Origin of the sequence: Nocardiopsis sp. LOL_012 (assembly GCF_048060475.1) — a bacterium.
GTDB lineage: Bacteria > Actinomycetota > Actinomycetes > Streptosporangiales > Streptosporangiaceae > Nocardiopsis.
The window spans coordinates 1-57671 of the sequence record NZ_JBHMIV010000002.1 but is presented as its reverse complement, the minus strand read 5'-3'; the positions used below and the strand labels follow the sequence as shown (position 1 = coordinate 57671).

At 72.2% G+C, this 57671-nt stretch carries 47 protein-coding genes, 3 tRNA genes and 1 pseudogene (1 of these 51 running past the window's edge); 11 read left to right on the top strand and 40 right to left on the bottom strand.

Annotated elements, in window-relative coordinates:
• The 3 genes from ACFHWE_RS01640 to ACFHWE_RS01630 all read right to left on the bottom strand — a co-directional run.
• On the bottom strand, positions 1 to 408 hold the 5' portion of the coding sequence (locus ACFHWE_RS01640; protein ID WP_416598736.1) for a hypothetical protein. It extends 78 nt beyond the left edge of the window; the window shows 408 of its 486 coding nt (coding positions 1-408); its start codon is at positions 406 to 408; the stop codon falls past the left edge of the window.
• 115 nt (positions 409 to 523) lie between these two features.
• The gene (locus tag ACFHWE_RS01635) at positions 524 to 1780 is read right to left on the bottom strand and encodes a class I SAM-dependent methyltransferase (RefSeq protein WP_416598735.1); all 1257 of its coding nucleotides are present in this window, start codon (positions 1778 to 1780) and stop codon (positions 524 to 526) included.
• Positions 1781 to 1853: 73 nt separating this feature from the next.
• On the bottom strand, positions 1854 to 3299 hold the full coding sequence (locus ACFHWE_RS01630; protein WP_416598734.1) for an FAD-binding oxidoreductase: 1446 nt from the start codon (positions 3297 to 3299) through the stop codon (positions 1854 to 1856).
• Between the two features lie 279 nt (positions 3300 to 3578).
• Between ACFHWE_RS01630 and ACFHWE_RS01625 the strand changes: the two genes are divergently transcribed.
• Together ACFHWE_RS01625 and ACFHWE_RS01620 are read left to right on the top strand one after the other, a co-directional pair.
• On the top strand, positions 3579 to 5093 hold the full coding sequence (locus tag ACFHWE_RS01625; protein WP_416598733.1) for a CHAD domain-containing protein: 1515 nt from the start codon (positions 3579 to 3581) through the stop codon (positions 5091 to 5093).
• A gap of 39 nt (positions 5094 to 5132) precedes the next feature.
• A complete protein-coding gene (locus tag ACFHWE_RS01620; RefSeq protein ID WP_416598732.1) occupies positions 5133 to 5924 on the top strand; it encodes a glutamate racemase in 792 nt (263 codons plus the stop codon).
• Here the strand turns inward: ACFHWE_RS01620 and ACFHWE_RS01615 are convergent.
• A complete protein-coding gene (locus tag ACFHWE_RS01615) occupies positions 5867 to 7444 on the bottom strand; it encodes a hypothetical protein (protein ID WP_416598731.1) in 1578 nt (525 codons plus the stop codon). The genes ACFHWE_RS01620 and ACFHWE_RS01615 overlap by 58 nt on opposite strands.
• 365 nt (positions 7445 to 7809) lie before the next feature.
• Here ACFHWE_RS01615 and ACFHWE_RS01610 point away from each other — a divergent pair, with 365 nt between their 5' ends.
• Together ACFHWE_RS01610 and ACFHWE_RS01605 are read left to right on the top strand one after the other, a co-directional pair.
• Positions 7810 to 8157, top strand: coding sequence for a hypothetical protein (locus tag ACFHWE_RS01610; RefSeq protein ID WP_028649821.1), 348 nt, complete (start codon positions 7810 to 7812; stop codon positions 8155 to 8157).
• A 154-nt stretch (positions 8158 to 8311) separates the two neighbouring features.
• Positions 8312 to 8833, top strand: a complete 522-nt coding sequence (locus ACFHWE_RS01605) for a DUF6315 family protein (RefSeq protein ID WP_416598730.1) — start codon at positions 8312 to 8314, stop codon at positions 8831 to 8833.
• A 108-nt stretch (positions 8834 to 8941) separates the two neighbouring features.
• Here the strand turns inward: ACFHWE_RS01605 and ACFHWE_RS01600 are convergent, their stop codons facing one another.
• The 12 genes and pseudogenes from ACFHWE_RS01600 to ACFHWE_RS01545 form a co-directional block, all read right to left on the bottom strand.
• Positions 8942 to 11026 (bottom strand): ATP-dependent DNA helicase, encoded by a 2085-nt coding sequence (locus ACFHWE_RS01600; RefSeq protein ID WP_416598729.1) that lies wholly within the window; start codon positions 11024 to 11026, stop codon positions 8942 to 8944.
• 93 nt (positions 11027 to 11119) lie between these two features.
• Positions 11120 to 11593: an SRPBCC family protein gene (locus ACFHWE_RS01595; RefSeq protein WP_416598728.1), complete on the bottom strand. Its 474-nt coding sequence runs from the start codon at positions 11591 to 11593 to the stop codon at positions 11120 to 11122.
• Positions 11586 to 11936: an ArsR/SmtB family transcription factor gene (locus tag ACFHWE_RS01590; protein WP_416598727.1), complete on the bottom strand. Its 351-nt coding sequence runs from the start codon at positions 11934 to 11936 to the stop codon at positions 11586 to 11588. Before ACFHWE_RS01590 ends, ACFHWE_RS01595 begins: the two co-directional genes overlap by 8 nt.
• A gap of 130 nt (positions 11937 to 12066) precedes the next feature.
• On the bottom strand, positions 12067 to 14052 hold the full coding sequence (locus tag ACFHWE_RS01585) for a hypothetical protein (RefSeq protein WP_416598726.1): 1986 nt from the start codon (positions 14050 to 14052) through the stop codon (positions 12067 to 12069).
• A gap of 476 nt (positions 14053 to 14528) precedes the next feature.
• Positions 14529 to 14601, bottom strand: a tRNA-Ala gene (locus ACFHWE_RS01580).
• Between the two features lie 116 nt (positions 14602 to 14717).
• Positions 14718 to 15776 (bottom strand): ABC transporter substrate-binding protein, encoded by a 1059-nt coding sequence (locus ACFHWE_RS01575; RefSeq protein WP_416598725.1) that lies wholly within the window; start codon positions 15774 to 15776, stop codon positions 14718 to 14720.
• A pseudogene (locus tag ACFHWE_RS01570) lies at positions 15773 to 16121 on the bottom strand (iron chelate uptake ABC transporter family permease subunit). The gene ACFHWE_RS01575 and the pseudogene ACFHWE_RS01570 overlap by 4 nt, the downstream one beginning before the upstream one ends.
• A gap of 204 nt (positions 16122 to 16325) precedes the next feature.
• A complete protein-coding gene (locus tag ACFHWE_RS01565) occupies positions 16326 to 18104 on the bottom strand; it encodes an SIP domain-containing protein (RefSeq protein ID WP_416598724.1) in 1779 nt (592 codons plus the stop codon).
• Positions 18105 to 18182: 78 nt separating this feature from the next.
• Complete coding sequence (locus ACFHWE_RS01560) at positions 18183 to 19013, bottom strand: energy-coupling factor transporter transmembrane component T family protein (RefSeq protein ID WP_416598723.1); 831 nt, start codon at positions 19011 to 19013, stop codon at positions 18183 to 18185.
• On the bottom strand, positions 19006 to 20775 hold the full coding sequence (locus ACFHWE_RS01555; protein WP_416598722.1) for an ABC transporter ATP-binding protein: 1770 nt from the start codon (positions 20773 to 20775) through the stop codon (positions 19006 to 19008). Before ACFHWE_RS01555 ends, ACFHWE_RS01560 begins: the two co-directional genes overlap by 8 nt.
• Entirely contained in the window at positions 20772 to 21707 is a 936-nt protein-coding gene (locus ACFHWE_RS01550; RefSeq protein ID WP_416598721.1) for a cell division protein FtsQ, read from the bottom strand. Before ACFHWE_RS01550 ends, ACFHWE_RS01555 begins: the two co-directional genes overlap by 4 nt.
• A gap of 29 nt (positions 21708 to 21736) precedes the next feature.
• A complete protein-coding gene (locus ACFHWE_RS01545) occupies positions 21737 to 23383 on the bottom strand; it encodes an HAD family hydrolase (RefSeq protein WP_416598720.1) in 1647 nt (548 codons plus the stop codon).
• 153 nt (positions 23384 to 23536) lie between these two features.
• On the opposite strand from ACFHWE_RS01545, the gene ACFHWE_RS01540 reads away from it, so the two are divergent.
• Entirely contained in the window at positions 23537 to 24562 is a 1026-nt protein-coding gene (locus ACFHWE_RS01540) for a LacI family DNA-binding transcriptional regulator (protein WP_416598719.1), read from the top strand.
• 332 nt (positions 24563 to 24894) lie between these two features.
• On the opposite strand, the gene ACFHWE_RS01535 is transcribed toward ACFHWE_RS01540, so the two are convergent.
• Positions 24895 to 24967, bottom strand: a tRNA-Ala gene (locus tag ACFHWE_RS01535).
• Between the two features lie 150 nt (positions 24968 to 25117).
• On the opposite strand from ACFHWE_RS01535, the gene ACFHWE_RS01530 reads away from it, so the two are divergent.
• Positions 25118 to 25411: a GroES family chaperonin gene (locus tag ACFHWE_RS01530; RefSeq protein WP_416598908.1), complete on the top strand. Its 294-nt coding sequence runs from the start codon at positions 25118 to 25120 to the stop codon at positions 25409 to 25411.
• Here ACFHWE_RS01530 and ACFHWE_RS01525 read toward each other — a convergent pair.
• A complete protein-coding gene (locus ACFHWE_RS01525; RefSeq protein WP_416598718.1) occupies positions 25333 to 26229 on the bottom strand; it encodes a JmjC domain-containing protein in 897 nt (298 codons plus the stop codon). The genes ACFHWE_RS01530 and ACFHWE_RS01525 overlap by 79 nt on opposite strands.
• A gap of 244 nt (positions 26230 to 26473) precedes the next feature.
• On the opposite strand from ACFHWE_RS01525, the gene ACFHWE_RS01520 reads away from it, so the two are divergent.
• Positions 26474 to 29287, top strand: a complete 2814-nt coding sequence (locus tag ACFHWE_RS01520) for a BTAD domain-containing putative transcriptional regulator (RefSeq protein WP_416598717.1) — start codon at positions 26474 to 26476, stop codon at positions 29285 to 29287.
• A gap of 705 nt (positions 29288 to 29992) precedes the next feature.
• Here ACFHWE_RS01520 and ACFHWE_RS01515 read toward each other — a convergent pair.
• From ACFHWE_RS01515 to nadD, 4 genes are all read right to left on the bottom strand, one after another.
• Positions 29993 to 30065 (bottom strand) — tRNA-Ala (locus tag ACFHWE_RS01515).
• Between the two features lie 74 nt (positions 30066 to 30139).
• Complete coding sequence (locus ACFHWE_RS01510; protein ID WP_416598907.1) at positions 30140 to 30745, bottom strand: histidine phosphatase family protein; 606 nt, start codon at positions 30743 to 30745, stop codon at positions 30140 to 30142.
• A 35-nt stretch (positions 30746 to 30780) separates the two neighbouring features.
• The gene (gene rsfS, locus ACFHWE_RS01505; protein WP_416598716.1) at positions 30781 to 31161 is read right to left on the bottom strand and encodes a ribosome silencing factor; all 381 of its coding nucleotides are present in this window, start codon (positions 31159 to 31161) and stop codon (positions 30781 to 30783) included.
• Positions 31162 to 31178: 17 nt separating this feature from the next.
• A complete protein-coding gene (gene nadD / locus ACFHWE_RS01500) occupies positions 31179 to 31811 on the bottom strand; it encodes a nicotinate-nucleotide adenylyltransferase (RefSeq protein ID WP_416598715.1) in 633 nt (210 codons plus the stop codon).
• A 335-nt stretch (positions 31812 to 32146) separates the two neighbouring features.
• Here nadD and ACFHWE_RS01495 point away from each other — a divergent pair, with 335 nt between their 5' ends.
• Positions 32147 to 33205, top strand: a complete 1059-nt coding sequence (locus ACFHWE_RS01495; RefSeq protein WP_416598714.1) for a M48 family metallopeptidase — start codon at positions 32147 to 32149, stop codon at positions 33203 to 33205.
• A gap of 40 nt (positions 33206 to 33245) precedes the next feature.
• On the opposite strand, the gene ACFHWE_RS01490 is transcribed toward ACFHWE_RS01495, so the two are convergent.
• The gene (locus ACFHWE_RS01490) at positions 33246 to 34520 is read right to left on the bottom strand and encodes a glutamate-5-semialdehyde dehydrogenase (RefSeq protein WP_416598713.1); all 1275 of its coding nucleotides are present in this window, start codon (positions 34518 to 34520) and stop codon (positions 33246 to 33248) included.
• 383 nt (positions 34521 to 34903) lie between these two features.
• Between ACFHWE_RS01490 and ACFHWE_RS01485 the strand changes: the two genes are divergently transcribed.
• Entirely contained in the window at positions 34904 to 35629 is a 726-nt protein-coding gene (locus tag ACFHWE_RS01485; protein WP_416598712.1) for a DUF2306 domain-containing protein, read from the top strand.
• Positions 35630 to 35673: 44 nt separating this feature from the next.
• Here ACFHWE_RS01485 and ACFHWE_RS01480 read toward each other — a convergent pair whose 3' ends face one another.
• Positions 35674 to 36105: a type II toxin-antitoxin system PemK/MazF family toxin gene (locus ACFHWE_RS01480; RefSeq protein WP_416598711.1), complete on the bottom strand. Its 432-nt coding sequence runs from the start codon at positions 36103 to 36105 to the stop codon at positions 35674 to 35676.
• Between the two features lie 108 nt (positions 36106 to 36213).
• On the opposite strand from ACFHWE_RS01480, the gene ACFHWE_RS01475 reads away from it, so the two are divergent.
• On the top strand, positions 36214 to 36963 hold the full coding sequence (locus tag ACFHWE_RS01475; RefSeq protein WP_416598710.1) for an SDR family oxidoreductase: 750 nt from the start codon (positions 36214 to 36216) through the stop codon (positions 36961 to 36963).
• Positions 36964 to 36978: 15 nt separating this feature from the next.
• Here ACFHWE_RS01475 and proB read toward each other — a convergent pair whose 3' ends face one another.
• The 15 genes from proB to ACFHWE_RS01400 form a co-directional block, all read right to left on the bottom strand.
• On the bottom strand, positions 36979 to 38136 hold the full coding sequence (gene proB / locus ACFHWE_RS01470; RefSeq protein WP_416598709.1) for a glutamate 5-kinase: 1158 nt from the start codon (positions 38134 to 38136) through the stop codon (positions 36979 to 36981).
• A gap of 83 nt (positions 38137 to 38219) precedes the next feature.
• Positions 38220 to 39584 (bottom strand): GTPase ObgE, encoded by a 1365-nt coding sequence (gene obgE / locus ACFHWE_RS01465; protein WP_416598708.1) that lies wholly within the window; start codon positions 39582 to 39584, stop codon positions 38220 to 38222.
• Positions 39585 to 39705: 121 nt separating this feature from the next.
• Positions 39706 to 39966, bottom strand: a complete 261-nt coding sequence (gene rpmA / locus ACFHWE_RS01460; RefSeq protein WP_028649848.1) for a 50S ribosomal protein L27 — start codon at positions 39964 to 39966, stop codon at positions 39706 to 39708.
• A gap of 13 nt (positions 39967 to 39979) precedes the next feature.
• Entirely contained in the window at positions 39980 to 40291 is a 312-nt protein-coding gene (gene rplU / locus ACFHWE_RS01455; protein ID WP_028649849.1) for a 50S ribosomal protein L21, read from the bottom strand.
• A gap of 375 nt (positions 40292 to 40666) precedes the next feature.
• Positions 40667 to 43414: an Rne/Rng family ribonuclease gene (locus ACFHWE_RS01450; protein WP_416598707.1), complete on the bottom strand. Its 2748-nt coding sequence runs from the start codon at positions 43412 to 43414 to the stop codon at positions 40667 to 40669.
• Between the two features lie 158 nt (positions 43415 to 43572).
• Positions 43573 to 44355, bottom strand: coding sequence for a TIGR03936 family radical SAM-associated protein (locus tag ACFHWE_RS01445; protein ID WP_416598706.1), 783 nt, complete (start codon positions 44353 to 44355; stop codon positions 43573 to 43575).
• 505 nt (positions 44356 to 44860) lie between these two features.
• Positions 44861 to 46801: a TIGR03960 family B12-binding radical SAM protein gene (locus ACFHWE_RS01440; protein WP_416598705.1), complete on the bottom strand. Its 1941-nt coding sequence runs from the start codon at positions 46799 to 46801 to the stop codon at positions 44861 to 44863.
• Between the two features lie 63 nt (positions 46802 to 46864).
• Entirely contained in the window at positions 46865 to 48037 is a 1173-nt protein-coding gene (rodA, locus tag ACFHWE_RS01435; protein ID WP_416598704.1) for a rod shape-determining protein RodA, read from the bottom strand.
• A 2-nt stretch (positions 48038 to 48039) separates the two neighbouring features.
• Complete coding sequence (mrdA, locus tag ACFHWE_RS01430) at positions 48040 to 50184, bottom strand: penicillin-binding protein 2 (protein WP_416598703.1); 2145 nt, start codon at positions 50182 to 50184, stop codon at positions 48040 to 48042.
• Positions 50185 to 50187: 3 nt separating this feature from the next.
• Positions 50188 to 50748 carry a rod shape-determining protein MreD gene (locus ACFHWE_RS01425; protein WP_416598702.1) on the bottom strand — a complete coding sequence of 187 codons (561 nt, stop codon included), beginning with the start codon at positions 50746 to 50748 and terminating at the stop codon, positions 50188 to 50190.
• Positions 50745 to 51644 carry a rod shape-determining protein MreC gene (gene mreC, locus ACFHWE_RS01420; RefSeq protein ID WP_416598701.1) on the bottom strand — a complete coding sequence of 300 codons (900 nt, stop codon included), beginning with the start codon at positions 51642 to 51644 and terminating at the stop codon, positions 50745 to 50747. Before mreC ends, ACFHWE_RS01425 begins: the two co-directional genes overlap by 4 nt.
• A gap of 1 nt (position 51645) precedes the next feature.
• Positions 51646 to 52680, bottom strand: a complete 1035-nt coding sequence (locus tag ACFHWE_RS01415; protein WP_416598700.1) for a rod shape-determining protein — start codon at positions 52678 to 52680, stop codon at positions 51646 to 51648.
• Between the two features lie 260 nt (positions 52681 to 52940).
• On the bottom strand, positions 52941 to 53348 hold the full coding sequence (ndk, locus tag ACFHWE_RS01410; protein ID WP_416598699.1) for a nucleoside-diphosphate kinase: 408 nt from the start codon (positions 53346 to 53348) through the stop codon (positions 52941 to 52943).
• 172 nt (positions 53349 to 53520) lie between these two features.
• Entirely contained in the window at positions 53521 to 53889 is a 369-nt protein-coding gene (locus ACFHWE_RS01405; RefSeq protein ID WP_416598698.1) for a DUF4233 domain-containing protein, read from the bottom strand.
• A gap of 25 nt (positions 53890 to 53914) precedes the next feature.
• Positions 53915 to 55216: a bifunctional folylpolyglutamate synthase/dihydrofolate synthase gene (locus tag ACFHWE_RS01400; RefSeq protein ID WP_416598906.1), complete on the bottom strand. Its 1302-nt coding sequence runs from the start codon at positions 55214 to 55216 to the stop codon at positions 53915 to 53917.
• A 164-nt stretch (positions 55217 to 55380) separates the two neighbouring features.
• Between ACFHWE_RS01400 and ACFHWE_RS01395 the strand changes: the two genes are divergently transcribed.
• Complete coding sequence (locus ACFHWE_RS01395; RefSeq protein WP_416598697.1) at positions 55381 to 56649, top strand: hypothetical protein; 1269 nt, start codon at positions 55381 to 55383, stop codon at positions 56647 to 56649.
• A gap of 57 nt (positions 56650 to 56706) precedes the next feature.
• Here ACFHWE_RS01395 and ACFHWE_RS01390 read toward each other — a convergent pair.
• On the bottom strand, positions 56707 to 57671 hold a 965-nt coding region (locus tag ACFHWE_RS01390), incomplete at its 5' end, for an LVIVD repeat-containing protein (protein WP_416598696.1).

The following is a 57671-nucleotide window of genomic DNA, read 5'->3' as shown; positions in this document are numbered from 1 at the left end:
GCTGAACGCGGCGAGCATGTGCACGAAGACCATGGGGTCGCCCGCCGCGAACCGCTCCGCGGCCTCCTCCTCACCCACCGAGTGGGCCTCCCAGGCCGTGCTGACGGCGAACTCCAGCTCGGGCGGGAGCATCTCCGCGACGGTGCGGGCGACGGCCTCGCGCGAGTCGGCGGGCTTCCACACCACACCGGTGTGCTGGACCCGGCGGCTGAGGAAGGCCGCGATGACCTTCAGCTCGGACACCACGTCGCCGGCGCTGTCGGCCGCCGCGGGGACCGCCTCGTCGAGTTCGGCCCGGTTGCGGTCCGCGTAGGCGGCGACGAGGGCGATGGCCGTGCGCTTGACCTGGTCGGACGGGTCGGCTGCGGGCGTCCCGCCGCTCGGGGCGGGGTGGTCTTCGGAGGACACTGCGGGTCCCTTCACGGTGGCTTCTGGTCGGTGTGCCTGCCCTCATCATGCCGTGGCGGCCGCCCCGGGGGAGCCACAACCGCCGGAGTCCCCACGGGCGACCACCGGGGGCGGGTCAGAAGTCCGGCCTCAGCGGCATGTGCGCCTCGGTGCCGTCCAGGCGGACGCCGAGGATCTGGTGCAACTGGACCACGTTCATCTCGAAGCCCAGGACGCACCCGGCCATGTAGAGGCGCCAGACCCTCGCGGTGCCCTCCCCGACCTCGGCGACCGCCTCGCCCCAGTTCCGCTCCAGGTTGGCGCCCCAGCGCCGGAGTGTGAGGGCGTAGTGCTCGCGCAGGTTCTCCTGGTGGCGGATCTCGAACCCGGCGTCGTTCATCGCCGTCTGGATGGTCCCGGGACCCTCCAGTTCACCGTCGGGGAAGACGTACCGGTTGATGACGCCCCGGGGGTTGAGGGGCTTGAGGTCGTTGCGCGGCCGGGTGATGCAGTGGTTGAGCAGGCGCCCGCCCGGGACCAGCTTGTCGTGGAGCGAGGCGAAGTAGGGCGCCAGTCGGTCGGCGCCGATGTGCTCGGTCAGGCCGATCGAGCTGATCCGGTCGTAGTGGCCGTCGGGGACGTCCCGGTAGTCCATGTGGCGGACCTCGGCCAGGTCCGACAGCCCTTCCTGGGCGATGCGCTTGGCCGCCCACTCCGCCTGCTGCTTGGACAGGGTGACGCCCAGCGCCTTGACGCCGTACTCGCGCGCGGCGTGCATGACCATGCCGCCCCAGCCGCAGCCGACGTCGAGCAGGCGCATGCCGCTCTCCAGCCCGAGCTTGCGGGCGACGAGGTCGTGCTTGCGGAACTGGGCGCTCTCCAGGGACTCCTCGGCGTCGCCGAAGACGGCGCAGGTGTAGGCCATGGACGGTCCCAGCACCATTTCGTAGAAGGTGTTGGACACGTCGTAGTGGTGGTGGATGACCTCGGCGTCGCGCTCCTTGGAGTGCCGCCAGCCCAGGCGTGTCAGCCTGCTCTGGCGCATCTCCTGCGGAGGCGGGGCGACCCGGTTGACGAACTTGACCCACCCCACGGAGCGGGCCACTCGGAGGAGGTCCCCGGCCCCCGGGGCGCGGCCGTTCTCCAGGGTGAAGCGGGCCATGGACCGCAGGGCGGTGTACATGTCGCCCTCCACGTCCAGGTGCCCGGACACGTAGGCGCGTGTGAGGCCCACGGCGTTCGGCGACTGGGCGAGGTAGTTGACGGCGACCGGTGTGCGCACGCGAAGGGTGTTCTCGGCGTCGGGGGGACCGGCCTCGCTGCCGTCGTAGGCGGTGAAGCGGATGGGTGCGTCGGGGCCGACGACCCGCTCGAAGATCTCGGCAAGCCGCATGTTCTCGTCCTCACTCTCCCGGGCCCGGCCCCGGCGGAGGACCGGCCCGGCTCGTCCTTGGTCCTTCTCGGTGTCAGCGGTTGCGTACGCACTTGGCGTACAGGTCGAGCAGCCTGCCGTCGGGGTCGTAGTCCGCCTTGAGGCGGGCGTAGGCCGACCCGTTGTAGAGCCGCCAGAAGCGCTCCTCGGTGTAGAAGGCGTCCGAGTACAGCGACTTGTGGCCGCCGAGGCGCTCGACCTCCTCCTCCACGAGACGGTTGTGGTGGGCCCGGCGCTGGCCGGGTGCCATGTCGACGAGTCCCCAGAAGCCGAAGTTGACGTACAGGCGGTCGCTCTCCAGTGGGTAGAGCGGCCACACGTGCCCGTCGGCGGCCCCGGAGGAGGCCGGTTCCCGAAGCCGCAGGGGGCACATCCACACGGGGCTCATGCCGATCCGCGTGTGGAAGAAGTCGAGGAACTCCGCGCCGCGTTCGACGCCGACCTCGACGTCCTGGATGAGCGGTTCCCGGGGCCGCCTGCCGCGGTAGTGGTCGAGCAGCCGGGAGAAGTCGGTGCGCCGGTCCCAGGCGACGAGCCTGCGGTAGACGTCGGAGCGCTTGAGCGCGCGCGGCCACAGGGGGCGGACCAGGGGGTGCTGGGCACCGAAGGCACGGGAGCACCAGAACCAGTCGGTGTCCCATCGCCACAGGTAGTCGTGGATGGTGAGGTAGTCGCCCGGCCCCGTCCCGGCGTAGTCGCGGATGGAGCGGTAGTAGACGCCGGTTCCGGTGTAGTCGCCGGTCCACGGCGCGTGGTCGGTGAAGCGGGCGAGGGTGAGGTAGAGCTCGTCGGGGCCGAAGGCCACCCCGTCCACGAAGTCGACGGGCCGCCCGTCGTGTTCGGCGGCGCCACAGATCCGTTCGAGGGCGGCCATGGCCTCGGACGCGTCGTGGAACCTCAGGTGGCGCAGGTGTACGTACGGGGAGACGGGCTCCAGCTCGATGCGCAGGCGCAGCGCGTAGCCGAGGGTGCCGTAGGAGTTGGGGAAGCCGTGGAACAGGTCGGCGTGCCGGTTGTCGCGGGTGGCGGTGACGACCTCACCCGATCCGGTGAGGATCTCCATCTCCTGGACGGACTCGTGGGGCAGTCCGTTGCGAAAGGAGGTGGACTCGATGCCCAGCCCCGTGACGGCACCGCCCACGGTGATGGTCCGCAGTTGCGGGACGACCAGCGGCATCAGCCCGTGCGGGAGGGTGGCGGCGACGAGGTCCTCATAGGTGGTCATGCCGCCCACGTCGGCCAGGCCCTCCACGGGGTCGATACCGATGACGCCGGAGAAGGCCGACACGTCCAGCGGCGGGGACGACGAGGGTTCGCGGAAGCGGAAGAGGTTGGAGGTGGGTTTGGCCAGCCGGACGGGGGCGTCCCCGGGCAGAGCCCGGAACTCCCGGCGCAGCCGCCGGACGGCCTCGTCGTGCGCGGCGAGGCCCGGCCGTCCCCCGGCCGCACTCGTACCCGTGTCCTGCTGTGGAGGTGCCATCCCAGTTCCCGCTTCCGGTCCCGGCGCTCGTGACGCACGGCATGGTGTGATCCGCCCCCGACACGAAACGTGTGGGACGGGCCGATCTCCTCAGTTCTACCTACCGGTAACGGATTTTTGCCACCCCATTTGCGTCCGTGTCGCTTGGAGAGTCCCCCTACCAGCGACACCCGATGGTGTGACCTGGATCACTTGAGCGGCGATCCGTCCGCACCCTTCCGCGCCGGACCCGGCGATGGTGGAATAGGCGAAAGGAACCCCGAGCGGAGGGGGCCGCCGTTGAACGACCACGTCGAGGTCGAGACCACGTTCGCCATGGACGGGGACCTGCCCGACCTGTCCGGGACCGCCCCGGGCGGCGTGCGCTCCGAGGCCTTCCGCCTCGAAGCCACCTACTACGACACCGCCGGACTGCGCCTGGCGGCCCGCGGCATCACCTGCCGCCGCCGCACCGGCGGCTCCGACGCCGGCTGGCACCTCAAGGTCCCCTGGGGCGAGGGCACCCGCCGCGAACTGCACGCTCCCCTCTCCTGCGAACCGCCCGCGAGCTTCGTCGGCCTGTCCGCCGCGGCCACACGCGGCGCGCCCCTGCTGCCGGTGGCCCGGATCGACACCGAACGCACCGAGCACCGCCTGGACGGCGAGGACGGTGCCACCCTGGTCGTGGTCGCCGACGACCACGTGACCTCCCACGACCTGGCGCCCCGCACCGCCGACGACACCGTCGGCGCGGAGGACTCCTGGCGCGAGGTCGAGGCCGAACTCGCCGACGGCGACCGCTCCGACCTCGACCGCGTCACCGCTGTGCTGACCCGGTCGGGCGCCCGGCCGGCCGAGTACCCCTCCAAGCTGCGCCGGGCGCTGGGCCACCGGCTGCCGCCCCCGCTCCCGCGGCACCCGGGCTCGGGCGACGCCGCGACGGTCCTGGCCCACCTGGCCCAGTACACCGACCGCCTGCTCGCCTTCGACCCGCTCGTACGCCGCTTCGAGCCGGACGCCGTGCACCAGATGCGGGTGACCAGCCGCCGTCTGCGCAGCGCCCTGACCGGGTTCCGCTCGGTCCTGCGGCGCTCCCAGACCCGCCCCGTCACCGACGAACTGCGCCACCTGGCCGCCGTGCTCGGCGAGGTCAGGGACCTGGAGGTGCTGCGCGAGCGCTGGACCGCGCACCTGGAGCGCCTGCCCGACCACCTGGTGGGACGGGACCGCAGCGGCGCCTGGCTCACCTACCTCGACGAACGCATGGAGCGGGCCCGGTCCGAGGTGGACGCGTTCCTCAACAGCCCGCGCTACTTCGCCCTCCTCGACGCACTCGACACGCTGCTCGCCGCGCCGCCGCTGCGCAAGAAGGCGGCGCGTGGGGACACCGACCTCTTGGCCAAGGACATCACCCGGGCGTGCGCACGCCTGCGGGACCACCACGACGAAGCGCTCGCCGCCGACGCCGCGGGGGACCCCGAACAGCGGGCCGCGGCCTGGCACGAGGTGCGCAAGTCCGCCAAACGGGTCCGCTACGCCGCACGGATGGCCCAGACCGGTCTGGGCAAACCCGCCAAGCGGCTCAGCAAGTGGACCCGCGACCTCCAAGACGTCCTGGGCCGCTACCAGGACGGCCGCGTGGGCCTGGCCTACCTGGACACGGCCGGCGACGACCTGATCCGCGCCCACCCCGACGACCGCGAGTCCGTCCTGCTCACCCTGGGCGCCGTCGCCGGGTTGGAGGCCGTCGGCGGGGAGGGCCTCCTCGACGAGGCCGAACGCGTGTGGGGCTCGGGCTCGCGCCTGTGGACGTGAGGGCGCGGCGGGGCCGGTCGCGGCATAGAATCTGCAACCGTGCGCATCGCTCTCGTTGACTCCGGAATCGGCATGCTCTCCACGGCGGCGGCCCTGCACGCCGCACGCCCGGACGCCGACCTCGTCCTGTCCATGGACCCGGACCACATGCCCTGGGGCCCGCGCACCCCGGAGGAGATCATCGGGCGCGTCCTGGCCGGTGCCCGCGCGGCGCGCGAGGCCTCGGACCGGGAGGACCTGGCCGCGGTGGTGGTGCCCTGCAACACCGCCTCCGTCCACGGACTGGCCGCGCTGAGGGCCGAGTTCGAACCGCGGATCCCGGTGATCGGCACGGTCCCGCCGATCAAGCCCGCCGCGGCGGCGGGAGGACCGATCGCGGTGTGGTCCACGGCGGCGACCACCCGCAGCGCCTACCAGAACCGGCTCATCGAGACCTTCGCCTCGGGCGTCGAGGTCACCCCCGTGGCCTGCCTCGGCCTGGCCGAGGCGGTGGAGTCCGCCGACCCGCGGATGATCGCCGACGCCCTGGCCTACGCGGCCGAGCGGACCCCGGACGCCGTCCGGGGTGTGGTCCTGGGCTGTACGCACTACGACCTGGTCGGGGACCGCGCCCTCGCGGCCCTGGGACGCGCCGTGGACACGTTCACGGCCGCCGACGCCGTGGCCGCGCAGGCCCTGCGCAGGATCGGTGCGCCTCCCCCCAGGGAGGCGCCGGGCCGGGTGACCGTCCTGGCCAGCGGACGGCCCTCCCGATTGCCCGGGGCCGCGCTCGCCTACCCGGCCGGCCGCGCGCTGGCCACCGCCGTCCCGGCCTCCGGCGCGATCCGGTAGGGCTCCACCGGCCCGACGCCCACCACTGCGGCCCGGCCCTCGTCGTCCTGGCCGGGCGCCCCCGCGGCGAGCGTGCGGACCAGGTCCCGGACCCCCGCGGTGTCGTTGTCGTGCAGGAGCGTCTCCAGCAGCGACAGCGCCGCGTTCTGGTCGCCGGGCCGCTCACGCACGTGGCGCCACTGCGGGCCGGTGGCCACGTCGGAGAGCATCAGTGTGCGTCCGACCTGGCCGAGCGCGGCCAGCAGCGGGGTGTCGCTGGGCAGGGACGACAGCGCGGCGTTGACCTGCTCCGCCTGGTACTCGGGGTCGACCTGGTCGGCGGGCTGGGCCCTGAGGTGGTCCAGGATGCGGTCGGCGGACGCCACGGGCGGGACCGGGGTCATGGCCGCGACCAGGGAGCGGACCTCGGCCAGGTCCCCGGCGGCCTCCTCAGTGCGGCCCAGTTCGGCGATGAGACGCTCGGCCCGGAGCGCCGAGCACTCCGCCACCCAGCGCGCCCCGCGTCCGACGGCCAGGCGCGCGGCGGCCAGGGCCAGTTCGGCACCCCGGCGCGGCGCGCCCACCCGCTCGAAGTAGCGCGACCAGGTGGTGACCCGCACCCCTAGGCGCCAGTCGTTGCGGACCGCGCCCTGGCAGACGAGGTTCTCCACGGCCTCCACCCAGGCCGGCCGCAAGCTCGGGTGGGCCTCGGCCTCCTCCACCGTGGGCAGGACGCCGATGGCGTCCCGGGAGGGGCACAGCCCCAGGCGGACCAGCCAGGACAGCAGCCGTGCCCGCTCGAAGCGGATGGACCGGCCCAGCGCGACGTGCCGTGTCCCCGCGGCGGCGATCTCCCTCTCCAGGGTGATCTCGGCCTCCAGGCGGTCCAGGGCCTCCAGTGCGTCGGTGTGCTTGTCCTGGTGGCGCAGGGAGCGGACGAGGGCGAACACCCCCTCGGTGCCCAGCAGCGCGGGTCCGATGGCCGTGTGCTCGTAGCGGCGCAGCTCGGACTCGGCCCGGTCGGGCCGCCCCTCGTCGATCAGGACGTGGGTGCGGGCCAGGCACAGGGACGGCCAGGCGGGGGTGTTCTCCCACCCGTCGAGGCGCTGCGCCGACAGCAGTTCGCGGCGCACAGCCGTGGTGCCCGCCGCGTCGATGTTGGCGTGGCATCGAGCCAGCGTCTCCAGTGCGGACACCGGCAGCGGGCCGTGCTCCCGCGGGTCGGGCCCGTCCTCCACGGCGGCGACGGCCTGGTCGATCGCCCTCCTGCCCTCGGCGAGCGCACCCACCCGTACGGCCAGGGGCCAGTGCGCGAGGTAGGCCAGGGTCGGCGTGCCGAGAACGGCCGGAGCCTCGGCCTCACCCGCCTCGGCCGCCAGGCGGCAGGCCGTGCGCAGGGCCGAGCGGGCGACCGTCTCCACGCGGACCGCCTCCCCGGCCTCACACGACTCGGGCAGACTCGTGACGGAGTCAGCGAGTTCGACCTGTCCCATCTTTCGCAGATGGCGCGCGGTCTCCCCCGCCCACGTCCACATCGGCATCATGATCTCCCCCTGTAGTGCGATGCGAGACAGAACGTAGCAGCGCGGTGACAGAGCTGTCCGGAAAACGCGTGAAACCGGTGCGCTCCGGGGACCCGCCCTCCGCCCCTCCGGCGGGGGAGGAACTAGACTGGGCTTCTTTGAACCTCCGCTGCGCTTCTGTCCGTGCTCGGATGCCCGGGGAACGGGAACCTTCGGCACCTACGGCGGCCCCGTGGGCGCCCTCGCGGCACCCCCGTAGCGCGGCACCGCGTTCAAAACAGCTCCTAGACTCTGGGGGATCGGCGGTGCCGAGGCCGTTCGCGGCCGCGGCACCGAGGACACCCCCGCCCGACGAGACGTCGCAGACTAAGGACGGCACGCCGATGGGATGGCGAGACCGCTTCGGCCTACGCAAGGCCAACCGCAAGGGCAAGGCCCGCTTCGACCGGGACTCCGAGGACTCCGACATCAAGGCGCTGATCGAGTTCGCCGAGAGCCGGGTGGGGGTGGAGTTCTTCGTCGAGCCCGAGACCTTCGCCACCCGGGCCACCGCCGTGGCGGTGGCCACCGACGGGGAGTGGATCCGCCGCAGGTGCGGTTCCCCCGAGGTCATCCGCAAGGTGGCGAGCAGGATCGCGACCCCCGCCTACGACGTCCAGATCGTCGGGTACCCCCAGCGGATGCGCGACTGGAGCGCCCGCAACAAGCGCGGCCTGTCCCTGGACGAGTGACGGCGGACATGCCAGAGCCGTGTCCGTGCGCACCCGAAACCCGAGATCGGGGCATTTGGGGCATTGATGACAACACCTTGCCCCGACTTCCTCATGGAACGGGTTCCCTTACGGGCTCCATCCGTCGCATACTCGCCTGGGAGGGGGGACTCTGATGGAGCAGGATCTCACTGCCTTGTGCTGTGAATGCGGCATGGTCCGCCGGGTGAGCGACTACCAGTGCGTAGGCGAGGCGCAGTCCGCCTACGGGGTGGCCCGGTGCGTCGTCTGGCGCAAGTGCCGCACGTGCGGCTACCGCACCTACCACGCCTACCTGCGCGGCGACGAGGAGCGGGACGAACTGGAGGACGCCCTGCGCCTAGACGGCGCCCTGGCCGCCGAGGCTCTGGAGGAGGAGGTCGAGCAACTCAGGCTGTGCGGTATCGAGGTCGGCCACGCGACCGTCCCCGCGATCTGGGACGGGCAGTCCGTGGGCATGGTCACCCAGCGGCTGACCGACCAGTCCTACTCCATCGTGCTGGACCCCGAGTCCCCCGTGGTGTCCCGGCTCAAGCTCATCGACATGATGTGGAACGAACTCCTGGTGGGCGAGCACGACGAACGCTGGTACATCCAGGAGCCCGAGGACGACTCCCCCGGCTACGCGGTCCGGCTCTTCGGCTACCGCTCCCGCTGACCTCCCCCGACCCGCCGTCTCCCCCGTGCGCGGGGCGAGGTGCCCGGCCGAACCGGCCCACCCCGCCGAGCGGTCCTCGGACGCGGGGCCGCGGAACCGGGTCGGCGCTCACCCCGCCGCCGGTTCGGGGGCCGTCCTCCCGGTGAGGCGGCGCAGCGCGGCCCGGGCCACCGAGGGGTCCGTGGTCCCCCAGTAGGGGGGCAGCGACGCGCGGAGGAACCCGCCATAGCGCGCGGTGGCCAGCCTCCGGTCCAGGACCGCGATCACGCCGCGGTCGTCGGTCGACCGCAGCAGCCGGCCGGTGCCCTGGGCGAGCAGCAGGGCCGCGTGGGTGGCCGTCACCGCCATGAAGCCGTTGCCGCCGTGGGAGGAGACCGCCCGCTGGCGTGCCGAGGACAGCGGGTCGTCGGGCCGCGGGAAGGGGATGCGGTCGACGATCACCAGTTGCAGGGACGGCCCGGGCACGTCCACGCCCTGCCAAAGCGAGAGGGTGCCGAACAGGCAGGACCGCTCCTCCTCGGCGAAGGCGCGGACCAGTTGGCCGGTGGAGTCCTCGCCCTGGCAGAGGATCGGCTGCTCCAGGCGTCCGCGCAGCTCCTCGGTGGCCTGCTGGGCGGCGCGCATGGAGGAGAACAACCCGAGGGCGCGGCCGTCGGCGGCCTCGATGAGCTCGGCGATCTCGTCCAGGCAGGCCGGAGCCAGGCCATCGCGCCCCGGCGGAGGCAGATGGGTGGCCACGTAGAGGATGCCGCTGCGGGCGTGGTCGAAGGGCGAACCCACGTCCAGACCGCGCCAGCGGGGCTCACCGGCGGCCCGGTGCGGTCCGTCGTCGTCGGGGTCGGGGGCCCGCTCCGGGCCCGGGTCCGGGTGCAGTCCGCGTTCGGCGCGCTCGGCCGCCTCCTGGGCGGCCTCACGGCCCAGGCCCCACTGGTGGGCCAAGGGTGCGAAGGTGCCGCCGAGGGCGAGGGTGGCCGAGGTGAGCACGACCGTGCGGTCCCCGAAGAGCTTCTCGCGCAGCAGGCCGCCCACGCCCAGCGGTGCGGCGCTGAGGGAGGGCGGGCGGGAGGGCGACCTGGTGAGCCAGCAGACCTCGGTGCGCTCGCGCAGCGGGGGGCCGAACGCCTCCAGGACCCGCACGGCGGCGTCGTGGACCTCCTCCAGGGCGGCCAGGGCCATCTTGCGGTCGCTGGCAGTGTCGGGGTCGAACTCCCCCGTGGCGGGGCCGGCTGCGCTGACGCAGGCGGCCGCGGCGTCGCGGACGGCGGCGACGGCCCCGGCCAGGCCGTCGTCGATGTGGTCGATCCGACCCTCGGGGGCGTCGGCCAGCATCAGGCCGAGGCCCTCGGCGCACTCGGTGAGCCGCTCGCCGATCCCGGGTTCGACGAGGCGGCCGGCGCGCTTGGCGGCGGTGGCCACCGCGCGTTCGGTGAGGGTGGCGGTGGCCACGGAGGTGGCGCGGTCGACGAGTTCGTGCGCCTCGTCGATCACGATGGTGTCGTGCTCGGGCAGGAGGCGGCCATCCTGGGTCATGTCGATGGCGAGCATGGCGTGGTTGGTGACGACGACGTCCACACCTCGGGCGGCCTCGCGGGCGAACTCGGCGAAGCACTCCTGGCCGAAGGGGCAGGCGCGGGCGCCCATGCACTCGTTTCCGCCCACAGAGACCTGGCGCCAGGCCAGGTCGCCGACCCCGGGGGCGAGTTCGTCGCGGTCGCCGGTGACGGTCTCCTCGGCCCACTCGTGCAGGCGCGCCACCTGGCGTCCGAGCGCGGACAACTGCCGGGGGTCGAAGAGTTCGGCGTCCTCGGCCTCGTGGTCGGCGGCGTGGAGGCGGTTGCGGCACAGGTAGTTGCGCCGCCCCTTGAGCACCGCGAAGGTGGGCTCGCGCGGCAGCAGGGGGGCGAGCGCGGCGGCCAGTCTGGGCAGGTCCCGTTCGATGAGCTGGTTCTGGAGCGCGATGGTGGCGGTGGAGACGACCACGGTGGTCTCCTCGGCCATCGCGTGTCTGACCGCGGGCACGAGGTAGGCCAGGGACTTTCCGGTGCCGGTGCCGGCCTGGACCACCAGGTGCTCGCGCCGCCGGACCGCGTCGGTCACGGCGTCGGCCATGGTCCGCTGGCCCTCGCGGTGGGTGCCGCCCAGAGCGGAGACGGCCGCGTCGAGCAGGGTGGGGACGTCGGGGAGATCTGCCACGGATTGACAGTACCGGCCCGGGGCGACGGACGGGCCGGTGTCCACAGGGCCGGTCCGGTCGGCCCCGCCGCGGGGCCGACCGGACCGCGGCGCTCAGACCAGGGCGGCGACGACCTCCTCCAACGCGTCCAGGGACTGGGTCGTACCGGACTCCATCCCTGCGGCGACCATGCCGTCGCGGTCCTCCACCGACTGGAAGACCGACCTCACGGTGTAGAGGGTACGGCTCCCCTCGCTCTCCAGCCGGTGGGTCTCCAGGAGCACGTGCCCGGGGGTGCCCTCGAACTCGAAGGTCTGGACGAGGCGCTCCGGGGCGGCCACGTCGTGGTACACGCCGTGGAAGGCGTACTCCGCGCCGTCGGGCGCCTTCTCCACGAACCGCCAGGACCCGCCGGGCCTGACGTCGGCGCGGTCCACGACGGTCTCGGTCTCCCTGAGCCCCCACCAGCGGGCCAGGTACTCCGGTTCGGTCATGGCCCGGAAGACGGTCTCGCGCGGGGCGTCGAAGCTCCGCTTGATGACGACGTCCTGTCGGCCGGGCTCGATGATCACTTGCAGGTCACTCATGGTCGTTTCCCTTCTCGCTGCCGTCCTGGATGCGGCGGATCTCCTGGTCGAGGCGCTCGAAGCGGTCCTCCCACCGGTCGCGGTAGCGCTCGATCCACACCGAGGCGCGCTCCAGCGGGGCGGCCTCCAGCCGGCACGGGCGCCACTGCGCGTCCCGGCCCCGGCTGATCAGTCCGGCCGCCTCCAGCACCTTCAGGTGCCGGGAGACCGCCTGGAGGCTGATCGGGAAGGGCTCCGCCAACTCGTTGACGGTGGCCTCACCGCGCGCGAGCCGGGCCAGCAGTGCCCGGCGCGTGGGATCGGCCAGCGCCGCGAACGTGCGACTCAACGGGTCATCCGCCATCTGCGTATTCAATCTCTTAGTTGATCAACCTTCTTGTTGATTATGCATCCGGGAGGGCCCTCGGGTCAAGGAACGGGGCACGGCCTCCGCCCCGATGGGCGGAGGCCGTGCCGTGCGGTGCCGGGTCCGGTCAGGGCCGCTGCGGCGGACCGACCAGGGGCGCCTCGACCGGCTCGGCCAGGCCGACGAACACCACCATCTCGTGACCGCCCGGGTTGGTCAGGCGCGGCCGCGTCTGCCAGTTGTTGGCCAGCCACACGTTGCCGGACGGGTCGATCTGGACCCCGGTGTTGCGCACGAGCGCGTCGCTGGTGTAGCCGGTGCCGGCCGGGGAGATCGGGTCGCCGGTGCGGTGCCCGGGCGGGCAGGACGAGGCGTCGGCCCCGCACAGGTGGGCCAACCGCTGGCCGCCGAAGTTAGCGACCCACACGTTGTCGGCGCCGTCGACGGCGATGCCCCACGGGATGTGCAGGCCCCCGTTCTCGAAGGGGCCGTCCGGCGTGCGGCCCTGGGCGTCCACCACGGTGACGGAGGCCTCCGCCTGGGGATCGAGCACCGACTCCAGGAAGTCCTCGACGCTGATGTCGCCGCAGGGCGGCTGGATGATGCCGGAGTTGGCCACCCAGACGTTGCCCAGGCTGTCGGAGGCGATGCCCATGGGGGCGTCGATCCCGCCGCCCTCGACCGAGGCGACCGGTGTGCCGTCGGGGGCGAGCGCCAGGACGTTGGAGGTCCTGTTGCCGGTCACCCACGCCCGGCCCTCGGTGTCGATGGCGATGTCGAACGGCGTGTCCAGCAGTTCGGAGCCCGGATCGATGTTCTCCGCGTCACGGGGGTCGCCTCCCGGGATGCGGGTCACGGTGTCGTTGCCGCAGTTGGCCAGCCAGACGGTGCCGCTGCGGTCGGCGACGGTGCCCTGGGGGCGATCGATACCGCCCACCCGCCAGCCCGTCGGCGGCGACAGCGGCAGCCCCTCGGAGCTGAACTGGGAGACGCTGCGGGAGAGCAGGTCCTGGTCCTTCTCGCAGCCGCGGCCCTGGAAGCCGAAGTTGCCGACCCAGAGGTCTCCGCGCGGGTCGAAGGTGACCCCGTAGCCCGCGCCGTAGACGCCCCCGCCCCCGAAGGGTGAGCCGGGCGCGTTCCTGCCGTCCGGGGTGAACTTCACGACCTGCTCGGCACCGCACACCGTCTCCCGGGGATCGGCGCCGAACTCGTAGTTGTTGATGATCCAGGCGTTGCCGTCGGCGTCGAAGGCCACGTTGCCCGGCCCGTCGAGTTCGCGCCCGGTGCCGACGTAGCTCAGGGCCAGGGTCCAGGCGTCCGGTGCCGACCCCAGCGCGGGGGCGAACACCCGCTGGGTCCGCGAGGCCCGGAACAGGGCCCCGGTCCGGTGGCCGGGCGCATGGGCGATGTTGAGCGCCGCTTGCAGGGTGTCCCGGGCCGGGGGCTGGCCCTGGGCCCGCGCCAGACGGAACAGGCGCTCGCAGGAGTCGGGGCCGGCGCAACTGGCGAGGAGGTTGGCCAGCGAGTTGAAGGTGCGCAGGGTGGAGGTGCGGTCTCCGTTGGGCGGGGCGGCCAGGACCCGGGCGATCCCTCCGGTCCTGGCGTCGGCGAGGTTGCGCGACGTGAGAGCGGCGTTCTGCGGACCGGGACGGGGCCCGGCGATGTGCGCCCCCTGCATGAACTGGGCCATGGAGAAGGCGGTGGCCACGGTCGTGCGCTCGTTGACCACCACGCGGGAGCGGCGGGAAGCGGGAAGGACCGCGGTGAGCCGGACGGGGTCGCGGCCCTGGGCCCGGTACCCGTAGCCGACGGGGTCGCCCTCCGCCACGACGTAGAGCACGGACCCGGGGGCGGAGGGTCGGTGGTAGTCGATCTCGAAGCGCCCGTCCGGAGCGCTGCGGGCCGTCCCCAGGACGGCCGCCGGGTCGTCCCACCCGTCCCCGGCCCGGTAGAGGCGAACCTCGGCACCGCCCAGGGGTTCTCCCCCGCTGGTGACCGTCCCCTGCTGGAGGGCGGTCTCCGGCCCCGGTCCCTCCTCCGGTGGAGCGGCGGCTGAGGTGGTGGTCAACGCGGCGAGGACTGCCCCGGCCACGAGCGCACAGCGACGGCGCATCTGGACTCCGATTCACGGCTGCGGGTGGTGCGTCCCGGACGTGCGGGACGTTCAGCGATGAATGTACATCCAGAGCGATGATTTAACTACCAAGAGTGACCAACGAGTCCCGCCCACCCCGACCGCGAGGCGCGACGGCCGAGCGGCACACCGGAAGACGCCCGCGAACAGAGCGGACAGCCCGCAGGGCGAAGCCCCGCGATGCAGGAGCGCGCCCCGCCGACCGACGCGGCCAGAACCACAGGGGGGGTACCCCGGGGGGTCCGGGGGTACCCCCGAAAGACACGAAGGACGACCCGGCGAGGCGGCCGAAGGCCCCCGAGCAGGGTCGTCCCGAGTCCGTGGACCTGACGGGACGTCACTCGAACCCGCGGGGCGAAGCCCCGCACCGGGGGTCTGGGGGTCGCCCCCAGAGGAAACGACGAGACGACCCGGCGAACGCGGTCACGCGCGAGCAGGGTCGTCTCGGAGTCGAGTGGAGCTATGGGGATTCGAACCCCAGACCTCCTCCATGCCATGGAGGCGCGCTACCAACTGCGCCATAGCCCCGTGTTGCGCAGGCAACGGAAGAGATTCTACCTGACGGGTACGGGTGGGTCGGCCCGTGCGCATGGGGCGTGCGGGCCGCCGGGGAAGGGCGGCCCGCACGTTGAGTGGATCGGCCGCTACGAGGCCTGGAGGTCTTCCAGGGCCTCGACCACGCGGTCGAGCGTGTAGTTGGCGTCGGTGTAGCCGGCGACGGTGTTCTTCCCGACCGGGTAGGCGTGGCCGTCCTGGACGGCGGGGAGCCCCTGGTAGAGGGTGGTCGCCTGGAGGTCGGCCATGAACGGGTTGACCTCGCCGCGCAGGTCGGAGTCGTAGAAGAGGACGTCGACGTCGCCCACGACCGAGTCGAGGCTCTCGTTGGAGACGGTGGCCTCCGGCTCGGCCCCGTTCTCCTGCGCGGACCAGGTGAAGCCGAGCGGCACGAGCAGGGTGCCGCTCATGTTCTCCTCTCCCCAGGCGTAGAAGCTGTTCTCCTCGAAGGCGCCGATGACGCCGATCGTCGTGCCGTCGATCACGTCGGCGTAGGTGTCGGCGATCTCCTGCTGGCGGGCCGCGAAGTCGGCGGCGAGCTCATCGGCCTTCTCGGGGACGCCGAGCGCGTCGGCGACCTCCTCGGTGCGCTGGAACCACTTGGCGCGGTCACCGCCGCGCGGGGTGGGGATGTAGACGGGGGCGACGGCCTGGAGCTGCTCGACGACCTCCTCCTCGTAGACGTTCGGGGCGAGGATGAGGTCGGGCTCCAAGCCCGCGATCTCCTCCAGGTTCGGCTCGACGCCCTCGGCGACGACGGGGACCGCCTCGAAGTCGTCCACGAGGTCCTCGGGAACGATGCCGGGCTGGTACTGGCTCTGGCCGACGGGGGTGACGCCCAGGTCGAACACGGAGATGCCGGCGGGGGCGGTGGCCGACTGCGGCAGCAGGCCGAGCCGGGTCGCCACCTCCTTGGCGCGCGGGGCGTGGATGTCCTTGCCGTCGAGGTACACGGTCCCCGCGCCGGGCTTGAGCAGGCGCGCCAGGGAGCGCAGCAGGGTCGACTTGCCGCACGCGTTGGGGCCGAGGATGACCGTGAACTCGCCGTCGGGGATGTCGACGGTCAGGTCCTCGCCGATGACGCGCTTGTCGTAGGCCATGGTGATGCCGTCGGCCCGCAGACGGGCCTCGCCGGGGGGTGTGCTCACAGGGTTCCCTTCCGGTTCTCGCGGACGAGGAGGGTGATGAGGTAGAGGCCGCCGACCGCGACCGTGGCGACGCCGACGGGGAAGGACTTGTCGGGGACCGCGTGCTGGACGGCCTTGGTGGCGAAGAAGGCGCCTCCGAGGGCGGGCCAGACGAGCGATCCGATCGTGGCGGGCAGGCCCAGGAGGGTCGCCAGGGCCACGAAGAGGGTGGCCCCGGCGTTCACTCCGAGGATGCCGGGGTCGGCGAGGGGGTTGGGTGTAGGCCTGGATGAGGGCTCCGGCGGTGCCCAGTGCCGCTCCGACCGTGACCGCGGCGAGTGCCCGGGGCAGCCGGTACTCGAACACCAGGATCTCGGCCTCGCGGTCGCCCTCACCGAGGAGCGCGGTGGCACACGGGCCGGTGAGACGTACTCGGCACCCACGAACAGGCTCATGCCGAAGGCGAGCGCCAGCCCGAGGAGGACCGGCGGCATGCGGGGGCGGGCGGCGCGGCCCTCGGTGGGCACGGCTGCGGCCCGCCCCTCGCCTGCTGGAGCGGTGGGGGCGGTCTCAGGCACGGGCGATGACCACGTTTCCATAGGGCCCGAAACCCCAGCCGAGCATCGCGGTCTCGACGGTGGACGCTCCGGCGGCACGCAGGAGCCCACCGATCCGGTCGCTCGTGCGCAGGGCCGTACCGGTGACCGCGAGGCTGACCAGGGCGCGTTCGGCGGCGTGGTCGTCGGCGGCGGCCTTGTCGGATGTGGGTTCGGCGATCACGAGTGCGGGACCGGCGGCGAGGACGGTGCGCAGCAGGGCGAGCACCTCGTCGTCGGTTCTGCCCTCCAGTGCCCCGATGAGGATCGCGCAGTCGTGTCCGGGCCACGCGGAGGCGTCGGCCCCCGGGAGCTGCACGGTCCGTCCGCGCGCGATCTGCGCGGCCGCGTACGGTGCGGCGTCGCCGAAGACGGCAAGGGTGCGGGCACCGGCGACCACGGGGAGCTGCGCGAGCGGCTCGGCGACGAACTGGAGCTGTTCGGCGGCCCGGTCCTGGTGGACGGTGTCGAGCGCCTCGTCGGCGGACCGCCGCTCGCGCCAGGAGGCCGTTCCCAGGCGCGGGGCCTGGCGGCCCGAACGCAGCACGTCGACGAGGTCGACGAGCGCGAGCGCCTCGCGGTTGGCGGGGTTGTCGAGGGAGAGCGCCTCCAGGGGGGCGTCGTCCATGAGGACCCCGCCGCGCGCCGTGTTGCGGTAGTGGTCACCGTCGCGCTCGACCAGCCCCAGGGCGGTCATCGCGTCGAGCAGGGACGCGAGGCGCTCCGGTTCCACGCCGGTCTCCCTGCCGAGCCCGTCGGCCGTGGTGGTGCCGGAGGCGATGAGGGGGCAGATCCCCAGTGTGACGGCGGCGCGGGTGACGACCGGCGGCCCCAGCTCGCTCATCTCGTGGACGTCGTGGAGCAGCTCGCGCGGGGTGGGGCCCTCGGGGGCGGCGGGGGTACCGGATGCGTCGTGTGTCCCCGCCTCGTCGGCGCCCGCGGCCTTGGGCCGGCGCCAGTATCCGACGACCTCGACGTCCTCCTTGGGCAGCCCCAGGTCCTTGCGCAGGTGACGGCGGATGGGGGCGACCGTCATCGCCTCGCCGCCGACCCAGGCGTAGACGCGGCCCTCCGGCACGGCCACGCGCCACACGGCCTCGAACAGCAGCGTGCCGGTTCCGGCGGGGGCGCCGTCGCGCACCAGCCACTCGACGTCGACGTCGGCGGCGGTCTCGATCTCCTGGCGGTCCTCGGCGGTGGGGACCTCGACGATCACGTGTCCGCGGGTGCCCTCGGGCGCCTCCTCCAGCCAGCGGCCGATCGCCGGGAGCGCCGTCTCGTCGCCCGCCAGCAGGTGCCACTCGGCCTCGTCGTTGCGCAGGGCGCACGACTTGGGACCGGCGAAGTGGAGCGTGTCCCCCTCCTGGGCGCGCAGCGCCCAGGAGGAGGCCAGGCCGTGGTCGTGGCGGACGATGTCGATGTCGAGGGTGCCCGTATCCGGGTCCCAGGCACGCACCGTGTAGTCGCGGGTGCGGGCGAAGCCCTCGGGGCTCCACGCGAAGCGCTGCTCCTCCTGGGTGCCGATGTGCGGCACCGTCCCGTCCTCGGCGGGGACGACGATCTTGATGTGGTCGTCGAACCCGTTGGAGCGGAACGGCGGGCGCTCGTGGCCCCCGCCCATGGTCCCGGCGAAGAGCTCGTCGCCGGTCAGCGTGATCCGCCGCATGTTCGGGGTGACGTCGACGATGCGGGCCACGCTCGTACGACGCAGCACGATGGGGTAGACCTGCAAAGGCCGTGATGTGCGTGGCATGTGGGACTCCCGAGGCAAGCCTAGACCAACAAAGGCAAGCCTAACCTAAACCACCTGGCCTTTCCTCGCCAACCCGGCCTAACCGGCGTTCCCGTACACGGGGAAGGCGTGCCCGGCCCAGAAACAAGCCACCACCAGCACCAGCGTCACCAGGAGGAGAGCCACGTCTCCCCCGTCACAGCGGAGGTAGGCCAAGCGAATCCGCCGCCCGTCCGGGTGCTCCCCCGCGTAGGTGAACCCCTTCGTCTCCAGCGCCTCCACGGTGGTCCTGGTCCGCTTGGCCGTGTTCAGCATGAGCGGATAGAACGCCTCCACCACCGTGCGCGCGGTCCGGTCGACCACCCGCCAGCCGAGGAACCCCCGCGACGTGAGCGGCGCCCCCCGCAGCCGGTGCCCGTCGACCACCGTGTGGAACTCCTCCATCAGCACCGGGAGCATGCGGTACCCGTAGCTCACGCCGAAACTGAGCATCGCGGGCGCGTGCAGGCTCAGCAGCGCGTCCGACAGCTTCTCCGGGTCCAGGGAGACGAACGCGGCCATGCTCGCCAGGCTGATCGTCGACAGTTTCAGCGTCAGCTCGGCCAGGGCCAGGACCGTGCTCGTGTCGCCCCCGAAGAACCACGCGGCGACGAACAGGTACAGCCCCTCCGCGGCGAACCCGATGACGAACAGTCCCAGGATCAGCGGGCCGACCCTGCTCAGGACGACCGCCGCCGCGCACACCGCGAACAGCCCGGCCAGCACGGTGAGGTTGTGCGTGAACCAGGGGACGACGGCCAGCAGCAGGTACCAGCCGATGACGAAACGGGGGTCCCGGCGCGCCAGCAGGCCGCCGCGCGTGGCGTAGGCCGTGCGCAGGAGTTCGAGCTTGACCCACTCCACGGAGAGCTTGTCGCGGTCCTTACGCATGCTCCCTCCTCTCCTCGTCCGTCCCCGCGGCCACCGGGGCGAGCCGCGCCAGGAGTCCGTCCACCGACAGCGGAGGGGGGCTCATCCCCAGCCGCGCGCCCAGGCGGGTCACCTGGGGCGCCACCAGCCCCACGGCCGCCATCAGCTCCTCGGCGACGAAGAGCCGGGCCGGCGTGGTGTCGGCAACCAACCGGCCCCCGTCGAGCACCAGCACGCGCTCGGCCCACTCGGCGACCAGGTGCATGTCGTGGGTGGCCACGACCGTGCATCGGATCGTGTCGGCGAGGGTGTCCAGCATCGCGATGACCGCCTCCCGGCTCGCCGTGTCCAGGCTGGAGGTGGGTTCGTCCAGCAGCAGGAGGGAGGGGCGCATCGCCAGGCCCACCGCCAGGGTCGCGCGGCGCTGCTGCCCGCCCGAGAGCAGGCGGCCGTCGCGGTCGGCCAGGTCGGAGAGCCCGACCCGCTCCAGAACGGTGGCGACCAGGGCGTCGGTGTCCTCGCGGCCGCGCCCCCGGGGAAACATGGCCACGTCCTCGGCCACGCTGTCCTTGAGGAACATCTGCTCCGGCCGCTGGTAGAGGTAGCAGACCCGGTCTGCCAGCGCGGAGGGCCGCACCGTGCGGGTGTCGGTGCCGCCGACCCGGACGGTGCCCTCCCTGGGCACCTTCAACCCGGTGAGCAGGCGCAACAAGGTCGACTTGCCCGCGCCGTTGCCGCCCACCAGGGCGACGCGCTCACCGTCGCGCAGGACTAGGTCGAGCCCGTCCAGGACCGGCGACCAACCGCCGCCGACCTCGCGGTAGCCGTGCCGCACCCCGCTCAGCTCGGCGACCGGCTCGGCCTCCGGACGCTCCGCCGGCGGCACGCCGCCGACGGCCGGGGGCTCCGGTTCGGGGGCCACGGGACGCAGTGCCCGGACGGCCTCATCGACGGTCAGCGGCGCGGGCGAGTCCGGGGCCAGTGCGCGCACCGCCCGCACCACCTGGGGCGCGGGGATGCCGTGGCGCTCCAGCTCCTCGGCCCGCTCCAGGGCCTGCCGCGTGGGCAGGTGCCACACGGGGGCGCCGTCGGCCATAAGCACGACCGAACGGGCGTAGCGGGCCACGTACTCGGCGTGGTGCTCCACGACCACGACCGTCGTACCCGTCCGGGCGTTGAGGTCGGCGAGGGCCTCGTAGACGGCGTCGGCCCGGGCCGGGTCGAGTTCGGCGACCGGCTCGTCCACCACGACCACGCCCGGGCGCAGCGACATGACGCTCGCGAGGGCGACCAGGTGCTGCTGCCCCCCGGAGAGCTGCCAGGTGAAACGGCCCGCGAGATGGCCGATACCGCACAGCTCCAGGGCCTCCTCGGTGCGCTCGCGGTGGTCGGCCAGTCCGAAGTTGACCGGCGCGAAGGAGACCTCGTCGCGGACCGTGGGGCGCACCAACTGGTTGCCGAAGTCCTGGTAGACGTAGCCGACCAGGTGGGACAGGGCCGCCACGGTCTCACCCCGGGTGTCGCGGCCCAGCACCCGCACGGAGCCCTCAAAGGTGCCCGACCAGTACGTGGGCACCAGTCCGTTGAAGGTCTTGCACAGGGTGGTCTTGCCCGAGCCGTTGCCGCCGACGACCGCGGTGAAGTCGCCGCGCTCCAGACGCAGGTCGACGCCGCGCAGGCTGTCGCGGTCGGCCCCGGGGTAGCGGAAGGTGAGCCCCTCCACCTCGACCGCCGGTGCGGCGGCCGGGGCGGAAGGGCCCTCCGCTGTCGCGGACTCGGTCATGACCCGGCCTCGGTCCGCTCCTCGCGCGTGGCCCGCTCCTCCTGCTCGGCGCGGTCGCGGCGCGAGTCGCGCACGAACCGGACCGCGACCACCAGGACGGCCAGGACGATGAGCGCGGCCGAGGCTCCGACCCACAGGAACTGCTGACCGTACTGGTCGATGAAGTCGGGCTCCCAGACGCCGAAACCGTCGAGGATCTCCTCCATGAAGGCGGCAATCGCCGAGACGAAGGCGAGCACGATCGCCACCAGCAGGAAGACCGCGGTCCCACGCTGGGCGAGCGGGATCGGGTGCGCGGGGTCGCGCGGAGCCAGGCCCAGGAGCGGTTCGATCTTGCCGTAGAGCCGGGGCACCAGGAACAGGGCGGGCAGGCCGCCGAACAGGACGCCGCTGATGACCAGGGCGATGGCGAAGTCGATGCCCTCCAGCAGCAGGATGGACTCGGGTAGGCCGGGGACGGTCTCGGCGTCCTCGATACCGAACCACACCTTGGCCACGTCGACGATGCCCGAGAGCATCTTGTCCACGACGACGACCATAGCTCCGGCCGTCAGCAACTGCACCGGGCGACGCGGGTCGCGGACCATGCATCCGGCGATGTACAGGCCCAGGAACATCTGGAGGTAGCCCTCCACCTCCCCGATCCCGGAGAAGTCGCCCATGAGTAGGTCGACGAAGACGATCTCGCCGAGCGGCGCGCCGAGCGCCCCGTACAGCGGGTTGAACAGCGACACGATGATCAGGGGCACGAACGTCAGGTAGGACACGCCGATGTCGACGGGGCCGATGCTGAACTCGGGCAGCACCTCGGTCACGATGTTGGCGAGCCCGAAGAGGGTCATCGAGAGCACGAAGACCATGAGCTTCTGGCCGGAATTGAGGTCGGGGGGTCCGCTTCGGACGGTCGCGGAAGCACCGGGGGATGCGGTCATGACGTGCCTTTCATCAGGGGTTGGTGCGGTTACTGGAGGGAACGGTTCGGTGGAGCGGACGTCCCGGCCCACAGGGCGAGGAGGTCCTCCGGTTCGTCGATGACGTGGGCGGGGCGGTGGTCGGGCGGTCCGGCCAGGGCGGCGTCGATCAGCTCGTCGCCGACCGAGCCGCCGCGCACGATCACGGGGGTGCCGATCCCCGCGCGCCGGGCCGCGGCGGTGTCGCGCCAGGGCTTGTCGCCGACGAACCAGCAGCGGGCCGGGTCGGCACCGAGGGCGGCGACGGCGGTCTCGACGGTGACCGGGTCGGGTTTGCGGCGGCCGAGTTCGTCGGAGTACACGTGGACGCCGATGAGGTCCTCGACGCCGAAGCGGTCGAGTTCCTCGCGGACGGCGCGCCCGCACACGGTGTTGGACACCACGGCGACGGGCACGCCACGGTCGCGGCACAGCTCCAGGACCCGCCGCACCCCCTTGCGCGGTTCCGCGCGGCTCTTGGTGCGCGCGTACTCCAGGGTGAGCTGGGCGGATTCGGCCAGCAGGAGGGCACGCGCCCGTTCGGGCAGGTCGCGGCCGACCATCTCGGTCCAGAACGCGCCCGGGGTGATCTCGGGCACGGGCCCGCCGTCGGGATGGGCTGCCTTCCAGGCTCGGTAGCGGTCGCGGCCGGCGCGGACGAGTTCCGAGGCCGCGTCGGCGGTGGTGGCGTAGCCCGCGCCGGCGAGCCGGTCGGCGAGCCGCGCGGCGAAGCCGGCCTGCGCCTCCGGGGAGGGGCGGGAGAGCGCGATCACCCCGCCGTGGTCGAGCAGGAGCGCCGCGGGCATCCCCGCCTCCGCCTCCCCGGCACCGCGGGGGGCGACGGTCTCGGTCGGCACAGGGTCTTCCCCGGGTTCGGGGAGGCTGTGCCAGAGCGGTGCGACCAGCCCCTCCGGGGTGTCGAAGACGGCGTCGGCGCGCACATCGACCGGGTAGGGCGGGGTGTCGGTGTGGTGGTGGCGGGTGAGCACCATCCCGGCCACGCCCGCCCTGCGCCCGGCGACCACGTCCCGGTCCTGGGTGTCGCCGACGTACCAGCAGCGCTCGGGCACGGTGCCGAGCGCGCGGGCGGCCAGGCCGATCATCTCCGGGTGCGGTTTGCGGATGCCGACCTCGTCGGAGTACACCTGCACGTCGAAGTATCCCTCCAGGCCGGCGCGGCGCAGGATCTCGCGGTGTGAGCGCCCTGAGTGGGCGTTGGAGACCATGCCCACGCGCACACCCAGGGACCGGGCAGTGTCGAGGAGGTCGCGGATGCCGGGGCGCACCTCGTGGTTGGAGATCAGCGGGGACATGTCGGCCAGGAGCCGCCCCGCGCTTCCGGCCAGCGTCTCCCGGACGGTTTCGGGCAGGTCCGAGGCGAGGAAGTCGGTCCAGATGGTGCGGTGGCCGAGTTCGACGGGCTCGCGACGGCGCCCCGCGGCGTTCTTCCAGTCCTTGAGCGCGGCCAGCCCGGCGTCGAGTGAAGCGCGCAGGCGGGCGGTGTCCACGTCGTGTCCGGCACGGGCGAGCACCTCGCGCAGGTGCCGGGCGGCGTCGTCCCGACCGCCGGGTCGCTTGCGCGTCTGGAACACCACACCACCGAAGTCCAGGAGCAGGGCGTCCGGACGGCGGCGGAGGGCGGCGGGCGTGGACTCCAAGGAGGTCTCCTGTTCGTCGGTGACGGGCTCACCAGGGACGCTAAGCGCCGCCCGGTGACGGGACGGGGCCTGGGGATGGCCCCTCGGGAAACGGAACTGGAACGTTCCAGATACCGATGCCCCGCAGGACCCGGAACACGCAAGAATGGGGGCGTGGCAACGGAACCGACACGCACCGGATCCCGGCGGCGCCGCCCCACGATCGTGGACGTGGCCGCCGAGGCGGGTGTCTCCAAGTCCTTGGTGTCACTGGCGCTGCGCGGTGACCGGGGGGTGAGCGAGGCGACGGGCGCGCGCATCCTGGCGGCGGCCCAGCGGCTCGGCTACCGCTCCAACGCGCTGGCCCGGGGGCTCGTGCAGGGGCGGACGGCGATGCTGGGCGTACTCCTCACCGATCTGGCCAACCCGTACCACACGGAGGTGGTGACGGGGATCGAGGAGAGTGCCGACGCCGAGGGGTTCACCGTGCTCCTGGCGCACGGGCGCCGGGACCGGGCACGGCTGACCCGCCAATTGGAGTCGCTGCTGCAACTGAACGTGGACGGTGTCGTGGCCGTGAGTTCGTGGCTGGAACCCGGGGCGCTGGCCGACGCGGCCCGGAGGGTGCCCGTGGTGATGGTGGGCCGCCCGGAGGGGTTCACCCCGGGGGTGGACACGGTGGCCAACGACGACCGCGCCGGGGCGGCGGAGGCCGTGCGGTACCTGGCGTCGCTGGGGCACACGCGGATCGCCCACCTGTCGGGGAGCCGGCGCCCGGCGGCCCGCGCCCGGCGGGAGGGGTACCAGGAGACCATGGGTGACCTGGGCCTGGGCGCGCTCACCGGGGTGTTCGAGTTCGACGGCGGCCCCGCCGGGCGCGAGCGCGCCGCCGCGTCCGTGGTCGCCTCGGACGCCACGGCGGTCTTCGCCGTCAACGACCTGGCCGCGCTCGCGGCGCTGGACGGCGCCCACGCCGCGGGCACACCCGCACCCGAGGGGCTGTCCGTGGTGGGCTACGACAACACGTCGCTGGCCGAGACGGTTCGCCCGCGGCTGACCAGTGTGGACCAGCCCAGGCTGGTGATGGGCTCCCTGGCGATGGGGCTGCTGCTGGAGCGGCTGAGCGGCCGGACTGAGGACCGCCACGAGGTGCTGGCGCCGAGCCTGGTGGTCCGCGACTCCGCCGCTCCCGCCCCCTGACCCTCCCCACCCCGGCCATAGACCAGCCGGGCCCCGGAGGCCGTCCCGATACAACAGAACGCCCCACCCACCCCACCGATCAAGGCGACCCCGACCACAGGGGGGTGCCTCGGAGGGCTCGGGGGTTCCCCCCGGTAAACACCAAGGACGACCCAGCGAGGCGGCCGAAGGCCCCCGAGCAGGGTCGTCCCGAGTCCGTGGACCTGACGGGACGTCACTCGAACCCGCGGGGCGAAGCCCCGCACCGGGGGTCTGGGGGTCGCCCCCAGAGGAAACGACGAGACGACCCGGCGAACGCGGTCACGCGCGAGCAGGGTCGTCTCGGAGTCGAGTGGAGCTATGGGGATTCGAACCCCAGACCTCCTCCATGCCATGGAGGCGCGCTACCAACTGCGCCATAGCCCCTGGTGTGCCGGGCGGTTTCCCCGCTCGGCGATAAGGATACTCTACCGGATCGCGGGAGCGGGTCGTCCGGAGGGGGCCGTGAGCACGGGATGTGACCGTCCGTCTTGCGCATACCCTGGAACCGTGCCCGAATCCAAGCTTGAGATCCAGATGCTCCACGACCGTCTGCTGGTGCGCGCGGTCCCGGACAAGAGCGAGCGGCGCAGCAGCGCCGGTCTGGTCATTCCGGACACGGTGAAGCTGGCGACCAGACTCGTCTGGGGCGAGGTCTGCGGGGCGGGGACCGCGGCCCGCCACGTGAAGACCGGGGACCGCGTCCTGTTCGACCCGGACGAGCAGGGCGAGGTGGAACTGAACGGCGAGCGCTACGTCATCCTGCGCGAACGCGACGTGCACGCCGTCGCCAACGAGGCGCCCGAGCGGGGCACGGGCCTGTACCTCTGACCTGCCCCGGCCGGACGCGGGTCCGCGCCCAGGATCTCGGTGAGTTCGTCGTAGAGCGCCCGCGCCCTGTGGCCGATACGCGGCGCCTCCCCTGCGGTGCCGCTGCGGCCGGAGGGAGGGATCGTATCCGGAGCGCCGGGCCGCCCGGCAGGTGACACGGTGATGGAGACGTGCAGCGACCAGACGTCGGCGCTCCGCGTCCGGTAGTACCAGCCCGCGGGTATGTAGCAGGTGTCCCCGGGGGTGAGCGTGAGCAGGTACTGGGGCACCATGGCTTCGGGTCGGGTCACGGGCCCGAGGCCGTCCTGTCCCGGGAGGTGTTCGAGTATCTGCCAGTGCTTGGCGCCCGACGCCTGGACGACGATGGTGTCCGCCCGGTTGCGCTGAAGCGGCAGGACCTCCCTCCCCGAGGGGCTGAGGGAGGCGGTGGCCTCGACGGGCCGGCCGAACCGGCGCCGCATCCGCTGACAGATCCTCCTGATCTCCGGGTGGTGCTCCTCCACCCCGCCGAGGGTCAGGCCCGCCCCGTCTGCCAGGAGCCCCTTGATCCGCTCCAGGTCGGTCTCGCCCGGGCCCGGCCGCACCGACTCCTCGGCTTCCACGGCTCCGCGGCCAACGGTGCAGACCCCGACACGCTCCGGCGCCGTCCGCTCGTCGCACAGGAGGCCGCACACGTCCCGAAGACCGAGGAGAGGGACTGACAGGACGCTCTGGGTGTAGAGACAGTCGCGCCCCCAATGGGCGCGCAGTTCGGCTCCGTCCGGAAGCCAGGGGTGCCAGTCGGCAGAAGGGTCGGCCGTATCCGGGGTGTTCCTCAATCCCGCCTCCAGGGAGGTCCTCGACCTTCGACGCGTACCGGTGGCGGGCACCCGCCAGCCTTCTCCGCCGGATGGTCCGCCCCGGACCAGAGTTGCGTGCAGGCCTTGGACGGACCTTGAACACGCGGAGCGGTGCCGTCCTCCATCCGCCGCCTCCGTGCCCCTTCCCGAACCCGCCGTCGCCGTGGCAGGGTCGGGGAACACGTGAAGCACGTATGCGGATCCCTCCGAGTGTTGGGCGGTCATGGCGATAGAGATCTCCGTGCTGGGCGGCATCGAGGCACGGATCGACGGTGCGCGGGTCGACTTGGGGCACGCGAGGCGGCAGTCGGTGTTCCTCGGCCTGCTGGCGGACGTCAACCGTCCGGTCGCCGCCGACCGGCTCATCGACCGGGTGTGGGGCCAGAGCCCGCCCGACGGCGCCCGGTCGTCGCTGTACAGCTACGTTTCCCGGCTGCGAACGGCCTGGTCCACGGCGGGTGAGCGGGCGGCGGTCGGCCGACGGTCGGGCGGCTACGTCCTGGCGTTGAGCGAGGACGCGGCGACCACGGTCGACCTCCACCGCTTCCGTGAACTGACCGCACGCGGACGGGCCTCGGCGGACGAAGGAACCGCCCTGGCCGCGTTCGACAAGGCGCTCGGCCTGTGGCGGTCCGACACCTTCGGGACGCTGGACACCCCTTGGGTCAACGAACTCCGGGAGAGCCTGCGCCTGGAGCGCTTCCGAGCGGAACTGGACCGCAACGACCTGCTGCTGCGGCAGGGCAGGCAGACGGAGATCCTGAGCGGCCTCCTCGCCCTGGCCCGGGAGCATCCGCTGGACGAGCGCCTAACCGGCCAGCTCATGCTGACTCTGTACCGGGAGGGGCGTGCCGCCCAGGCCCTGGAACGGTACGAGTGCCTGCGGCGGTCGCTCTCCGACGAGATCGGTACCGGCCCCGGCGCGGAACTGCGGGACCTGCACTCACGGATCCTCGACTGCGATCCCGTCCTCGACGCACCCGCCCCTCCCTCCCCTGTCTCCGGTGCCGGGCCCGCGGCGATGCCCGTCCCCAGCCAACTGCCCTGCGCCCCTCCCCTGCTGACCGGACGTGAGGAGAAACTGGACGCTCTCGACCCAGAGCGGGGACCCGGCGCGTCCCCGATCACGGTGGTCTCCGGTATGGGCGGTGTGGGGAAGACCTCGCTGGCCCTGTGGTGGGCCCACGACCGCCTGGACCGGTTCCCCGACGGCCAGCTCTACGTGAACCTGCACGGCTTCGACCCGAGCACCCCCGCCACGCAGCCGCACGACGCGATACACGACTGCCTCTCCGCGCTCGGCGTGGACCGCAAGGCCGTTCCGGCCGGTGCCGAGGCGCGGGTCGGCCTCTACCGCAGCCTCATCGCCGGCAAACGGATGCTGGTCCTGCTGGACGACGCCCGCGACGCCGAGCAGGTCCGCCCTCTGCTTCCCGGAACACCCTCCTGTACCGTCGTGATCACCAGCCGCGACCGACTCAACGGGCTGGTCGCGACCGAGGGGGCGCACCCGCTCACGCTCGGCCCGCTCACCCGGGACGAGGCTCACGAGCTGCTCGCGGCACGGCTCGGGAGACGGCGCGTGCTGCGGGAGCCGGAGGCGGTGGAAACCGTCATCGAGTGCTGTGAACGGCTCCCCCTGGCCCTGGCCATCGCCGCCGCCCACGCCGCCGGCGCCCCGGACGTGCCACTGGCCGAACTGGCCTCCGAGCTGCAGGAGGCGGAGACCAGGCTCGACGTACTGGACACCGGAGAGCTCGGGACGTCCGTGCGCAGTGTCTTCGACGCCTCCCACCGGGCGCTTCCCGCACCGGCGGCGCGTCTTCTGGGCCTGCTGGGCCTGGCCCCCGGCCTCGATATCGGGCTGCACGCCGTCGCGGCGCTCGCCGGACTCACGCCCGCACGTACGAGAACGGTGCTGCGCACCCTGCAATCGGCCCACCTGGTCCAGCAGCCGCTCCCTGGGCGCTACGCGCTGCACGATCTCGTACGCCTCTACGCCAGGGAGCGGGCCGAGCGGGAGGGGCGGGCGCCACACGAGGCCCTGCGCGGTCTGGTCGACTTCTACACCGGCACAGCCGAAGCGGGCAACCGCTTCCTGGGCCCCCACGACCTCTCCTCGTCCGCTGTGGCGGGACCGCCGGGCGGACGCGCCCCCGCCCTCGACCTGGCGGACCGGTCCGAGGCGTTCGCGTGGTACGCCGCCGAGCTGCCCTGGCTGCTCGCCGTGATCCGTCTCGCCGAGGAGATGGGGCTGTACCGCGACGTGTGGCGGCTGTCCTGGGACACCCACCTTTTCTTCCGGCGCTGCGGACGGGTCGAACACATGATCAGCGCCGCCCGTGCCGGCCTCGACGCCGCGGGCAGGATGGAGGGGTCGGAGGCGCCCGTGATCCAGGCGCTGGCGCACCGGAACATGGCCAGTTCCCTGGTCCTGGGGGGACGGAACGGCCAGGACGCGTTCGACCACCTCTGCCGAGCACTCGCCCTTTTCGAGGACTCCGAGGACCTGCTCGGTCAGGCCCACACCCATCAGATCCTCACCCACAGGGCACTGCTCATCGATGAGGGGGAGGAAGCCCTTCGGCACGCGGAGCGCTCCCTGAAGCTGTACCGGTCCGTGGGTGAGCGGTTCTGGGAGGCCAGCGCGCTCAACACCCTGGGCTGCTGCCTGGCCGAAATCGGACGGTACGCGTCCGCGCGCGAGCGCTGCCAGGCGGCTCTGGACGCTTCGGTCTCCCTCGGCTTCGCCATCGGAGAGGCCGCCTCGCAGGACAGCCTGGGCCAGATAGCCGACCTGTCGGGGCGCCACGCCGAGGCCGTCGGGCACTACGGCCACGCGCTGCGGACCTATCGAATGCTCGGTGACGCCTACGAGGAGGCGAACACGCTCCACGGCCTCGCGAAGGCCCAGGCGGCGCTGGGTGAGTCGGAGGCGGCGCGCGTGTCCTGGGAGCGGGCACTGGTGCTCTTCCGCGAGCAGTTCCGCGGAGACCTGGCGAAGGAGGCCGAGGAGCGCCTCCGCGGCCTGGCGTGATCCCGTGACCGCCCCTCGCCCCTGTCCGTGGGACCAGGGGCGGCCTAGCCTTGTGGCCATGGGAAGTCAGCTTCTCGGCCCTGAAGGGCCGAGAAGCTGACCGATCGACTCCGGCATCACCTGCATGCTCGACTTCTCGCACAACTCCCGGACCCGGGAGCACTCCGACGCCGCCGTGCGCGGCCTGGTGGACACCGGGATCCGCGGTGTCCACGCGTCTATGGCACCGCACTTCGGCACGTGGGACGGGCAGTGGCCCGGTGACCTGGCCCGCTTGCGCGAGGAGCACACCGACGGCGCCCGGCGCATGCTGACGCTGCGCGTCGGGGCGCTGGCCACCGATGAGGTCGCCGGTCCGTTTCTGGCCTACGGCCCCCGGTTCGCCGGTATCGCGCGCGACCTCGGCATCGGCGTAAGCGTCGACGCGGTGCTCGGCGTCGGCTCCTCCCGGGCGATCCTGGACTGGGCCGGGCACGGGCCGCTGGGGCCGCACCTCACCCTCATCCACGCCACCGGGCTGACCGACAAGGCGTGGAAGGCGATCGGCGCGACCGGGACCACCGTCGCCCTGGCCCCGACCTCAGACACCACTCGAACCCGCGGGGCGAAGCCCCGCACCGGGGGTCTGGGGGTCGCCCCCAGAGGAAACGACGAGACGACCCGGCGAACGCGGTCACGCGCGAGCAGGGTCGTCTCGGAGTCGAGTGGAGCTATGGGGATTCGAACCCCAGACCTCCTCCATGCCATGGAGGCGCGCTACCAACTGCGCCATAGCCCCTGATGGGAGTCGCACGGCTGTGCCGTGTCGACTCCCTGAACGATAGCGGAAAGGAGGCGAAACGTCGAAACGGTTCAGGTGTCGTCGCTGAGGACCACGGGTTCGGGGAGGCTGGCGGCGTTGTGCTCCATGAGCCGCCAGTGGTCGCGCCGGGTCCCCAGGACGGACCAGCAGCAGTTGCTGAGCGGACCGAGGACCTCGCGCTGTTCGTCGGCCAGGCCGAGCATCCGTGCGATGACGACGCGCAGGGCGGCCCCGTGGCTGACCACGACGAGCAGCCCTCCGGCGGGTGTCCGGGCGAGGGCCTTGTCGACGGCCTCGGTCATGCGGTCGCCGACGGCGGCGATGGTCTCCCCGTCGGGGATGTCCATCATGGCGTAGCCGGTGGGCCAGCGCGCGAACAGCTCGTTCCCGGTCAGCCCCTCCCAGGACCCGCCGTGCCGCTCGCGCAGCCCCTTGTCGTGGTCGACGGGGACCCCGCAGGCGCGGCTGAGGTACCCGGCCGTGTCGGCCGCCCGCCTCAGGTCGGAGGCGACGACCACGTCGGGGTTGAGGGAGGCGAGCACGCGGCCGGCGCGCTCGGCCTGGGCGTGGCCGACCTCGTCGAGTTCGATGTCGGTCTGTCCCTGGAAACGGCGTTCGACGTTCCAGGCCGTGCGCCCGTGCCGCCAGAACAGCACACGGGGGGTGTCGTCGCTCACGTGTTGGGCCCCTTCTACGACTGCTGCTCGGCGCCGTCGGCGGGGACGGTGATCTCGGGGCAGTCCTTCCACAGCCGTTCGAGGCCGTAGTAGCCGCGCTCCTCCTCGTGCTGGATGTGCACGACGATGTCGCTGTAGTCCAGCAGCACCCAGCGGCCGTCCCGCTCGCCCTCGCGCCGGACCGGTTTTGCGCCCGCCTCGATGCGGAGCCGGTCCTCGACCTCGTCGACGATCGAGCGGACCTGCCGGTCGTTGGGGGCCGAGCAGAGCACGAAGGCGTCGGTGATGACGAGCTGGTCGCTGACGTCGTAGGCGATGATGTCCTGCGCGAGCTTGTCGGAGGCGGCCTCGGCCGCGACCCTGACCAGCTCCAGCGCCCTTTCGGTGGCTGTCACGTTGTGCTTGCTGCCTTTCAGCTATCTCTGTAGAGCCCGGTCTTGTTGATGTACCGGACGATGCCGTCGGGGACGAGGTACCAGATGGGTTCGCCCTTGCGCACCCGCTCACGGCACTCGGTCGAGGAGATGGCCAGCGCGGGGACCTCCACCAGGGAGACCTTGCCCTCCGGCAGCCCGGTGTCGCTGAGGTGGTGCCCGGGACGGTTACAGCCTACGAAATGCGCGAGGTCGAAGAGCTCATCGGCGTTGTGCCAGCTCAGGATGGCGCCGAGGGCGTCGGCTCCCGTGATGAAGTACAGCTCCACGTCCGGCCCGTAGGCGGCGCGCAGCTCGCGGAGCGTGTCCAGAGTATAGGTGGGGCCGGACCGGTCGATCTCGATGCGGTCGACACGGAACTGCGGGTTCTCGGCGGTGGCGATCACCGTCATGAGGTAGCGGTCCTCGGAGGGGGTGACGGAGTCGGGGTCCTTCTGCCAGGGGTGGCCGGTGGGGACGAACACGACCTCGTCGAGCTGGAAGAGGTGTGCGACCTCGCTGGCGGCGACGAGGTGTCCGTGGTGGATGGGGTCGAAGGTACCGCCCATGATGCCGACCCTGCCGGAGGTGGTGCCACGCCGCCGGGGCCCGCGGTGCGTGTGGTTAGCCACTGTGTGCTCCGTTTCGCCGTTCTCATGGTCGTTTCGCCGGGATCAAACCACCGAGGTTAACCGACACCGTCCACCCGGCGAGGGCCCGCATGCCGTTTCCGCCCCTCGCTCAGGTGCAACGGGTGTCGATGCGGCTTCCTTCCCACAGGATCCGGTCGTGTGGTCGAGGTTCGTTCTATGGCGAAGATGGGCGCCGAGTTTCGTCTTGGTGAGAACCTCGACCGCGAAGCGACCAGGGGTCTCGTCGTTCCCGGTGCCACTACCCGGAAAACACGTCATATCTCGAATGCCCGAAACCGTGGCCAAGCACGTCCCCGTCACATAGCCTTCCGTGTATGGCGAACTCACCAGACCGCGTCCGCGTCCGGCTCTCCGAGATCTCACCCCGTGCCTACGAGCACCCGGCCGACCGGGGCGCCCTGGTCGCGCTCCGGTCGCTGCGCGGGTTCGACGAGGTGTTCAAACGCCTCTCCGGGCTCTTCAACGAGCGCGCGCTCCGACTGATGTTCCTGTCCAGCGCGGTGCGCGTCGGTCCCGCACAGTTCCCGCACCTGCACGACTACGTGCGCGACGCCGCCTACGTCCTGGACATGGACGAGGTGCCCGAGCTCTACGTCCAGATGAACCCCAGGCCCAACGCCATGGCGATCGGCAGCCACAAGCCGTTCATCGTGATGACCACGGGCCTGTTCGACCTCCTCGACGCCGAAGAGCAGCGGTTCGTCATCGGGCACGAGGTGGGCCACGTCCTCAGCGGCCACGCCGTCTACCGCACCATGCTGCTCGCCCTCATCCAGCTCGCCACCCGCGTGGCGTGGATCCCGCTGGGCTACATCGGCCTGCGCGCGATCGTCGCCGCCCTGGAGGAGTGGTACCGCAAGTCCGAGCTGTCCTGCGACCGCGCGGGCATCCTGGCCTGCCAGAACCCGGACGCCGGCAAGCGCGCCCTCATGAAGATGGCGGGCGGCTCCACCCTCGTGGAGATGAACCCCGACGCCTTCCTGGAGCAGGCGCGCGAGTACGAGAAGGGCGGCGACGCCCGCGACAGCCTCCTCAAGCTGCTGAGCCTCACCGGCCAGACCCACCCGTTCGCGGTGGTGCGCATGGCCGAGCTGCACCGGTGGGTGGAGGAGGGCTCCTACCGGCGCATCCTCGACGGCGACTACCCGCGCCGGGCCTCGGACCGCGACGCCAGCGTGGGCGAGGAGGCCCGCAACGCGGCCCGGCACTACAAGCAGTCCTGGGAGCGGACCGAGGACCCCCTGCTGGGGACCCTGCGCGACGTGGCCGGAAGCGCGGCCAGCGCGGGCGGGAAGATCTTCGACACCGTGGCGGACCGCTGGCGGGGCGGTTCCCGCGCCTCTTCGGGTTCCTCCCAGTCCTCGTCCTCCTGAACATCCGTGTGCGGGGCCGCGGGGCGGCCCCGCCGCCGGATCACTTCAGGTGGCCGTCCCCGGTGACCACGTACTTGGTCGAGGTCATCTCGGTGAGCCCCATGGGGCCGCGCGCGTGCAGCTTCTGGTTGGAGATGCCGATCTCCGCGCCGAACCCGAACTCGCCCCCGTCGGTGAAGCGGGTGGAGGCGTTCACCATCACCGCGGCCGAGTCGACCCTGGACACGAAGTACCGGGACGCGGCCAGGGAGTCGGTGACGATGGCCTCGGTGTGCTGGGTGGAGTAGCGGCGGATGTGCCCGATCGCGTCGTCGATCGTGGCGACCACCCGCACCGCCAGGTCCATGGACAGGTACTCGGTGGCCCAGTCCTCCTCGGTGGCCTCGACCACGGTCGCCCGGGCCCCGGCGGCCTCGGCCACGGCGACCGTGCGCGGGTCTCCGTGCACGGTCACCCCGGCCTCGGCGAGGGAGTCCAGGACGCGCGGCAGGAAGGCGTCGGCCACCGACTCGTGTACCAGCAGGGTCTCCGCGGAGTTGCACACCGAGCAGCGCTGTGCCTTGGAGTTGGTGGTGATGGCGACGGCCTTGTCGAGGTCGGCCGCCTCGTCCACATACACGTGGCACAGCCCCTCGCCCGTCTCGATCACCGGGACGGTGGAGTCGCGCACGACGGCCTGGATGAGTGCGCCGCCGCCGCGCGGGATGAGCACGTCGACCAGGCCGCGCGCCCGCATGAGCGCAGTGGAGGACTCGCGGGTGCGGCCGGGCACCATCTGGATCGCGTCGACCGGAACACCGGTACCCTCCAGGGCGTCGCGCAGGACCGCGATGATGGCGGTGTTGGAGGCGTAGGCCGAGGAGGAGCCGCGCAGCAGGGCCGCGTTGCCGCTCTTGAGGCACAGGGCGGCGGCGTCGACCGTGACGTTGGGCCGCCCCTCGTAGATGATCCCGATGACACCGAGTGGGACCCGGATCTGGCGCAGGTCCAGGCCGTTGGGCAGGACGCCGCCGCGGACGGACTCACCGACCGGGTCGGGCAGCTCGACGATCTCGCGCACGGCGTCTGCGATGGCCTCGACGCGCTGGGGCGTGAGCGTGAGCCGGTCGACCATGGCCGGGCTCGTGCCTTCCCGGCGGGCGCGCTCCACGTCCTCGGCGTTGGCTGCGGTGATCTCGTCGCTCCTCTTGACGAGGGCGTCGGCGATGGCCGTGAGCGCGGCGTCCTTCACGGCGCGGCTGAGCGGGGCGAGATCGGCCGCCGCGTCCCGGGCGCGTTCGGCTACCGCGTGGACCTCGCGTTCGGTGTCACTCATCGTGTGTTTCTCTCTCGGCGTCGGGATGCTGCCCCGGCGTGCCCGTCCGTCTCGTCGAAGGACCTCGGGCCGGGGTGCGGTCTCCAGCGTATAGCCGCGCCGTCTCCCCCCGCCCGAGTACCGCACCGGTGACGGGAGGCCCCGGAGGAATCCCTACGGGGAGACCCCGGCCGCCCCGCCCCGGTGGGGCTTGGCGGCGGCCGTGGTCGGCCCGACCAGGCCGGAGGGGGCCCGGGGCCCCGCAAGGGTGGCCGGGGTGGGCGCCCATAGGGCACACGTACCGGCTCCCCTATCCCAGGGAAGGACCCGATACCGCTGTGTCCCCACGGACACGAGACTGAGGGCGTCAGCCGCACGCGGTCGGCCTCCGACGAAAGAAGAGCATGCGCACCTCCACCACAGCCCCGCCCTCCCGGCGCCGCCGTGTCCGGACCGGACTCATCGCCGCGAGCTCGCTGTGCGCACTGACCGCACTGTTCGCGGCCACCGCCTACGTCGGGTTGGATCCCGCCGCCGCACGCGTACCCCTCCGTGAGGGGGCGGCGATCCACTACCCGCTGCTCCTCGTCCACGTGGTGACATCGGTGCTCGCCCTGGCCACGGTGCCCCTCCAACTGTGGCCCGCGCTGCGGCGCAGCGGCGCGCACCGCGTGATCGGCCGGATCGCCCTGTTCGCGGGGATCCTGCCCGGAGCGGTGTCCGGTTTCGGGGTGGCGCTGTTGAGCGGTTACGGTCCCGTCGCGCAGACCGGCTTCGCCGTGCTGGCGGTGCTGTGGTTCACCGGTGCCGTGGCCGGCTACCGGGCGATCCGCCGGGGTCGGCGCGCCGACCACCGGGAGTGGATGGTCCGTGTGTTCGCGCTGACCTTCGCCGCCGTGACGCTGCGCCTGTGGATCCCCGTGCTCATGGTGCTCCTCTCCCCGGCGCTCGGCCCGGTCTACGGCGAGGAGTCGCTCTTCCGAGGGGTCTACCAGACCGTCGCGTGGCTGTGCTGGGTTCCCAACCTCGTCATCGCCGAGTGGTACCTGCGGCGGTCGTCCGCCGGGCGCGCCCGCGCGGCGGCGTCCGGTGCCCAGCGCCGGGGGCGGGGCGCAGGCGAGCGCGGTTGAGCCGTGCCGCCCGGCCCGTGCGGGGCCGGGCGGCACGCGGCCGGTCAGCTCCAGCCGTAGCGGGCGCGCAGGACGTCGGCGACCAGCCAGAACACCTCCTCGTTGAGGACGGCGGCCTCCCGGCGGATGTCGTCCTCATCGAACTCGAAGAGGCGGTCGACCCTGATGTGGGAGTCGCGCCGCTCACGGTCCCAGTCACCGGAGCCGATGGGCAGCCAGTCCTGGCGCTCCCAGTCATCGGGGGTCTGGGAGGAGAGCATGAGGCCGTGCAGCCGTCCGTCCTTGCGGCCCACGACCAGCATCGGCCGGTCCTTGCCCTGGTCGGGGTCCTCCTCGTAGGGGACCCACGTCCAGACGATCTCGCCGGCGTCGGCGAGGCCGTCGCGTTCGGGCGCGTAGACGAGGCGGGTGGCGTTGCTCTCGGTGGGGATCTCTCGGACCTGGCCCTTGTGGGGGTGTGTGGTGTCTTCGCTCACGTCGGCATCCTAGGTCCCCGCACCCGACCTGCGCGACGGACGAGCGCGCCCCCTCCCCAGTAGGGTGCAGTATGTCTGGAAAGTCCGTTCATTGTCGCGAGGAGTGGGATGAGCAGGGGAACCGTCGTCATCACCGGGGCGAGCTCCGGCCTGGGAGCGGAGATGGCGCGCCAGTTCGCGGCACTCGGCTACGACCTGGGACTTTCCGCCCGCCGTGTGGAACGGCTGGAGGCCCTGCGCGAGGAGATCACCGCCGCCCACCCCGACCGCAGGGTGGCCCTCCAGACCCTCGACGTCACCGACGACGAGGCCGTCTTCCGGGTGATGGACCGGTTCGCCGAGGAACTCGGCACCCTGGACCGGGTCATCGTCAACGCGGGCCTGGGCAAGGGGGCCGCCCTGGGCAGGGGCCGGTTCGACGCCAACCGCCAGACCGCCATGACCAACTTCGTGGGCGCCCTCGCCCAGACCGAGGCCGCGCTGAAGGTCTTCCGCGCCCAGGAACACGGGCACCTGGTCATCATCTCGTCGATGTCGGCGCTGCGCGGCATGCGCAAGGCCATGACGGTCTACGCCGCCACCAAGGCCGGGGTGGCCGCCCTGGCCGAGGGCGTGCGCTCCGAACGCATCCCCGGCGTGGACGTGTCGGTCGTCTACCCGGGCTACATCCGTTCGGAGATGAACGAGCACGTCGAGCAGAGGACCCGGTTCATGGTGGACACGGAGACCGGCGTGCGCGCCATGGTCGGGGCCATCGAGAAGCGCAGGGTCAAGGCCTACGTGCCCGCCTGGCCCTGGGTGCCGGTCGGCTGGGCGATGCGGGTGCTGCCGCTGTCAGTGGTGCGCAGGATGGTCTGATCGCCCGCACCCGGCTCACAGGACGACCATGTCGTCGCGGTGCACGAGTTCGCGCTCGTAGGAGGGCCCCATCTCGCGGGCCAGCCACCGCGTGGACCGCCCCATCATGTCGGGCACCTCGGAGGCGTCGTAGTTGACCAGGCCGCGCGCGACCACGTTGCCCTGCTCGTCGCGCAGGTCCACGGGGTCGCCCGCGTGGAACGCCCCGGCCACCCGGACCACGCCGGCGGGCAGCAGCGAGGCCTTCTCGCTCACCACGGCCCGGACCGCCCCCGGGTCCAGCACCAGGCTGCCCCGGCCCGCCGTGGCGTGCGCCAGCCAGAGCTGGCGGGTCGAGGGGCGGCGCCCGTTGCCCGGCGCGAAGAGGGTTCCCACCCGCTCCCCCGCGAGGGCGGCGCGCGCGTTGGCCGCCGACGTGAGCACCGTCTGGACCCCGGCCTCGGTGGCGATGCGGGCCGACTCCACCTTCGTCACCATCCCGCCGGTGCCCACGCCGCGCTTGCCCGCCGTGCCGATGTCGATGCCGTCCAGGTCCTCGGGGCCGCGCACCAGGTGCACCACGCAGGTGGAGGGGTCGGAGGGGTTGCCGTCGTAGAGGGCGTCCACGTCCGAGAGCAGCACGAGCGCGTCGGCCCGCATCAGGTGGGCGACGAGGGCGGCGAGGCGGTCGTTGTCGCCGAACCGGATCTCGTGGGTGGCCACCGTGTCGTTCTCGTTGACGATGGGGAGCGCGCCGATGTCCAGGAGACGGCGCAGGGTGCGCTGGGCGTTGCGGTGCTGCACCCGGCGCATCATGTCCTCCACCGTGAGCAGGACCTGGGCGGCGTTGAGGCCGTGCCCGGCCAGTTCGGCGGTGTAGGAGGCCAGGAGCAGCCCCTGCCCGACGCTGGCGGCGGCCTGCTGCGAGGCCAGGTCACGCGGCCGGTGGGCCAGGCCGAGCGGGGTCATCCCGGCGGCGACCGCGCCGGAGGAGACCAGGATGACCTCCTGGCCCAGGGCGCGGCGGGCGGCCAGGACCTCGACGAGGTCGCGGATACGGCCGGAGTCGATCCGGCCCTCGGGGGTCGTCAGTGACGACGACCCCACCTTCACCACAACCCGTCCCGCACCCGCGACCGCCTTGCGGCCCGCCGCTTCGAGTTCGTCGCTTCGTTCGGTTCTCACGCTGTCCACCGAGGGCTTTTCCGTGGCACGGCCAGGCCGCGCGTACCTAATGGGGGTCTCCGGCTGGTGTGGAGCGTCCGTCCCCGCGCGGGTCAGCCCAGCCGGGCGTCGGTACCGCGCGGGCCGGACGGGACCGCCTCGGCGTCGGCGGAGGGGTCCCAGTCGAAGACCACCGAGTCCTCCTCGGTACCGATGTGCACCTCGGCGCCGTCGACCGCCCCCGCCTTGGCCAACTGGTCCTCGATACCGAGGCGGTTGAGGCGTTCGGCGAGGTAGCCCACGGCCTCGTCGTTGGAGAAGTCGGTCTGGCGCACCCAGCGGGCGGGCTTGTCCCCGCGCACCCGGAAGGCGTTGTCGCCCAGCGGAACGATCTCGAACGGAGTCTCGCCGAGCATCCTCGGCCGGAGCACGATCCGGGTCGGCTCGGCGGGCGGTGCGGCCTCGCGGGCCGCGGACACCTGCTCGGCCAGGGCGAAGGACAGTTCGCGCAGCCCCTCGCGGGAGGCCGCGGAGACCTCCAGGACCCGGTAGCCGCGTTCGACCAGCATCGGGGCGACCAGCTCGGCGAGCTCGCGGGCCTCGGGCACGTCCACCTTGTTCAGAGCGACCAGGCGCGGGCGGTCCGACAGGTCCACCCCGGCCCGCTCGCCGTAGGCCGCCAGCTCGTCCTCCAGGGCCTCCAGGTCGCTGACCGGGTCGCGTCCGGGCTCGTAGGTGGCGCAGTCCAGGACGTGCAGCAGTGTGGAGCAGCGCTCGATGTGGCGCAGGAACTCCAGGCCCAGGCCCCGGCCGTCGCTCGCCCCCGGGATGAGTCCTGGAACGTCCGCGATCACGTACTGGACGGCGCCCGCCTCCACCACGCCCAGGTTCGGGACAAGGGTGGTGAACGGGTAGTCGGCGATCTTGGGGCGGGCGGCCGACACGGCGGCGATCAGCGACGACTTGCCCGCGCTGGGGAAGCCGACGAGGCCGACGTCGGCGATGGTCTTCATCTCCAGGCGCACGTCGAAGGCCTCGCCCTCCTCGCCCTTGAGGGCGAAGCCGGGGGCCTTGCGCTTCTTGGAGGCCAGGGCCGCGTTGCCCAGTCCGCCGCTGCCGCCCTTGGCCAGGATCAGTCGGGTGCCGTGCCCGACCATGTCGGCGATCGGCTCACCGGCGGCGTCGGTCACCACGGTGCCGTCGGGTACGGGGAGCACGAGGTCCTCGCCGTTGGCGCCGGAGCGGTGGCCGCCCTGGCCCGGGGTTCCGTTGGCGGCGCTGCGGTGGGGACGGCGCTGGTAGTCCAGCAGGGTCGCGCTCTGGGCGTCGACCTCCAGGACGACGTCGCCGCCGCGGCCGCCGTTGCCGCCGTCCGGACCGCCGAGCGGCTTGAACTTCTCCCGGTGCACGGAGGCACAGCCATGCCCGCCGTTCCCGGCCCTGATGTGCAAGACCGCCTCGTCGACGAAGTCCGGCATGGCTCTCCTCGTTACTCCTCCCGCCCGCGGTCGCGGGCGGACACGTCTCCTGTCGGTGACAACGCGAAGGGCGGGCCAGTGTTCCCTGGCCCGCCCCGAAACCGCGATGTCCGTGCGCGACCTACTCGGCGGCGGCCGGAACGATGTTGACGGCCTTGCGTCCGCGGTAGTTGCCGAACTTGACCTGGCCGGGGACCAGGGCGAACAGCGTGTCGTCACCGCCGCGGCCGACGTTGGCCCCGGGGTGGAACTTGGTGCCGCGCTGGCGGATCAGGATCTCGCCGGCCGAAACGGTCTGACCGCCGAAGCGCTTGACGCCGAGCCGCTTGGCGTTGGAGTCACGACCGTTACGGCTGGACGAAGCGCCCTTCTTGTGTGCCATCTCTCCAGGCCTCCTACTTCGCCGCGATGCCGGTGACGCGCACCTGGGTGTGCTTCTGGCGGTGACCCATGCGCTTCTTGTAACCGGTCTTGTTCTTGTACTTCATGATGTTGATCTTGGGGCCGGCGGTCTCGCCGAGGACCTCGGCGGTGACCGTGTACCCGTTCAGCTTGTCGGCCTCGCTGATGACGTTGTCACCGTCGACGACAAGGATGGGCTGCCACGTCAGGGTGGCACCGGCCTCCTGGGAGACCTTGTCGATGTTCAGGACGTCATCGACGGACACCTTCTCCTGTCGGCCGCCCGCTCGCACGATCGCGTACACCGGGTCACTCTCTTCCTGCTCGCTCAACGAATAATGCACTCACTGGGACCATTCCCGGGGGAAGTCCATCCCCGCTGGCGCGGGGCCCCCGGGTCAGCCCTGCCTGTGCCAGGCCTGGCTGTGAAGGGGCCGCCCCCACCTGGGTGGGGAGAAGCCTCGTTCCACGATCCTTGAATCGCCTGTAGCGGGGCGCGGGGATCTGAGGGAAACAAACCCTGCGTGGAGAGCACTTCGGTGTCGGGGCCCGCACTGTCGCGAAGCGCGCCGACGCACCGCCCATCAGATTACCACCGGCTCACCGCGGGCCTGTACATGTGCCCGTGTCCGGACCGGTTCGCCACCGGTCCGGACACGCGACGGGACCCGGGGACCGGGCTATCCGGTCTCGACGGCGGCCCCGGCGGCCGCCGTCCTGGTACGCCGCGTCCTGCGGCGCTTGGGGCGCTCAGGGGTGTCCTCACCGGCGCCCTCGGCCACGGACCGCACCTCCTCCGGGGCCTGCTCCCCTGGTGCCTCCCCAAGTGTGTCGGAGGTGGGGTGCCCCTGCTCCGCCGTGTCCTCCCCGGGACGCTCCGGCTGCTCTCCGGCGGGCTCGGCGACCCTCTTGGAGCGGGAGGCGCGCTTGCGCGTCTTCCTGCCCTTGGCGGGCTGGTCGTCGGCCCCGGCCGCCTGCGCCCCGCCCTCGTCGGATTCCGCGGTCTCGGACCCGGTCTGGTCGTCCCCGGCCCTGCCCTTGTCCTTGTCGGCCCTGCCCTTGTCGGGCTGCTCCGCCTCGGCCTTGGACTTCTTCTTCTTGCGGCCACCGCCCTTGCCCTCCACGGGTTCGGCCGCCAGCACCAGACCGCGGCCGCTGCAGTGGTCGCAGGTGTGGGAGAAGGCCTCCAGGAGGCCCTGGCCGACGCGTTTGCGCGTCATCTGCACCAGGCCCAGCGAGGTGACCTCGGCCACCTGGTGCTTGGTGCGGTCGCGCGAGAGGCATTCGAGCATGCGGCGCAGCACCAGGTCGCGGTTGGACTCCAGCACCATGTCGATGAAGTCGATGACGATGATGCCGCCGATGTCGCGCAACCGGAGCTGGCGGACGATCTCCTCGGCCGCCTCCAGGTTGTTCTTGGTGACCGTCTCCTCAAGGTTGCCGCCCTGGCCGGTGAACTTGCCGGTGTTGACGTCGACCACGGTCATGGCCTCGGTCCGGTCGATGACGAGGGAGCCGCCGCTGGGCAGCCACACCTTGCGCTCCAGGGCCTTGTTGATCTGCTCGTCGACCCGGTAGGCGGCGAAGACGTCGCGGTCCCCGGTCCAGTGCGAGAGGCGTTCGGAGAGGCTCGGAGCCACGTAGTCCACGTACTCGTGGACGGTGTCCCAGGCCTCCTCCCCGGAGACCACCAGGCTGGAGAAGTCCTCGTTGAACACGTCGCGCACGACCCGCACCGTCAGGTCGGGCTCGCTGTTGAGCAGGGACGGCGCGCTCGCCGACTTCGACTTGCGCTTGATGGACTCCCACTGTTTGGCCAGGCGCGAGATGTCGCGCTCCAGCTCCTCCTCGCTGGCCCCCTCCGCGGCGGTGCGCACGATCACGCCGGCGTTGGAGGGCATCACCTTCTTGAGGATCTGCTTCAGGCGCGCCCGCTCCTTGTCGGGGAGCTTGCGGCTGATCCCGGTCATGGAGCCGCCGGGCACGTAGACCATGTAGCGGCCGGGCAGGCTGACCTGGCTGGTGAGCCGGGCACCCTTGTGCCCGATGGGGTCCTTGGTGACCTGTACCAGGACGGACTGGCCGGACTTGAGCACCGACTCGATGCGCTTGGGCTGACCCTCCAGCCCGAAGGAGTCCCAGTTGACCTCGCCCGCGTACAGGACGGCGTTGCGGCCCTTGCCGATGTCGACGAAGGCCGCCTCCATGGACGGGAGCACGTTCTGCACCCGGCCCAGGTACACGTTGCCCACGTAGGAGCGGTGGGCGGCCCGATCGACGTAGTGCTCGACGAGCACGTCGTCTTCCAGGACCGCGATCTGGGTGCGGTCCTCGATCCGGCGGACCACGAGGTCGCGCTTGACCGCCTCGCGGCGGGCCAGGAACTCCGACTCGGTGACGATGGGGGCGCGGCGGCGCCCCTGCTCGCGGCCCTCGCGGCGGCGCTGCTTCTTGGCCTCCAGCCGGGTGGAGCCGCGAACGGCCTGGACCTCGTCCTCGATCGCCTTCTCCTGGCGCGGCTCGCGCACCTTCACCACGGTGTTCGGCGGGTCGTCGCTGGTGGACTCGCCCGAGGCCCCGGCACGGCGGCGGCGACGGCGGCGCCTTCGGCTGGAGCCCTCCTCCTCGGCGGCCCGGTCCGTGCGCCGCCCGTCCGCGGCGACGGGGGACGCGCCGGTCTCCTCGGCCGGTTCCTTCACGTCCTTGCGGGCGGCCCTGCCCTCGATCTCGGTCGAGGCCTCCTCGGCCGACCGGGAGCGGCCCCGGCCCCGGCCGCCACGGCGGCGGCGACGGCGGGTGGGGCGCTCATCGGCGCCCTCGGCCCGCTCCTGGCCGTCCTCCTGTCCGGAGTCACCGGAAGCGGTCCCGGTCTCCGCCCCGTCCCCGTCCTCCGTCTCGTCCTCGGCCGCCGTCTGGGAGGGGGCCGACGGGGGCGTCTGGGAGGCGACCGGCGGCTGGAAGAGCATGGCGGGCGACTGGAAGAGGCCTCCGCCCTCACCGGCATCGGCGGGCTCGGCCCCCGTACCGGCGGACTCGGGAGCGGTCTCGGCGGTCGCTCCGCTCTCCTCCTCGGTGGGCGGTCCGGCGGCCTTGCGCGTGGCGGGGCGCTTGCGGCGGCGCGGGGCTGGCTCCTCCTCGGGACTGCCCGCCGCACGCACGGTACGCCGACGCGGTGCGGCCGCCACGGCGGTCTTGACCGTGCCGCCCTCACCGGATCCGGCCAGGCTCGTGACAGGCCTGGAGGGAGGCGTGAAGACGTCGTCGGGCTCGGGGGGCGGTCCCGCGGCACGGCGTGCGCCCTGGGCGGGTGCCGGCGTGGTCACGCGCACCCCGCCCTCCCCCGAGGAAGGCGTCGCCGCCGTGTTCTCGGTTGTTTCAGTTGTACCCTCGGCACCGTCGGCGCCGTTCGTGGGCTCGTTGTCGAGCATCCGGGCGGTCTCCCGTCAAAGCCCTCGGGCGCGCCGCGACCTCTCGGTCGGCGGCGCGGCTCACAAGAGCTGTCGTCGCTGTTCCAACGCCGACGGCGCCTGGGCGCCGCCGGCGCAAAGTCCTGTGGTCACGCCCGCGTTCCCCACCGCGGGGCCGCTCATGGGCGGGCCCCCGTCACGGGCGCCGACGGCCGTGGTGCTCCCTCACGCCTGTCATGGGCGCGGTCGTCCTCGGAGCCGGTGCCCACGGTGGTGTGGGCGGCGGGCCGGTCCGGGGTGAGCGGGTCCGCGATCGCACCTGTCGTCTCGTCGAGTGGCCCCTGCGCCAGCCGGGTCATCAGCGGAGATGACGGCGGCGCGAGGTCGGCCACGAGGCGCAGGCCGTTCAGCACGTCGTCCGGCCGTACGGCGGGTGTCACGTGCCGCACAACCATGCGAAGTATGGCATATGTGGTGTGGTCTTCCCCTGGGGCGCGCCCGTCGGGGCCGCTCCCCACGTCGAGACGGACCACGGCCGGCCGTGTGTCGAACCGGCGTCGGCCCTTCTTGGTCATCCGTTCCACCTCGACGCCGTCCGCGGCCAGATAGGCCCGCGAGGCCGCCGCCGCGGTCTCAGGGTCCACGCCCGCCAGCTCGACGCTCCACTCGGAGGCCTGGAGCCGGTCGGCCAGCCCGGATCCGCGTGCTTCGAGGACCTCGACGATGTCGATGCCGTTGGGCATCGCCTCGTCGAGACCGGTTCTGACCCGTTCCGGGTCCCTCGCCTCCGCCAGGGTGAGCTCAAGGTACTCCGCCTCACTGGCGACCCCGGTGGGGGCGGCGCCGGTGTAGGAGACCTTCGGGTGCGGTGAGAAGCCTGCGGAGAAGGCGACCGGTATCTCAGCCCTGCGCAGGGCGCGTTCGAGCGCCCGGGCGATGTCGCGGTGACTGGCGAACCTCATGCGTCCGCGCTTGGCGTAGCGGACGCGAAGCCTCTGGCCGGGCCTGGTGGTGAAGGGTGAGGTGGTGCCCTCGGATGCGGGGGGCAGCTCAACTCCTTTCCTCGTGCCCCCGGTGGGGTCGGCGTGCGACCTGAAGGGGCTGTTCCTCAGTCCTGTTCAGCGTACGGTGCGTCGCGGTGCACATGCGCCAACAGGACCACGCATACCGGTACCTGCCCCGCTGACCTGCGATCGAAAAGTCCCCCGAGGGAACGTACGGAGTGTGAACCGGCGTTCACTGGAGCAACACCGGCCGTCGACAAAAAAATCCCAAGAAAATCCGCAACCGTGGCAACCCCCGCCCGGGGCCGCGAGTCCTACTACACGTACGGCCCGGCGCGAGCGGGGCGCCGGGCCGTACTTCACTCCTCCCCCGGGCGGGCCGCCGAGGCAGCCGCGGCCCCGGCTCGGGAACCCCGCTCCCCGGCCCGCGCACACCCGAACGCGATGCGGTCGAACGCCCCGCTCACCGTCGGTTCACCACCGTCAGGGGCAGGAGTTTCGCCCCAAGGTCCGCCATCTGCGGGGTCGTACCCATGCTCGGGCACACACCGCAGTCGTAGCAGGGGGTCCAGCGGCAGTCGTCGACCTCCAGCGACTCCTCGCCGTGCAGCGCGTCCTGCCAGTCCTGCCACAGCCACGACCTGTCCAGTCCCGCGTCGAGGTGGTCCCAGGGCAGGACCTCGTCCTCCTCCCGCTCACGGGTGGTGTACCAGTCCAGGTCCACCGGTTCGCCGGCCAGCGCCGCCTCCGCGGCGGCCGCCCAGCGGTCGTAGGAGAAGTGCTCGCTCCAGCCGTCGAACCGGCCGCCCGCACGCCACGCCTCCTCGACGATCCGGCCCACCCTGCGGTCACCCCGCGAGAGCAGGCCCTCGATGATCGAGGGCCTCCCCTCGTGGTAGCGCAGACCGATCGACTTGCCGTACCTGCGGTCGCCCCTGAGCCTGTCGCGCAGCTTGCGCAGCCGGGCGTCCACGGCCTCGTGCGAGGTCTGGCCCGCCCACTGGAACGGCGTCTGCGGCTTGGGCACGAACCCGCCGATGGAGACCGTGCAGCGGATGTCCTTGCGCCCGGTCACCTCGCGTCCGGTCCTGATCACCTCCGTGGCCAGGTCGGCGATGGCCAGGACGTCCTCGTCCTCTTCGGTGGGCAGCCCGCACATGAAGTACAGCTTCACCTGGCGCCACCCCGCCTCGTAGGCGGCCGTCACCGTGCGGATCAGGTCCTGCTCGGTGACCATCTTGTTGATCACCCGGCGCATGCGCTCGCTGCCGCCCTCGGGGGCGAAGGTCAGGCCCGAACGGCGCCCGTTGCGGGTGAGTTCGTTGGCCAGGTCGATGTTGAAGGCGTCCACGCGCGTGGAGGGCAGCGACAGGCCGGTGTTGGTCCCCTCGTAGCGGTCGGCCAGCCCCTTGGCGATACCGCCGATCTGGCTGTGGTCGGCGCTCGACAGCGACAGCAGGCCGACCTCCTGGAAGCCGGAGTTCCTGACGCCCTCCTCGACCATCCGGGTGACGGTCTCCTGGTTGCGCTCACGTACGGGGCGGGTGATCATCCCCGCCTGGCAGAACCGGCAGCCGCGCGTGCACCCGCGGAAGATCTCCACGCTGTAGCGCTCGTGCACGGACTCCGCGGTGGGCACGACGGGCTTCTTCGGGTAGGGCCACTGGTCCAGGTCCATCACGGTGTGCTTGTGCACCGTGCCGGGCACCCCGGGCCGGTTGGGCGCGTAGGAGGCGATGCGCCCGTCGTCGTGGTAGGCCACGTCGAAGAAGCGCGGCACGTAGACCCCTCCGGTCGCGGCCAGGCGCAGCAGCAGCCCGTCGCGGCCCCCCGGGGAACCCTCCTCCTTGTGCTCGCGGACGATCTCGGTGATCGCCAGGGCGATCTCCTCGCCGTCGCCGAGCACGACGGCGTCCAGGAAGTCGGCGATCGGCTCCGGGTTGAACGCCGAGTGCCCGCCCGCCAGCACGACCGGGTGCGCCTCGTCCCGCTCGGCCGAGCGCAGCGGGATCCCCGCCAGGTCCAGCGCCGTGAGCAGGTTCGTGTACCCCATCTCGCTGGCGAAGCTCACGCCCAGTACGTCGAAGGCCGACAGGGGCCGGTGCGCGTCCACGGTGAAGTGCGGGATCCCGTGCTCTCGCATCAGTCCTTCGAGGTCGGGCCAGACGGCGTAGGTGCGCTCGGCCAGGACGCCCTCGCGCTCGTTGAGGACCTCGTAGAGGATCTGCACCCCTTGGTTGGGGACCCCGACCTCGTAGGCGTCCGGGTACATCAGCGCCCAGCGCACCCGGGCCTCGTCCCAGTCCTTGACCACGGAGTTGAGTTCGCCCCCGACATACTGGATGGGCTTGCTCACCCGGTTCAGCAGGGGTTCTAGTCGCGGAAAGACACTTTCGACGGACATGTGCGGCCTTCGGTCGACGAACGGCGGACGGTTTCCCCTCAGGCTAACGCGCTCCCCGGTATCTCACTCGAAACCGCGGTCCCGGACGTGGACCCCCAGCACCAGGCCCAGCGCCAGCATGTTCGCCACGATCGCGGTGCCGCCGTAGGACACGAACGGCAGGGGCAGCCCGGTGACCGGCATGATGCCCAGGCCCATCCCGATGTTGATGAAGCTCTGGAAGGCGAACCAGGTGGCCACACCAACGCACAGCAGGCGCGGATAGGGCTGGTCGCACCCCGCAGCGATCCGCAGGATCCGCCAGAAGACCACGACGAACAGAGCGACCATCGCCGCGGAGCCGACGAACCCGAGCTCCTCACCGGCCACCGTGAAGATGAAGTCGGTGTGCTGCTCGGGGACGAAGCGGCCGTGCGTCTGCTCCCCCTGGAACAGCCCGGTGCCGGAGAAGCCGCCCGAACCCACGGCGATCAGGGCCTGGGCCGAGTTGTAGCCCGCCCCCTGGGGGTCGGCGGACGGGTCGATCAGGGTGGCCAGCCGGTCCAGTTGGTAGGGCTCCAGCAGGTCGAACCACCACACCGCGAAGGCGGTGGCCACCCCGCACGCGAGCATGCCGACCACCCACACCAGGGGAGCGCCCGACAGGGTCAGCATCCCCAGGAAGATCATGCCCAGGACGAGCGTGGTCCCCAGGTCGGGCTGGAGCAGGACCAGCGCGAGCGGGACGGCCAGTGCCAGCAGGCAGTACAGGACATCCCTGGTCATCGGCTTGGTCTCGCCGTCCCGGGGCTCCCCGAGCAGTGTGGCCAGGACGAGGATCAGGCCGACCTTGGCCAGTTCGCTGGGCTGGAACTGCACGGGGCCGAGCACGATCCATCCGCGCGAGCCGTTGATCACCGCGCCCAGCGGGGTGAGCACCATGATGAGCGCCATCACGGTCGCGCCGTAGACGAGCGGCGCGTATCCGCGTACGGCGCGGAAGTCCACCGAGGCCACCGCCAGGCACAGCACCCAGCCCACCGCGAGGTGGACCAGGTGGCGGCGCATGTGCCCGGTGGCCTCCATCGGCCCACTGCCGTCCCCCGGCAGCGTAGCCGACCACACCAGCATCGTTCCGATGGCGCACAGCGCCGCCACCGCGGCGATGAGCGCCCAGTCCAGGCGGCGGGCGACACCCGCCGCGGATCGGCCCAACCGGGCGCGGGACGCCTCGGAGGCACTCGCGTACGTGTCCATGCTCACCGGTCCAGAAGGTCGATGGAGCCGTCGGAGCGGACCGTGGGCAGCTCCTGCCAGGGCCTGCCGTCCGGCAGCGCGCCCTCGCTCGGGGGCCGGTCGCCCTCCCCGTCCTCGCCCCCGGCGTTCGCGGAGAAGCCGTAGATGCCCTCGTAGATCTTCCGGGCGATGGGTGCGGAGGTCGCACCGCCGGTCCCGCCCTGGTGGACGAAGACGACGATGGCGAACTGCGGGTCGTCGGCAGGGGCGTAGGAGGCGAACCAGGAGGAGACCTGGCGCCCGACGACGTCGGCACTGCCGGTCTTGCCCGCCACAGACACCAGGTCCTGCGGGAAGCCGCCGAACGCCCCGCTGGCGGTGCCCGCCTTGGGGACCTCGGTGAGCGCGGCCTGGAGGTAGGCGAGGGTCTCCTCGCTGACGGGCAGGCGTCCCTTGACGGACGGCTCGATCATCCGGACCTCACCGCCGTCGGCCGACACCAGGGCCCGGGCCACACGCGGCTCGTACAGGGTGCCGCCGTTGGCGATGGCGGCGTAGGCGGCGGCCAGTTGCAGCGGGCTGACCAGCACGTCGCCCTGGCCGATCGAGAAGTTGACCGCCTCGCCCGCGCGCCACTCGAACCCCTCGACGCAGTGCTCGTGGGCGAGGCGCTTGAGATAGGCGGCGTGCGACGGGTCCCGCTCGGCCACGTCCGGGTATCCGTGTTCGGCGCGGTGGCAGTTGTTCTCCTTGGTCTGCTCCCAGAAGTCGCGCTTCCACTGCCGGTCGGGGATGCGGCCGCCGGTCTCGTAGGGGAGGTCGATCCCGGTCGGCGAGCCGAAGCCGTAGCCGCGGGCCATCGCGGCCATGGCCTCGTCCGGTTCGCCGGCCGGGTGAAGGCCGCCGTCGCTCAGCCACATCCGGTAGCCGAAGTTGTAGAAGACGGTGTTGCAGGAGACCACGATCGCCCGGTGCAGGGTGATCGTCCCGTGGCCCTGACCGGCGTAGTTCTCGAAGTTCTGTCCCCCGACGTTGATCGAACCGGGGCAGGCGTAGGTGCTGCGCAGTGAGTACCCGTTCTCGGCGGCGGCCGACAGCGACGACACCTTGAACGTGGACCCGGGCGGGTACTGTCCCTGGATGGCCCGCGAGAGCAGCGGCTCCCCCGCCTCCGCGCTGAGCATCTCGTCGAAGGTCTCCTGGTCGATACCGCCCCGCCACACGCTCGGGTCGTAGGAGGGGACGCTGGCCAGCGCCACCACTCCCCCGGTGCGCACGTCCAGGACGACGGCGGCACCGGAGTCGGCCGGGTACCGGGGCCGGGCCGCGGCCATCCCTTCGGCCAGGGCCTTCTCCGCGATGCCCTGGACTTCGGCGTCCAGGTGGGTGACCAGGTGCATGCCCGCCTCGGGCATCCGGTCGGAGAGCACCTCCATGACCTCGCCGTGGTTGTTCACGCCCAGGGTGCGCAGCCCGGCGGTGCCGCGCAGCTCGGCGTCGTAGATCTTCTCCAGGCCGTCGCGGCCGACCTGGTCGATACCGGTGAACTGGGTGCGGAGCTGCTCCCGGGCCTCCAGCTCCTCCTGGGTGACCGGCTGGAGGTAGCCCAGCACCTGGCCCGCCAGGTCCCCGTAGGGGTACTCGCGGACGGCGTGGGCCTGGGCGGTGATCCCCGGGAACCGCTCGGGGTGCTCCATGATCTGGAGGGCGGCCTGGCTGCCCACCCCCTCGGCGAGGGTGACCGGTTGGTAGGGGGATCCGGGCCAGCAGGGGCGCTCCACGGTGGGGCCGCACAGGCGCATGCGCTGTTCGAGCTCCTCCAGCGGGGTGCCGAGCGCCTCCGACAGCTCGGCCAGGACCGCCTCACCGTCGTCGGGCATGCCCTGGAGCTCGTGGTAGTCGGCGGAGACGACCAGTTCGGTCCGGTTGTTGACCAGCGCCCGCCCCCGCGCGTCCAGGATCTGGCCCCGGGTGGCCGGGACGACGAGCTCCTGGTGGTGGTTGGAGACGGCGAGCTCGCGGTAGTGGTCGCCCCTCTGCACCTGGAGATACCACAGGCGCACACCGAGGGCGGCGAACAGCACCACGACCAGGACCTGCGCCAGGACGACGCCGAGTGTGCCCAGCCTGCGCACGGGCCGGTCCGGGGTGCCGGGAGGCCTGTGCACGGCTCACCACCCCCCGAGGCGGGTCGGGCCCTGGACGGTGGCGAACTCGTCCTCGGTGAACACGGTGCGCATCCACAGCAGGGGGAGCGTGACCAACGGTGCGACCAGGGTCGTCAGGACCGCGCCCGTACCCGCCGCCACCGCGAGGGCCCCGAGCGAGAGGCGCGGGTCGCCCACGACCAGGCCGACCGCCGCGTAGGCGGCGCTCACCCCCAGGGACGCGGCCAGGGCGGTACCGATACCGGTCCAGGCCGAGGGCCGACCGCCGACGGCGCCCGGCGCACCGGTGTTGGCGCGCAGCAGGGCGACGAGGTAGAAGACCACGCACAGGACGAGCGCGTAGCGGCCCACGGCGTGGTCGGCCGGGGGCATGAGGTCCATCGCGAGCCCGGCGGCGAAGCCGGACCCGGCCGACACGGCGGGGCTGGCCGTCAGGGCCACCGCCGCCAGGGCGGCGACCACGAGGTCGGGGCCGGTGCCCCAGGCGAAGGGGATCCGGTTGACGACGGTGGCCTGTACCAGGACGGCGAGGGCCACGATGAGCAGGGTCGCCGCGGTTCTCATCGGTCCTCCTCGGGGTCGGGCTGGCTGGGAAGGACGGAGTCCCTCGGGTCCTCCGCGGGCCCCGAGACGACCACCCCCACCACGTCCAGCGCGGCGAAGTCGACGACCGGGGCGATCCGGGCGAGGCGGCTGAGGGCGCCCGGGGACATCTGGACCGCCTCCACGGTGCCGACGGGTACACCGGGCACGAACGGCGCGCCGTCGTGGGAGCCGAGCGTGACCACGCGGTCCCCGTCCTCCACGGGCGTCTCCAGGTCGAACAGCTCCAGGGTGAGGTCGGCGTCGGGCCCTCCGGGTACCGATCCGCCCTTGGCCACCCCGATCTTGCGGCTGCCCTCCAGCCGGACCCCGACCGCCGAGCCGACGTCGGTGGCGAGCATGACGGTGGAGGTGCGCGCCCCCACCTCCACGACGCGCCCGACCAGGCCCTGGCCGTTGACCACCGTCATGTCGGCGGTGATCCCGGAGTCGCTCCCCGCGTCCAGGGTGACCGTGCGGCCGTAGCCGTGGGAGGTGACGCGGGTGACCGCCTGCGCGGCGACGATCTCATAGCCGCCCATACCAGACAGATGGAGCAGCTCGTCGAGCTGCTGTGCGCGCCCCTCGTCGAGCTCGGCGGCCCGCAGGCGCTCCTGGAGTTCGGCGTTGTCCCGCTCCAGCTCCTCGATGCGGTCGGCGGCGGCGGGGCCCGCGCGCAGCCCGTCGTAGAGGTCGGTGACCGGGCCGGTGGCGGCGCTCACGGCCGAGGAGGCCGGGGCGAACACCAGTTCCCCCGCTCGGCGTCCCGCGTCGGTGAGGGGATCGCCGCCCGCACGCGAGTCCAGGACGAGCAGGGCGACCGCCGCGGCCACCAGGAGCGCGAGGACCAGGCGGGACCTCGGTGCGTCGCGGAACATGTCAGCGCCGCCGTTCGGGGACCAGGACCTGGTGCAGGCGCTCGTAGTTCTCCACACAGGTGCCCGAACCGATCGCCACCGAGTCGAGCGCGTTGTCGGCGACGTGGATGGGCATACCGGTCTCGTGGAGCAGCCGTTCGTCGAGTCCGCGCAGCAGGGCCCCGCCGCCGGTGACGGCCACGCCGCGGTCCATGATGTCGCCGGACAGCTCGGGCGGGCACTTGTCCAGGCTGGTGCGGACCGCGTCGATGATCGTGGTGACCGGCTCCTCCAGGGCCTGTCTGACGTCGCTCTCGGACAGGACGATGGTCTTGGGCAGGCCGCTGATGAGGTCGCGGCCGCGCACTTCGGCTTGGAGCTCCTCCTCCGCCGTGGGGTAGGCCGAACCGATGGCCATCTTCAGCTCCTCGGCGGTGCGCTCCCCGATCATCAGGGAGTACTCCTTCTTGACGAAGGTCATGATGGCCTGGTCGAGCTCGTCGCCGCCCACCCGGATGGACTGGGAGGTGACTATGCCGCCCATGGAGATGACGGCGACCTCGGTGGTGCCGCCGCCGATGTCCACGACCATGTTTCCGGTGGGCTCGTGGACGGGGAGCCCGGCGCCGATGGCGGCGGCCATGGGCTCCTCGATGATGTACACCCTGCGCGCCCCGGCCTGGTAGCCCGCCTCCTTGACCGCGCGGTGCTCGACCGAGGTGATCCCGCTGGGGACGGCGACGATGACGCGCGGTTTGGCGAAGTGCCGGCGCCGGTGGATCTTCTGGATGAAGTAGCGCAGCATCCGCTCGGTGATCTCGAAGTCGGCGATGACGCCGTCCTTGAGCGGGCGGATCGCCGTGATGTTGGTCGGGGTCCGGCCGATCATCTGCTTGGCCTCGATCCCCACCGCCACGATCCTGCCCGTGGAGGTGTTCACGGCGACGACCGACGGTTCGTTGAGCACGATGCCGCGCCCGCGTACGTACACCAGTGTGTTGGCGGTCCCCAGGTCGACGGCCATGTCCCGACCGAGGAAGGCAAGGTTGTTCGGCATGTGACGTCCTCAGAGGCGTTGTGTCGGACGCGGGCGCCCGCCACGACCATAGGTAGTCGTTCCGGAACGATGGGTGTTCATCAACCCGTATCGTAACGGAAAGCACTTAGTCCGTTACACGAACACACCGAAATGGCGCCGAGATCGCGGACGAATGCCGACATAGCCGATGTACCGGTACCGGAAAAGACACCGGGCGACCTCTGGAACACGCGCGCCGCCCGGTCCGCGGAGGGGCCGGGCGGCGTGCGGGACGGGCGTCAGGCCAGCTCGGGGAAGAACAGCTTGATCTCGCGGTCGGCGGAGTAGGTGGAGTCCGAGCCGTGCACGATGTTGGCCTGGACCTCCAGGGCGAAGTCGCCGCGGATGGTGCCGGGGGCCGCGGTCACGGGGTCGGTGGCCCCGGCCAGGGCCCGGAAGGCCTCGACCGCGCGCTCGCCCTCGACCACCATGGCCACCAGCGGACCGCCGGTGATGAACTCCACCAGGGAGTCGAAGAACGGACGCTCGGCGTGCTCCTCGTAGTGCGTCTTGGCCGTGGCCGCGTCGAGCGTGCGCAGCTCCATGGCGGCCAGTTTCAGCCCCTTGCGCTCGATGCGCGAGATGACCTCGCCGACGATGTTGCGGCGGACACCGTCAGGCTTGATGAGAACGAGTGTGCGCTCCACGTGCGTTGTCAACTCCTCACTAGGGCTCCGCGTGGCGCAGGTGGGCGCTCGCCCACGGCGTCGGCCGCGCGCGGAGGAAAAGGGTGGGTGTCACGACAGGGGTGCGGCCGCGTTCGGGGAGAGCCCCGCAGAGGACGGGCCGCGTGCCCGGACCCTGGTCACACTACCGTCTTCAGGCCTCCGGCGCGGTGCCCGCGGGCTGATCCGCCCGGGTGCGCTCCGCGTGGAGCTCCTTCATCCGGTCGGTGCGGTGCCCCAGGACCACCCCGGCCACCCACAGGGAGCCGAACACGATCGCGATCATCACCATCCCCGGCACCAGGAACGAGGTGGCGACCATGACCGCTTGGAGGGCCCAGGCGGCGTAGTGGCCCCAGGAGTACTTCTGGAGGCCGCCGAGGAGGAGCGCGGCGGCGGCCATACCGCCCCAGACCCCGACGGCCCAGGCTGGTTCCATCCCCTCCACCATGATGGCAACGGGTATGACGAGGCCGAGGACCACGGCCTCGAAGGCGAGAACGACAGCACAGATGACGCGCACGGTGGATTCCCTTCGTCAGGCCTCTCTACTCACCCGGACCGCGCAGCAGGTGAACGGCGTCACCGGCGGTGACGACCGAACCGGTGACCAGGACGCCGGCACCGCCGAACTCCCCGGTCTCCTCCGCCAGGCCGATGGCCCGGTCGATGGCGTCGTCGAGTCGGGGGGCCGTGTGGACCCGGTCCCGGCCGAAGACCTCCTCGGCGAGGGAGGCGAGCCGCGCGGGTTCGAGGGAGCGGGGAGAGGAGTTGCGAGTGACGACGATGTCGTCCAACAGCGGTTCGAGGGGTTCCAGAATTCCCTCGACATCCTTGTCGGCCATGATCGCGACCACGCCGACCAGGCGGGAGAAGCCGAACGACTCCTCCACGGCGGAGGCGGTCGCCGCCATGCCCGCCGGGTTGTGGGCGGCGTCGGCCACGACGGTGGGGCTGGTCCGCACCACCTCCATGCGCCCGGGGGCGGCGACCTCGGACAGGGCCTCGCCGACCATCGCCGGGTCGAGGCCCTCCCCGTCCTCACCGGCGGAGGCGAACGCCTCGACGGCGGCGATGGCGACCGCGGCGTTGCCCGCCTGGTGGGCACCGAAGAGCGGCAGGAACAGCCGTTCGTACCCGTTGGTCAGGCCCTTGACCGCGATCTGCTGGCCGCCGACGGCCACGTCCCTGGACGTGACGCCGAACTCCAGTCCCTCCCGGGCCACCCGGGCCCCGGTCTCGGAGGCGCAGCGCATGAGGACCTCGGCGGCCGGCAGGGGCTGCTGGGCCAGGACCGCGACGGAGCCGGGCTTGATGATGCCGCCCTTCTCCTCGGCGATGCCCTCCACGGTGTCGGGCAGGTACTCGGTGTGGTCGATGGAGATCGGGGTGACCACGGCGACGTCGGCGTCGACGACGTTGGTGGCGTCCCAGCGCCCGCCCATGCCGACCTCGACCACGGCGACGTCCACCGGGGTGTCGGCGAAGACCGCGTAGGCCATGGCCGTGAGCAGTTCGAAGAACGACAGCCGGCCCTCACCCGCGGCGTCGGCCATCTCCACGTACGGGCGGATGTCGTCGTAGGCCTCGACGAACCGCTCCCGGGAGACCGGCTCGCCGTCCACGACGATGCGCTCGCGCACCGTACGCAGGTGCGGGCTGGTGTAGCGGCCCACGCGCAGGCCGCGCGCCCGCAGCAGCGCGTCGATCATGCGCGCCGTGGACGTCTTGCCGTTGGTCCCGGTGACATGGACCACCCGGAAACCGCGCTGGGGCTCCCCCAGCAGGTCGAGCAGGGTCCGGATCCGGTCCAGCCGCGGGTCGATCTCGGACTCGGGCGTCCGGGACATGATCTCGGCGGCCGCCTCGTCGTAGCGCTCACGGGCGCCGGGGCCGCTCACGGTGTCTCAGGGGTCGTCGGGGTGTACACGAGCGCCAGTGTATGTGCGCCTGCACGCGAACCGCCCCGGCTTGGGCAAACGATGACATACGCCGAGCGCAGCATACTGGGGGCATGGACACCCTTGACCCGTTCTTCACCGAGTGGGCGGCCCGCCGCCCTGGACAGGTCCGCAGCCGTCGGCGCGCCCGGCTGCTCATGGACGCATTGGAACTGGACCCGGCGTCCGTACCCGTCCTGGGCGTGGTGGGGTCCAAGGGCAAGGGGAGCACGGCGACCTACGCCTCCGCCGCGCTGTCGGCCGCCGGTCTGCGCACCGTCCTGGTCACCGGTCCGAGCTTCCGGTCCTACCGGGAGCGGGTGCGGGTGGACGGGGTGTCGGTGACCGGTGCCGGACTGGACGCCCTGGGCGACCTGATCGAGCGGGCCCGGCTGAGCCTGCCTCCCGTGGCGGAGACCGGGGGGCACCTCGCCCCGAGCGGCCTGTTCCTCATCGCCGGGATGCTGGAGGCCCGGCGGTCCGGAGCCGACGTGTGCGTCCTGGAGGCGGGCGCGGGCGGCCACCGCGACGAGCTGCGGATCATAGGCCCGGACGTGGTGGCCCTGGGCAGGGTGTTCGGCGAACACCTCGGGGTGCTGGGGGACACCGTCCCGGAGATCGCCCGGGAGAAGGCCCGCGTGGCGGGGGACCGCACCCAGGCGCTGGTGAGCCTGCCCCAGACGGAGGAGGTGTCCGAGGCGGTCGCCGCCGCCCTCGCGGAGGCGACCGGCGGGCGGGTGGCGGTGGAGGCCGTCGACCCGGGGGACGAGGGCGCGGAGCCCCCCGCCCGGCTGCGCCCGGCAGGGCTGTCGGCGGCCTCGGGGGTGCTGGGAACCGCGGCGGCGCTGCGCATGCTGGACGTCCTGGGACGTCCCCGCCCCTCCCGGGAACGGCTGCACGGGGTACTGGAGACGGTGCGCCTGCCCGCGCGCCTGTCCCGCCACGCGGTGGGCGGCGGGGAGGTGGTCGTGGACTCGGCGATCAACGGTGCGGGGGTCGCGGCGGCGGTGGCGCACGCGCGCGGCGTGTGGGGCGGGATCGACCACGTGTTGCTGTGCCTTCCCGACCACAAGGACGTGTCGGGCGTGGTGGAGTCGCTGGTGGGCCTGCCCGTCACCACGGTCGTCCTGCCGGAGTCCCACCTGAGGTTCGAGCGCGCGCTGCCCGCGCACTGGGGGCGGATGCGGGCGGAGGAGCTGTCGGCCGCGTCGTTCCCGGCGCTGGGGCGGCGCGTCCTGGCGCTGGGCACTGTGTACTTCACCGGACGGGTGCTGGAGGCGGTCGACGCCCCCACCGACCGGCTCTTCGGCCTCCCGGGGTGTGAGGGCCCCGGGCACGGCTGAGGGGCCGGGGAACACATCCCCGCCCCCTCGTCTCACGGGCCGCCTACCGGGTGGGGGTCAGCCGCGCCCGTGGCCGCGGCCGGGGCGGTACACCGGCTGCGACTGCGGGTTGAACTCGTCCATGTAGACCCGTTCGGCCACGTTGAACCGCGGCTCGTCGATCCTGAGCACGTCCAGCCCCCGGGTGATGTCGGAGGAGTAGACGTAGCCGTTGTAGTAGTACGCCGACCAGGAGCCGCCCAGGACCAGGCGGTCCTCGTTGATCGGGTCGCGGTCGAAGTAACCGATCTCGGTGGCATCGGTGGGGTCGTTGAAGTCCATGACGGACACGCCGCCCTGGTACCAGGACTGCACGAAGAAGTCACCGCCGGGGACCGGGATCAGCGAGCCGTTGTGCGCCACGCAGTTCTCGGTGTCCGCCTGGTGGCGGGGGATCTTGTAGTAGCCCTCGAAGGTCATCTCCGGGGCCTCGTCGGAGCCGCCGACGGTGTAGATGGCGTTGGCACCGCGCTCGGGGCCGACCTCCTCGTTGCAGGTGGCCCCGCCGCCGCCGCCGAGTTCGTCGGTGAACATGACGGTGCCGCCCCGGTTGGTGAAGGTGGCCGAGTGCCAGAACGCGAAGTTCTCGTCCCGGACCACGTCGGTGACGACGGGCGCCGCGGGGTCGGAGATGTCCATCAGGATGCCGTCACCCATGCAGGCGCCGGCGGCGATGTCCTTCGACGGGAACGCGGTGATGTCGTGGCAGCCGGAGGTACCGGAGTTGCCGCCCTCTGGGAAGAGCACCGGGGTGTCGATGACCCGGGCCGAAGCCGGGTCGTCGAGCGGCACCTCGATGACCGAGATCGCGTCGTGCGGCGGCTGGCAGTTCGGGTAGGCCGCGTTGGGCGAGTAGGACGACACGTAGACGTACTCGTGCTCGCCGTCCTTGCCCGGGACCAGGGTGTTGGTGTGCGAACCACAGTCGGTGCGCACCGCCGCCACGTACTGCGGGGCGGCCTTGTCCGAGATGTCGAAGATCC

Coding starts and splice junctions, on each gene's coding strand:
- ACFHWE_RS01530 (WP_416598908.1), top strand. CDS start 25,118: ATGCTCCACGACCGTCTGCTGGTGCGCGCGGTCCCGGACAAGAGCGAG.
- rodA (WP_416598704.1), bottom strand. CDS start 48,037: ATGGACACGTACGCGAGTGCCTCCGAGGCGTCCCGCGCCCGGTTGGGC.
- ACFHWE_RS01520 (WP_416598717.1), top strand. CDS start 26,474: ATGGCGATAGAGATCTCCGTGCTGGGCGGCATCGAGGCACGGATCGAC.
- rpmA (WP_028649848.1), bottom strand. CDS start 39,966: ATGGCACACAAGAAGGGCGCTTCGTCCAGCCGTAACGGTCGTGACTCC.
- mreC (WP_416598701.1), bottom strand. CDS start 51,644: ATGTTCCGCGACGCACCGAGGTCCCGCCTGGTCCTCGCGCTCCTGGTG.
- ACFHWE_RS01475 (WP_416598710.1), top strand. CDS start 36,214: ATGAGCAGGGGAACCGTCGTCATCACCGGGGCGAGCTCCGGCCTGGGA.
- ACFHWE_RS01565 (WP_416598724.1), bottom strand. CDS start 18,104: ATGCCACGCACATCACGGCCTTTGCAGGTCTACCCCATCGTGCTGCGT.
- ACFHWE_RS01445 (WP_416598706.1), bottom strand. CDS start 44,355: ATGAGGTTCGCCAGTCACCGCGACATCGCCCGGGCGCTCGAACGCGCC.
- ACFHWE_RS01425 (WP_416598702.1), bottom strand. CDS start 50,748: ATGAGAACCGCGGCGACCCTGCTCATCGTGGCCCTCGCCGTCCTGGTA.
- ACFHWE_RS01555 (WP_416598722.1), bottom strand. CDS start 20,775: ATGACCGAGTCCGCGACAGCGGAGGGCCCTTCCGCCCCGGCCGCCGCA.
- ACFHWE_RS01610 (WP_028649821.1), top strand. CDS start 7,810: ATGGGATGGCGAGACCGCTTCGGCCTACGCAAGGCCAACCGCAAGGGC.
- ACFHWE_RS01490 (WP_416598713.1), bottom strand. CDS start 34,520: ATGAGTGACACCGAACGCGAGGTCCACGCGGTAGCCGAACGCGCCCGG.
- ACFHWE_RS01590 (WP_416598727.1), bottom strand. CDS start 11,936: ATGGCGGATGACCCGTTGAGTCGCACGTTCGCGGCGCTGGCCGATCCC.
- ACFHWE_RS01485 (WP_416598712.1), top strand. CDS start 34,904: ATGCGCACCTCCACCACAGCCCCGCCCTCCCGGCGCCGCCGTGTCCGG.
- ACFHWE_RS01395 (WP_416598697.1), top strand. CDS start 55,381: ATGGACACCCTTGACCCGTTCTTCACCGAGTGGGCGGCCCGCCGCCCT.
- ACFHWE_RS01400 (WP_416598906.1), bottom strand. CDS start 55,216: ATGTCCCGGACGCCCGAGTCCGAGATCGACCCGCGGCTGGACCGGATC.
- ACFHWE_RS01630 (WP_416598734.1), bottom strand. CDS start 3,299: ATGGCACCTCCACAGCAGGACACGGGTACGAGTGCGGCCGGGGGACGG.
- ACFHWE_RS01440 (WP_416598705.1), bottom strand. CDS start 46,801: ATGTCCGTCGAAAGTGTCTTTCCGCGACTAGAACCCCTGCTGAACCGG.
- ACFHWE_RS01560 (WP_416598723.1), bottom strand. CDS start 19,013: ATGCGTAAGGACCGCGACAAGCTCTCCGTGGAGTGGGTCAAGCTCGAA.
- ACFHWE_RS01595 (WP_416598728.1), bottom strand. CDS start 11,593: ATGAGTGACCTGCAAGTGATCATCGAGCCCGGCCGACAGGACGTCGTC.
- ACFHWE_RS01635 (WP_416598735.1), bottom strand. CDS start 1,780: ATGCGGCTTGCCGAGATCTTCGAGCGGGTCGTCGGCCCCGACGCACCC.
- ACFHWE_RS01605 (WP_416598730.1), top strand. CDS start 8,312: ATGGAGCAGGATCTCACTGCCTTGTGCTGTGAATGCGGCATGGTCCGC.
- ACFHWE_RS01415 (WP_416598700.1), bottom strand. CDS start 52,680: ATGCCGAACAACCTTGCCTTCCTCGGTCGGGACATGGCCGTCGACCTG.
- ACFHWE_RS01450 (WP_416598707.1), bottom strand. CDS start 43,414: ATGCTCGACAACGAGCCCACGAACGGCGCCGACGGTGCCGAGGGTACA.
- ACFHWE_RS01615 (WP_416598731.1), bottom strand. CDS start 7,444: ATGCCGATGTGGACGTGGGCGGGGGAGACCGCGCGCCATCTGCGAAAG.
- ACFHWE_RS01585 (WP_416598726.1), bottom strand. CDS start 14,052: ATGCGCCGTCGCTGTGCGCTCGTGGCCGGGGCAGTCCTCGCCGCGTTG.
- ACFHWE_RS01495 (WP_416598714.1), top strand. CDS start 32,147: ATGGCGAACTCACCAGACCGCGTCCGCGTCCGGCTCTCCGAGATCTCA.
- ACFHWE_RS01550 (WP_416598721.1), bottom strand. CDS start 21,707: ATGACCGCATCCCCCGGTGCTTCCGCGACCGTCCGAAGCGGACCCCCC.
- obgE (WP_416598708.1), bottom strand. CDS start 39,584: ATGCCGGACTTCGTCGACGAGGCGGTCTTGCACATCAGGGCCGGGAAC.